At 70.3% G+C, this 56732-nt stretch carries 49 protein-coding genes and 2 pseudogenes (1 of these 51 running past the window's edge); 26 read left to right on the top strand and 25 right to left on the bottom strand.

Annotation, left to right across the window (positions count from 1 at the left end; translation table 11 throughout):
* A protein-coding gene (locus ABD378_RS14985) for a hypothetical protein (RefSeq protein WP_344521375.1) crosses the window boundary here: on the bottom strand, nt 1-84 show its 5' end (the start). The gene continues 519 nt to the left of window position 1, outside the view; only the first 84 of its 603 coding nucleotides appear in the window; it begins with the start codon at nt 82-84; its stop codon lies off the left edge, out of view.
* Nucleotides 85-537: 453 nt separating this feature from the next.
* On the opposite strand from ABD378_RS14985, the gene ABD378_RS14980 reads away from it, so the two are divergent.
* Entirely contained in the window at nt 538-1719 is a 1182-nt protein-coding gene (locus tag ABD378_RS14980) for an amidase domain-containing protein (protein WP_344521374.1), read from the top strand.
* An 87-nt stretch (nt 1720-1806) separates the two neighbouring features.
* Here the strand turns inward: ABD378_RS14980 and ABD378_RS14975 are convergent, their stop codons facing one another.
* Both ABD378_RS14975 and ABD378_RS14970 read right to left on the bottom strand, forming a co-directional pair.
* Nucleotides 1807-2445, bottom strand: coding sequence for a hypothetical protein (locus tag ABD378_RS14975; RefSeq protein WP_344521373.1), 639 nt, complete (start codon nt 2443-2445; stop codon nt 1807-1809).
* Nucleotides 2438-2977: a SigE family RNA polymerase sigma factor gene (locus ABD378_RS14970; RefSeq protein WP_344521372.1), complete on the bottom strand. Its 540-nt coding sequence runs from the start codon at nt 2975-2977 to the stop codon at nt 2438-2440. The genes ABD378_RS14975 and ABD378_RS14970 overlap by 8 nt, the downstream gene beginning before the upstream one ends.
* 196 nt (nt 2978-3173) lie before the next feature.
* Between ABD378_RS14970 and ABD378_RS14965 the strand changes: the two genes are divergently transcribed.
* Nucleotides 3174-4340, top strand: a complete 1167-nt coding sequence (locus ABD378_RS14965; RefSeq protein WP_344521371.1) for a hypothetical protein — start codon at nt 3174-3176, stop codon at nt 4338-4340.
* Between the two features lie 89 nt (nt 4341-4429).
* Here the strand turns inward: ABD378_RS14965 and ABD378_RS14960 are convergent, their stop codons facing one another.
* The gene (locus ABD378_RS14960; RefSeq protein ID WP_344521419.1) at nt 4430-5233 is read right to left on the bottom strand and encodes a TSUP family transporter; all 804 of its coding nucleotides are present in this window, start codon (nt 5231-5233) and stop codon (nt 4430-4432) included.
* Nucleotides 5234-5318: 85 nt separating this feature from the next.
* Between ABD378_RS14960 and ABD378_RS14955 the strand changes: the two genes are divergently transcribed.
* The 3 genes from ABD378_RS14955 to ABD378_RS14945 all read left to right on the top strand — a co-directional run bounded on the left by ABD378_RS14955 (nt 5319) and on the right by ABD378_RS14945 (nt 8190).
* Entirely contained in the window at nt 5319-6101 is a 783-nt protein-coding gene (locus tag ABD378_RS14955; protein ID WP_344521370.1) for an AraC family transcriptional regulator, read from the top strand.
* A 386-nt stretch (nt 6102-6487) separates the two neighbouring features.
* The gene (locus ABD378_RS14950; protein ID WP_344521369.1) at nt 6488-7006 is read left to right on the top strand and encodes a transglycosylase SLT domain-containing protein; all 519 of its coding nucleotides are present in this window, start codon (nt 6488-6490) and stop codon (nt 7004-7006) included.
* 47 nt (nt 7007-7053) lie between these two features.
* Entirely contained in the window at nt 7054-8190 is a 1137-nt protein-coding gene (locus ABD378_RS14945; RefSeq protein WP_344521368.1) for an LCP family protein, read from the top strand.
* Nucleotides 8191-8223: 33 nt separating this feature from the next.
* Here the strand turns inward: ABD378_RS14945 and ABD378_RS14940 are convergent, their stop codons facing one another.
* Nucleotides 8224-8757 carry a DUF6417 family protein gene (locus ABD378_RS14940; protein ID WP_344521367.1) on the bottom strand — a complete coding sequence of 178 codons (534 nt, stop codon included), beginning with the start codon at nt 8755-8757 and terminating at the stop codon, nt 8224-8226.
* Nucleotides 8758-9129: 372 nt separating this feature from the next.
* On the opposite strand from ABD378_RS14940, the gene ABD378_RS14935 reads away from it, so the two are divergent.
* Complete coding sequence (locus ABD378_RS14935) at nt 9130-9675, top strand: cysteine hydrolase family protein (RefSeq protein ID WP_344521366.1); 546 nt, start codon at nt 9130-9132, stop codon at nt 9673-9675.
* A 31-nt stretch (nt 9676-9706) separates the two neighbouring features.
* Here the strand turns inward: ABD378_RS14935 and ABD378_RS14930 are convergent, their stop codons facing one another.
* Nucleotides 9707-10582 (bottom strand): oxidoreductase, encoded by an 876-nt coding sequence (locus tag ABD378_RS14930; protein ID WP_344521365.1) that lies wholly within the window; start codon nt 10580-10582, stop codon nt 9707-9709.
* Between the two features lie 79 nt (nt 10583-10661).
* On the opposite strand from ABD378_RS14930, the gene ABD378_RS14925 reads away from it, so the two are divergent.
* Together ABD378_RS14925 and ABD378_RS14920 are read left to right on the top strand one after the other, a co-directional pair.
* Nucleotides 10662-11330 (top strand): helix-turn-helix transcriptional regulator, encoded by a 669-nt coding sequence (locus ABD378_RS14925; RefSeq protein ID WP_344521364.1) that lies wholly within the window; start codon nt 10662-10664, stop codon nt 11328-11330.
* Between the two features lie 175 nt (nt 11331-11505).
* A complete protein-coding gene (locus ABD378_RS14920) occupies nt 11506-15384 on the top strand; it encodes an ABC transporter ATP-binding protein (protein WP_344521363.1) in 3879 nt (1292 codons plus the stop codon).
* 70 nt (nt 15385-15454) lie between these two features.
* Here the strand turns inward: ABD378_RS14920 and ABD378_RS14915 are convergent, their stop codons facing one another.
* Together ABD378_RS14915 and ABD378_RS14910 are read right to left on the bottom strand one after the other, a co-directional pair.
* A complete protein-coding gene (locus ABD378_RS14915) occupies nt 15455-16057 on the bottom strand; it encodes a hypothetical protein (protein WP_344521362.1) in 603 nt (200 codons plus the stop codon).
* Entirely contained in the window at nt 16054-16710 is a 657-nt protein-coding gene (locus tag ABD378_RS14910; RefSeq protein ID WP_344521361.1) for a hypothetical protein, read from the bottom strand. Before ABD378_RS14910 ends, ABD378_RS14915 begins: the two co-directional genes overlap by 4 nt.
* A 405-nt stretch (nt 16711-17115) precedes the next feature.
* Between ABD378_RS14910 and ABD378_RS14905 the strand changes: the two genes are divergently transcribed.
* Nucleotides 17116-18465, top strand: a complete 1350-nt coding sequence (locus ABD378_RS14905; RefSeq protein WP_344521360.1) for a helix-turn-helix domain-containing protein — start codon at nt 17116-17118, stop codon at nt 18463-18465.
* Between the two features lie 29 nt (nt 18466-18494).
* On the opposite strand, the gene ABD378_RS14900 is transcribed toward ABD378_RS14905, so the two are convergent.
* The gene (locus tag ABD378_RS14900; RefSeq protein ID WP_344521359.1) at nt 18495-19514 is read right to left on the bottom strand and encodes an Lrp/AsnC family transcriptional regulator; all 1020 of its coding nucleotides are present in this window, start codon (nt 19512-19514) and stop codon (nt 18495-18497) included.
* 92 nt (nt 19515-19606) lie between these two features.
* Here ABD378_RS14900 and ABD378_RS14895 point away from each other — a divergent pair, with 92 nt between their 5' ends.
* Both ABD378_RS14895 and ABD378_RS14890 read left to right on the top strand, forming a co-directional pair.
* Entirely contained in the window at nt 19607-20872 is a 1266-nt protein-coding gene (locus ABD378_RS14895; protein WP_344521358.1) for a metal-dependent hydrolase family protein, read from the top strand.
* A complete protein-coding gene (locus ABD378_RS14890) occupies nt 20869-22437 on the top strand; it encodes an AbgT family transporter (RefSeq protein WP_344521357.1) in 1569 nt (522 codons plus the stop codon). Before ABD378_RS14895 ends, ABD378_RS14890 begins: the two co-directional genes overlap by 4 nt.
* A gap of 33 nt (nt 22438-22470) precedes the next feature.
* On the opposite strand, the gene ABD378_RS14885 is transcribed toward ABD378_RS14890, so the two are convergent.
* The 3 genes from ABD378_RS14885 to ABD378_RS14875 all read right to left on the bottom strand — a co-directional run bounded on the left by ABD378_RS14885 (nt 22471) and on the right by ABD378_RS14875 (nt 23882).
* Complete coding sequence (locus tag ABD378_RS14885; RefSeq protein WP_344521356.1) at nt 22471-23166, bottom strand: DUF2470 domain-containing protein; 696 nt, start codon at nt 23164-23166, stop codon at nt 22471-22473.
* A 132-nt stretch (nt 23167-23298) separates the two neighbouring features.
* Nucleotides 23299-23640 (bottom strand): LysR substrate-binding domain-containing protein, encoded by a 342-nt coding sequence (locus ABD378_RS14880; RefSeq protein ID WP_344521355.1) that lies wholly within the window; start codon nt 23638-23640, stop codon nt 23299-23301.
* A complete protein-coding gene (locus ABD378_RS14875; protein ID WP_344521354.1) occupies nt 23583-23882 on the bottom strand; it encodes a hypothetical protein in 300 nt (99 codons plus the stop codon). Before ABD378_RS14875 ends, ABD378_RS14880 begins: the two co-directional genes overlap by 58 nt.
* A gap of 31 nt (nt 23883-23913) precedes the next feature.
* Between ABD378_RS14875 and ABD378_RS14870 the strand changes: the two are divergent.
* Nucleotides 23914-24410, top strand: a pseudogene (locus ABD378_RS14870) (glutamine amidotransferase-related protein); the annotation flags it as partial.
* A gap of 83 nt (nt 24411-24493) precedes the next feature.
* Nucleotides 24494-25360: an LLM class flavin-dependent oxidoreductase gene (locus ABD378_RS14865; protein WP_344521353.1), complete on the top strand. Its 867-nt coding sequence runs from the start codon at nt 24494-24496 to the stop codon at nt 25358-25360.
* Nucleotides 25361-25372: 12 nt separating this feature from the next.
* Here the strand turns inward: ABD378_RS14865 and ABD378_RS14860 are convergent, their stop codons facing one another.
* Together ABD378_RS14860 and ABD378_RS14855 are read right to left on the bottom strand one after the other, a co-directional pair.
* A complete protein-coding gene (locus ABD378_RS14860) occupies nt 25373-26590 on the bottom strand; it encodes an RNA polymerase sigma factor (RefSeq protein WP_344521352.1) in 1218 nt (405 codons plus the stop codon).
* Nucleotides 26587-27018 (bottom strand): YciI family protein, encoded by a 432-nt coding sequence (locus ABD378_RS14855; RefSeq protein WP_344521351.1) that lies wholly within the window; start codon nt 27016-27018, stop codon nt 26587-26589. The genes ABD378_RS14860 and ABD378_RS14855 overlap by 4 nt, the downstream gene beginning before the upstream one ends.
* A gap of 140 nt (nt 27019-27158) precedes the next feature.
* Here ABD378_RS14855 and ABD378_RS14850 point away from each other — a divergent pair, with 140 nt between their 5' ends.
* The gene (locus ABD378_RS14850; protein WP_344521350.1) at nt 27159-28652 is read left to right on the top strand and encodes an MFS transporter; all 1494 of its coding nucleotides are present in this window, start codon (nt 27159-27161) and stop codon (nt 28650-28652) included.
* A 49-nt stretch (nt 28653-28701) separates the two neighbouring features.
* Here ABD378_RS14850 and ABD378_RS14845 read toward each other — a convergent pair whose 3' ends face one another.
* Nucleotides 28702-29346: a maleylpyruvate isomerase family mycothiol-dependent enzyme gene (locus tag ABD378_RS14845; protein WP_344521349.1), complete on the bottom strand. Its 645-nt coding sequence runs from the start codon at nt 29344-29346 to the stop codon at nt 28702-28704.
* Between the two features lie 59 nt (nt 29347-29405).
* Entirely contained in the window at nt 29406-30023 is a 618-nt protein-coding gene (locus ABD378_RS14840) for a chemotaxis protein CheB (RefSeq protein ID WP_344521348.1), read from the bottom strand.
* Between the two features lie 261 nt (nt 30024-30284).
* On the opposite strand from ABD378_RS14840, the gene ABD378_RS14835 reads away from it, so the two are divergent.
* Both ABD378_RS14835 and ABD378_RS14830 read left to right on the top strand, forming a co-directional pair.
* A complete protein-coding gene (locus ABD378_RS14835; RefSeq protein WP_344521347.1) occupies nt 30285-30758 on the top strand; it encodes an NUDIX hydrolase in 474 nt (157 codons plus the stop codon).
* Nucleotides 30759-30945: 187 nt separating this feature from the next.
* Nucleotides 30946-31890, top strand: coding sequence for a TIGR01777 family oxidoreductase (locus ABD378_RS14830; protein WP_344521346.1), 945 nt, complete (start codon nt 30946-30948; stop codon nt 31888-31890).
* Between the two features lie 49 nt (nt 31891-31939).
* On the opposite strand, the gene ABD378_RS14825 is transcribed toward ABD378_RS14830, so the two are convergent.
* The gene (locus tag ABD378_RS14825; RefSeq protein WP_344521345.1) at nt 31940-33136 is read right to left on the bottom strand and encodes a MalY/PatB family protein; all 1197 of its coding nucleotides are present in this window, start codon (nt 33134-33136) and stop codon (nt 31940-31942) included.
* 169 nt (nt 33137-33305) lie between these two features.
* On the opposite strand from ABD378_RS14825, the gene ABD378_RS14820 reads away from it, so the two are divergent.
* On the top strand, nt 33306-33866 hold the full coding sequence (locus ABD378_RS14820; RefSeq protein WP_344521344.1) for an MSMEG_1061 family FMN-dependent PPOX-type flavoprotein: 561 nt from the start codon (nt 33306-33308) through the stop codon (nt 33864-33866).
* An 11-nt stretch (nt 33867-33877) separates the two neighbouring features.
* On the opposite strand, the gene ABD378_RS14815 is transcribed toward ABD378_RS14820, so the two are convergent.
* The 3 genes from ABD378_RS14815 to ABD378_RS14805 all read right to left on the bottom strand — a co-directional run bounded on the left by ABD378_RS14815 (nt 33878) and on the right by ABD378_RS14805 (nt 38419).
* The gene (locus ABD378_RS14815) at nt 33878-34546 is read right to left on the bottom strand and encodes a hypothetical protein (protein WP_344521343.1); all 669 of its coding nucleotides are present in this window, start codon (nt 34544-34546) and stop codon (nt 33878-33880) included.
* A gap of 212 nt (nt 34547-34758) precedes the next feature.
* Nucleotides 34759-35184, bottom strand: a complete 426-nt coding sequence (locus ABD378_RS14810) for a peptidase inhibitor family I36 protein (protein ID WP_344521342.1) — start codon at nt 35182-35184, stop codon at nt 34759-34761.
* Between the two features lie 250 nt (nt 35185-35434).
* Nucleotides 35435-38419: a 3-keto-alpha-glucoside-1,2-lyase-like domain-containing protein gene (locus ABD378_RS14805; protein ID WP_344521341.1), complete on the bottom strand. Its 2985-nt coding sequence runs from the start codon at nt 38417-38419 to the stop codon at nt 35435-35437.
* Nucleotides 38420-38907: 488 nt separating this feature from the next.
* On the opposite strand from ABD378_RS14805, the pseudogene ABD378_RS14800 reads away from it, so the two are divergent.
* Nucleotides 38908-39039 (top strand): annotated as a pseudogene (locus ABD378_RS14800) (DUF3626 domain-containing protein); the annotation flags it as partial.
* 108 nt (nt 39040-39147) lie between these two features.
* On the opposite strand, the gene ABD378_RS14795 reads toward ABD378_RS14800, so the two are convergent.
* A complete protein-coding gene (locus tag ABD378_RS14795; RefSeq protein WP_344521340.1) occupies nt 39148-40794 on the bottom strand; it encodes an ABC-F family ATP-binding cassette domain-containing protein in 1647 nt (548 codons plus the stop codon).
* Between the two features lie 303 nt (nt 40795-41097).
* Between ABD378_RS14795 and ABD378_RS14790 the strand changes: the two genes are divergently transcribed.
* Nucleotides 41098-42297 (top strand): serine hydrolase domain-containing protein, encoded by a 1200-nt coding sequence (locus ABD378_RS14790; RefSeq protein ID WP_344521339.1) that lies wholly within the window; start codon nt 41098-41100, stop codon nt 42295-42297.
* Between the two features lie 38 nt (nt 42298-42335).
* On the opposite strand, the gene ABD378_RS14785 is transcribed toward ABD378_RS14790, so the two are convergent.
* Entirely contained in the window at nt 42336-43361 is a 1026-nt protein-coding gene (locus tag ABD378_RS14785; protein ID WP_344521338.1) for a YncE family protein, read from the bottom strand.
* A 236-nt stretch (nt 43362-43597) separates the two neighbouring features.
* Between ABD378_RS14785 and ABD378_RS14780 the strand changes: the two genes are divergently transcribed.
* From ABD378_RS14780 to ABD378_RS14765, 4 genes are all read left to right on the top strand, one after another.
* Nucleotides 43598-44845: a glycosyltransferase gene (locus tag ABD378_RS14780; protein WP_344521337.1), complete on the top strand. Its 1248-nt coding sequence runs from the start codon at nt 43598-43600 to the stop codon at nt 44843-44845.
* Between the two features lie 137 nt (nt 44846-44982).
* Entirely contained in the window at nt 44983-45291 is a 309-nt protein-coding gene (locus ABD378_RS14775; protein ID WP_344521336.1) for a trypco2 family protein, read from the top strand.
* Nucleotides 45292-45300: 9 nt separating this feature from the next.
* On the top strand, nt 45301-49263 hold the full coding sequence (locus tag ABD378_RS14770) for a hypothetical protein (RefSeq protein ID WP_344521335.1): 3963 nt from the start codon (nt 45301-45303) through the stop codon (nt 49261-49263).
* A 125-nt stretch (nt 49264-49388) separates the two neighbouring features.
* Nucleotides 49389-49895: a carboxymuconolactone decarboxylase family protein gene (locus tag ABD378_RS14765; RefSeq protein ID WP_344521334.1), complete on the top strand. Its 507-nt coding sequence runs from the start codon at nt 49389-49391 to the stop codon at nt 49893-49895.
* 27 nt (nt 49896-49922) lie between these two features.
* Here the strand turns inward: ABD378_RS14765 and proP are convergent, their stop codons facing one another.
* Together proP and ABD378_RS14755 are read right to left on the bottom strand one after the other, a co-directional pair.
* Nucleotides 49923-51467: a glycine betaine/L-proline transporter ProP gene (gene proP, locus ABD378_RS14760; RefSeq protein ID WP_344521333.1), complete on the bottom strand. Its 1545-nt coding sequence runs from the start codon at nt 51465-51467 to the stop codon at nt 49923-49925.
* Between the two features lie 204 nt (nt 51468-51671).
* The gene (locus ABD378_RS14755; protein WP_344521332.1) at nt 51672-53486 is read right to left on the bottom strand and encodes a flavin-containing monooxygenase; all 1815 of its coding nucleotides are present in this window, start codon (nt 53484-53486) and stop codon (nt 51672-51674) included.
* Between the two features lie 210 nt (nt 53487-53696).
* On the opposite strand from ABD378_RS14755, the gene ABD378_RS14750 reads away from it, so the two are divergent.
* The 3 genes from ABD378_RS14750 (at nt 53697) to ABD378_RS14740 (ending at nt 56134) form a co-directional block, all read left to right on the top strand.
* Nucleotides 53697-54767 (top strand): SDR family NAD(P)-dependent oxidoreductase, encoded by a 1071-nt coding sequence (locus tag ABD378_RS14750; protein WP_344521330.1) that lies wholly within the window; start codon nt 53697-53699, stop codon nt 54765-54767.
* Between the two features lie 65 nt (nt 54768-54832).
* Complete coding sequence (locus tag ABD378_RS14745; protein WP_344521328.1) at nt 54833-54958, top strand: hypothetical protein; 126 nt, start codon at nt 54833-54835, stop codon at nt 54956-54958.
* Between the two features lie 132 nt (nt 54959-55090).
* Nucleotides 55091-56134 (top strand): SMP-30/gluconolactonase/LRE family protein, encoded by a 1044-nt coding sequence (locus ABD378_RS14740; RefSeq protein WP_344521326.1) that lies wholly within the window; start codon nt 55091-55093, stop codon nt 56132-56134.
* 3 nt (nt 56135-56137) lie between these two features.
* Here the strand turns inward: ABD378_RS14740 and ABD378_RS14735 are convergent, their stop codons facing one another.
* A complete protein-coding gene (locus ABD378_RS14735) occupies nt 56138-56674 on the bottom strand; it encodes a TetR/AcrR family transcriptional regulator (RefSeq protein ID WP_344521418.1) in 537 nt (178 codons plus the stop codon).
* Nucleotides 56675-56732 lie beyond the last annotated feature (58 nt).

Below are 56732 nucleotides of genomic sequence, written 5' to 3'. Positions count from 1 at the left end.
CACGAGCATGCGGCCGGCGAACCGGGCGAGCCCGGCACCCGTGTCGTGATGGCGGACAGGTTCGGTCCCCGACGTGGAATCCATGGCGGACACCCTCGCAGGTCCGCGATGCCGCATGCGACCGGGTTCTCGCCCTTGGCCCATGGCACCCCGATGCGCTGAGCGCGTGCCCGAGGGCTCGGGGCTCGGGGTTCGGGACTCGGGTGCTGAACTGGAGCCCTGCGTACGGGAGTTGAGGAGCGAGGCCTGAAGGGTGCGGCAGCCGGGGGTCACCCGGGGCCGGGATTGCCGTGACGTTGAGTGTGTGCCCCTGTCGGGCATTGAGCCACAGGAGATGAATTTCGGCCTCGTTTCGCAGTGCGCATGTCAAGACGCGGCTGCCCCTTGCTACGTTCGTGCCGCATCGCACAACGACTGTTGTTTCGCTCCCCATGGGTGCGAGTTGTGCGCTCATGGGGGCCATGCCACAGGGGGAACTGATGGCGACACAAGCCACAGCATGGCGACGGGCCTTGACCGTCGCCGCGATCACCGGTCTTGCGGGGGGGCGTTCTCGCCACCGCGCCGGCGCAAGCCGCTCCGTCCGACATCGACAGAGCACGGGACGGACTCGTCGAGACGGCGCAGACCTATCTCACGGGGGAGAACTCGCTCCGCGTCGAGGGCTCCGCACCAGATGCCGCCAAGGCCGCCGACAAGGCGGGTGAGCTCGACGTGGCCGGCGCGTTCGCGAAGGTACGGGACGACCGGATGACCGCCCGTCAGCAGCAGAAGGAGCTCGCGGAGCGGACCGGCGTGCGCTTCACCGGCGTGACGACGGAGGTCACGCCGCTCGCGAAGGTACGGACGGGCGCGAAGGGCGCGAACGGTGCCAACACGGCACGCCTGAGCGTCGAGGAGCGGACCGAGTACACCTACGCACAGGCCGACGTGGAGCCGTACAGCTACCGCGCGCGCCACGAGCTGAGCTTCACCCATGTCGACGGCACATGGCGGCTCTCCGCCCTGGTCACCAAGGACCCGACCGGGATGAACACGCCCAAGAAGCTGTCGGACGAACAGATGCGCGTCGCGGTGAAGACCACCGAGGTGCTCAAGACGGGGCTGCGCAAGACGGCAGAGCAGCGCAAGGCGGCCAACGCGAAGCGGGAGAGCGGTTCGAAGGGGAACACCACCAAGGAGATCCCCGACGGACTCAACTACCAGAAGATGGTCGACTGGGCGCTGCGCTACGCCCTCGAGGACCGCGACAAGCTGCCGTACACCCCCGACGATGACGACTGCACCACCTTCGTCTCCTGGGCGCTGCGCACCGGCGGCTGGGGGGAGCAGTCCGGCTTCTACCAGAACGACGACGTCTGGTGGTGGAAGGACTGGTGCGACGGCGAGTGGTACTGCCGTCCGCAGCACAGCTACACCTGGGGCGGGGCGGCCAACTTCCAGCGCTACGCGGTCAATGAGTCCAAGCGCGTGGACCTCCTGAAGAACGTCTGGGACGTGCGGATCGCGGACGTGATGCAGTACGACGTCAAGGACTACGGGGGAGTGGGTGTACCCGACCACACCATGATGGTGACCGCCTTCGACTGGAACGCCGACGGCATGCCGCTGCTGAGCTACCACAGTTCGCCCGGCGGTGAGCAGAAGAACAAGCCGTTGATCGACATCCTCAACTCCGACTCGGCGCAGGGCCAGGCCTTCTGGGCGTACGGCACCTGACCGCCGTCTGACCGGCACCTGACGGCACCTGAACCGGTCCTCACGGGCCTGATCGGTCCGCTGTCCGCAGATGTGCCGCGGTGGCCGCTACTCGTAGGCGGCGGTCACCGCGGCACGCAGCTGTTCCACCGTCGTGCTGCCTCCGCACTTCAGGTTCACCCGGCCGTCGCCGGTGACGGAGTAGGCGTTCCGCGACGCCACCTCGTAGATCCGCTCGCCTTCGGTGCCTCGGCGCTCGGCGGGGCGCAGCATCAGAACGAGGTCCTTGGTCTCGGGGATCACCTCGGGGTGCAGCGGGTTCGAGACGGTGAGAGTGCCGGAGGGCGCGGGGTTGCCCGACAGGCTCTCCCGGGCGCTGACCCGGAAGCCGAACCCCTGGGTCACCCCGTCGTCCACCGGGACCCGCCTGTCGCTGAGCACGGTGACCCGCAGCGGCAGATACCCCTCGCCCCGCTGCGTGCGGATGGCCTGCCCCGTCTCGCGTACGCAGTCCGCGGATGCTGCCGCCGGTGGAGTCTCCTTGTCCCGCAGGGCGTCGAGGGCCACGGGCACGGCCACCGCCACCGCGGTGATCACGGCGGCGGCCGCCGTGACGAAGGCCGTACGGCGCCGGTTGAGAGCGCGCCTGGCCCGGTCGGTGAACTCGGGGCCCGGGGTGGCGGGCGGCGGCTCGTCCGGTTCTGCCGCCGCGATGAGCAGCTGCCGAACCTGTTCGTCCTCAGTCATCGCTACGGCCCTTCTCCTCGGACACGGTGACAAGAAACCCTTGGGTGCGCAGCGCGGCCAGGCCACGCGCCGCCCGGCTCTTCACAGTGCCGGGCGAGCAGCCGAGCACCTCGGCGGTCTCCCGCTCGGACAGCTGGTGGTAGTAGCGCAGGACCAGCACGGCACGCTGCGCGGGGGGCAGCGTCCACAGCACCTCGCGGACGGCGACACGGGTGGCCACCTGATCCTCATGGCTGGGCTCGGGCACGTCCGGCAGCCACGGGGCCGGGATCTCCCCGGTCCAGCGCCGCCGCCTGTCCTTGATCAGCAGCCGGACCATGGTCGTGCGGGTGTACGCCTCGGCCGCCTCCTCCCTGCCGATGCGGTGCCAGGCCCGGTACGTGCGAAGGAGCGCCTCCTGGGTCAGGTCCTCCGCCCGGGGCGTGGAGCCGGTCAGCAGACGTGCGGTGCGGACGAGCGAGCCGTACCTGGCGGCCATGAAGGCGCTGAACGCCGCGTCCCTGCCGGTCCCGCTGCCCCTGCCGGAGTGCATCCTCGCCCCTTCGCTGCTTGTGGTGCGACGCGTGGGTTCCCACCCTTTGCAGAGACCCTGGGTCCGCGGAAGGTTCCGGACAGCGGATGGTGAAGACGGCCGGCTCCTCCAGTGGCGGGGCGGAAGAAGCGTGCATACAACGGGAAAAACGCACACGTGCGGGACGATGACATCCCGCTGAAATGGAGAGGTCAAAATGGCCGCTGAGTCATTCTCTGCCGCGGGGGATAGTTCTGGGACCGGCGAACCTCTGGTTTCGACGTCGGTTCACTGGGGCACCGCGCAGCTCGGCGCCCCACCCCACGATCAGCACGCCCCGCTGCCGCAGGCAGTCGACCACGACACCGACGACGTTCCCTCGGAACGGACCGCGCGCGACGCCGACGACGGACTCTCGGAAAGGACGGCGCCCGACACCGACGACGGGCTCCTGGAGCAGACGGAACCCGGCATGGACGAGGACGCGGTGGAAGAGCTCATACGCGTCGCCGTGGTGTCCAGGCCCCTCGACGATGTCGTCGACCTCGTCACCCTCCTGGAGCAGTCGCCTGACGGCGTGCCGACCGCCAATTCGGTGCTCCGCCTTGCCGCCGTGGCCCGCTCCGTCGACGACGTCACCCGGCTGGTGGAACTGATGGGCCCGCCGGAACACGCCGCCGACCACATGGACGAGGCCATTCGGCACGCCGCCGAGGAACGGCCCATTCCGGAGGTGAGCCGTCTCGTTCACCTGCTGTCCCGGCCCCCGCACGATCCGCACAGCGGCGCCGAGGCGGTGCACGCCGCCGGTACGACCAGATCCGTCGAGGATCTGATGAAGCTGATCGGCAGCCTGAGAGAACGCAAGGAAGCCGAAAACAACACCGAGTTCGGGCCCCTGGCCGCGCCGATCGCGCCGCCCGCCGATGCCATCAGTACCGCACCCGTCCCGGCTGACGAGGGCGTGCACGCACAGGGCGCGACCCCCCTGGTGTGGCTGCGTCGTGCGGCAGGTGTCCTTCTTCTGCTCTGTGCGGCGGCTCATTTCCCGCTGAACTGGTCGGACGCGTCCACCCTCGGTCTCTCCGCCGCGCTCGCCGTCTCTGTCATCTGCGCGCTGGCGGGGGCTGCCCTGTGCCTGAGCGGGTCGCCGGCCGTGGCCGTGGTGAGCACTTTGGTGGCAGGTGCGCTGGCCGTCAGCCACCTCGTGGATGATCAGGTGGGCTCCAGGACGCTCGCCTACGTCTTGCGGCCTGACGGGGTGACAGCACCGCTTCCCGCCCTGTCGGCGGTGATCGCCACGCTGGCCTCACTGGTGGTCGTGGCGTTCACGGTCGCAGGCCTCCGGGCCACGGCCAACCGGGAACCCGCCCCGGGCCGCTAGGCGTGCACGAGGAGATGCTCGCGCTGATCGACGACATCGCCGATGAGCGCGAGCATCGTGGTCCCCACGGGCTCTGAGACGACCCGTCGTCAGGGCAGGGCCAGCATCCCGACCGTCACCAAGCCGAGCAGCCCGATGTAGGCCCAGGCATGGGTGCGATCGGGGATCCGCGGCGGGCGGCGCCGCAGCACCGCGATGACCGGCAGAGCGCCCAGGAGCAGCGCCGACGCGGCGCGCAGGTCGATGAGACCCACCAGGTGCACCCGCGCGGCCGTGGCGGCGGGCACCGCCGCCACGCCCAGGGACACCGCGGTGGCGGGGAGCGCGACGGCGAGGGTGAGGGGGTTGGCCAGCGCGGTCGCCACCTGCATCGTGTGCCCGGCCCGCCGCATCGCGGGAACGGTCATGACACTGCCGCCCACGCCGAGGAAGGCAGCCACGGCGCCGATCGGTGCGCCCATGGAGGCCGGCAGCGGACGCGGAGACCCTGACGCCGAATCGACCCGGGCGTGCGAGCGCAGGAAACCGGGGCGCAGGAGCAGATCCGTGATGGTGAGCGCCACGTACGCGACAAAGGCCCAGCGGGCCAGATCGGCCGGAGCGAGGCGCGTGGCGAGCGCGCCTGTCGCGGCACCGGCCGCCAGCAGGACCAGCAGCCTGCCGCTGCCGCGGAGCGCGAGAAGCATCCGCCGCGGTGTGACGGCCGTCGCGAACCCCGCGCTCACCACCATCACCAAAGCCGAGGTGGCCGTCGCCACCCGCATCGCGTCCGAGCCCAGTGCGGCGTCAGCCCACACCACGACCGGCACCGCGACGAACCCGCCACCGAAACCGAACAACACAGTCGTCACTCCGGTGAGGAGCCCGACCCCGATCAACATCACGAAGTCCATGGGCCCCACCCCACCAGCCGCGACCGAGCGCCCGCATGCGATGGTCGGCACGGTTCCTTCGCGTGTCAGCCACTAGATTGAGCGGGTGAAGAACGTCCCGCCCGCCGATGTCGACCACGTCGACCGGGCCGTCCTGCCGATCGGCACCGACTACCCGCCCGGCCACGTACTGGACTGGCACGAACACCGGCGCGCGCAGTTCCTCTACGGCGCCACCGGCGTCATGGTCGTCGACACCGCCGAGGGGACCTGGACCGTTCCGCCCGAGCGAGCCGTACTGATCCCGCCCGCCAGGCGGCACCGTGTCCGGATGCTGGGGGTGAGCACGCGGAGCCTGTACATCGAGCCGCACGCCGTCCCCTGGTGGCCGGCCACCTGCACGGTCGTGGACGTTCCGCCGCTCCTGCGCGAGCTGCTCCTGGCCGCTGTCGACTTCGAGGCCGACTACAGCCTCTCCGGGCGTGAGGGAAGCATCGCCGCCCTCCTCCTGTACGAGATCGCCGAGCGCGCCCCGCTCCCGTTCCATGTGGGGATCCCCGCGTCCGCCGACCTCGCGCGCCTGTGCCGCGCGTACCTGGCCGCCCCGGACGCCGACGCCACCAACGCCGTGTGGGCCGCAAGGACGGCCATGAGCGAACGGGCCTTCACCCGGCGCTTTCGCTCCGAGACCGGTGACAGCCCCGCTGTCTGGCGGGGCCGCGCCCGCCTGCTCGCGGCCGTACCGCTGCTGCGCACCGCGTCGGTCAGCGAGGTCAGCGGCCGCATCGGCTACGCCTCTCCCGCGGCGTTCACCGCCGCCTTCACCCGCGCCTTCGGGATGCCCCCGTCCCGCTTCACCGCGAGCCGCCAGGGCGGCGGTCAGCTCTGACCTGGGCGGCGGGGGCTCTGACCTGCACGTTCGCAGTGAAACCAGCCATGCGGTGGCCGTGCGCCCGGTCGTCTTCCCGCGGAGGCCGTTTTCAAGCCCCGCGGACCCGCCAAAAGCCGCTGTGGCTGTGAGCCCACCCATAGGAGCCACGTCACATGCTAACGACGGTAGTAGACCCCTCGGGGCGCCCGCAGAGGGCCACGCGTCCCCTGTGAGCCGTCTGACCAGGGGCGTCCTGCGTACCGGGGTAGTACGTCACATCATTGCGTCCCGCTCCGGCCAGCGCTAACCCTTGCTGAAGTTCCGGGGAGCCGGGATCGAACCGGGCGAATTCGCTCGGGCCGACCGAGCCCCCCACACCCTTCGCATTGGAGAGTTACCCCCGCATGGCCACCACCCAGACGAAGACCAGCACCGGCCGCAACACCCGACTGCGCAAGATCTCCGTCGCCGGCATCGCCACCGCCGGTGCCGCGGCCGCGGCCCTCACGCTGATCCCCTCGCCCGCCCAGGCCGCCGAGCCGACCGCGGCGAACACCAAGGCGGCCCAGGCAGCCAAGGCCGCCGCCGACGACAAGAACTACGCCAACAACCTCGACGGCTGGATCAAGGAGTCCCTGGACATCATGAAGTCCAAGGGCATCCCCGGCTCCTACGAGGGCCTGCACCGCAACATCATGCGCGAGTCCGCCGGTGACCCCAACGCCCAGAACGGCTGGGACGTGAACGCGCAGAACGGCACCCCGTCCAAGGGTCTGCTCCAGGTCATCCAGCCGACCTTCGACGCGTACCACGTCTCGGGCACCCCCAATAACCTGACCGACCCGGTCGCCAACATCACCGCGGCCGCCAACTACGCCGCCGACAAGTACGGCTCGATCGACAACGTCGACTCCGCCTACTGAGCCACCGGGCAACGAAGAACCAGCGGTCGACGAATAAGGGGCAGCGCATGCCGCACGAGAACGGTGACGAGCAGCAGGCGCACATGGCCGACGGCCCCGCAGTGCCCGACTACGGGCCCGCGCGTGTACGGCGCTCCCGGCGCAAGCCGCGGAAGAAGACTCTGCGCTACGTCGCATGGGGCGCCCTGGGTCTGGTCCTGATCGGCGGAGGCGGTGTGGCCTACGCCTGGCAGCACCTCGACGGCAACATCCAGGGGACGGACATGAACGCCGTCCTCGGGCACGACCGGCCCGGTCAGCAGAAGAACGGGTCGATGAACATCCTCCTGCTCGGGTCCGACTCCCGGGCGGGAACCCACGGCAAGTACGGCAGCGGCATCAGTGGAGCCCGCGCCGACACGGCGATGGTCCTGCACGTCGACAAGACCCACAAGAAGGCTTCGGTCGTCAGCATTCCGCGCGACACGATGGTCGAGCGGCCCCAGTGCGCGAAGCCGCACGGCGGCACGGCGGCCGGGGCGCAGCAGGCCATGTTCAACTCGTCCTACCAAGTGGGCGGACCGGCGTGCACCGTGAAGACGGTCGAGAAGATGTCGGGCGTCCGCATGGACCACTACCTCGAAGTCGACTTCAAGGGGTTCCAGAAGCTCATCGACGAGCTCGGCGGCGTGGACATCACCACACGCAAGGCCATCCACGACCCCAACAGCGGCCTCGCCCTGAGCGCCGGCAAGCACACCCTCAAGGGCAAGCAGGCCCTGGAACTCGTCCGCACCCGCCACGGTGTGGGCGACGGCAGCGACCTCGGCCGGATCCAGCTCCAGCAGGCGTTCATCAAGGCGCTGATCCACCGCGCCGACACCGTCGACCCGCTGGGCAGCCCCGCCAAGTCCTACGACCTGGCGGACACCGCGACCAAGACCATCAGCGCGGACTCCGAACTGGCCTCCGCGGACAAGCTCCTCGGTCTGGCCAAGGAGCTGAAGGGCATCAGCCCCGACCGCACCAACATGGTCACGATGCCCGTCACCTACGACGCCCAGGACGCGGGACGTGTCCTGCCGCTGGACAAGGCATCGCACAAGGTGTGGAACGCTCTCCGCCAGGACCGGCCCATACCGAAGTCCGCGACGCAGGACTCGGTCGGCGACCGCTCCGACTCGCCGGTGACCGCGGGCACCTGACCCCTGGTGGCGCTGGGAGCTCGCGGCGCCCGGTCACCCACCACTTGCCCCGCCGTGCTCCGGCTCAGGGGTGAGAAGGAGGGGAGGGGGCGTATAACTCACCCCGTACACACGAGCGAACCGGTTGGCGGGTGCCGCTGATCCACCGAGCCGCTCGAGATAGAACGCACGCGCCATCGAATCCATCTGCTCGCCGCTCACATATACGACCCACCGGTTGGACGCGGCGTTGAAGCGGGCCGCCTCCACCGCCGACTCCAGACCCGACGCGGGCTCACACCGCAGTCGTCCGCGCAACGCGAGGAACCGCCTCAGGGCGTCGAGTTCCGAGCGGCGCAGGCCCACCTGTTGCAGCCCCGGCACGGGAGCCTCGACGGTCGGTGGAGCGGCCCGCACCTGGGCGTAGAGGAGCGCGTCCCACCCGTCGTCGGTCAGCTGCACCGCCCACGGGACCGGCCGCCCGGCCTTCGCGGAGAGCTCCGCCTGCTCCTCGCGGGGTGCCACCCGAGCCAGCCCGAGTCTCACCAGCGGGCCCGTGGTGCGTTCATCAAGTCCAGGCCCTGCCACGGCCCATCCATCGGTTGTGCGCTGCACGTCAGCCACGTGTCGCAGCAGCGCGAAATGCCCGGCCGAGCGCCGCATCCCTGCCCCTCCCGCCAAACAGTGCGTTGCCGCGACGCTAGCGCGCAGCCCCGCCCGAAGGGGTGCTGTTGAGGTGGTCTACGCCCGAAATCGGGGCGGGGCCAGGGGCGGTCGAACACGCGAGCAGCCAGTGAGCGCTGCACCTGTTTCAGGTCAACGCAGTTGGCTACTCGACCGCAGCGAGGCACAGCGCTGTGCGACGTAGGCGCCGGTCGGTTGAAACAGACAGCCACCGGCGCTGCCCCATGCACGGACCAGGCGTGAGGCCACGGGCCAAGGGCCCTCTACGGTGAGCCCATGCCGCACACCTCCGCACTCCTCGTCATCGACATGCAGAACACCCCGGTGGCCATCGCGTATCGGGCCGCCGAGACCGTCGCTGTCATCGCCGGACTGCGCGAACGCGCCAAGGCCGCCGGTGTGCCCGTCGTGACGATCCAGGACCAGGGAGACGGGATGGAGGCGGGCACCCAAGGGTGGCAAGTCGTGTCTGAACTCAGGCCCGAAGATGACGAGTTGATCGTCCACAAGACCAGCCCTGACAGCTTCCTCGACACGGATCTCGACAAGACCCTGAAGATGCTGGGGGCCACCGAGGTGGTCGTCACGGGGTTCGCGACGGAGATCTGTGTGGACACCACGGCGCGGCAGGCGTTGAGCCACGGATACGACGTGGTGGTGGCCGCCGATGGGCACACCACATCCGTCCGGTCCGACAGCGGCGCGTACGCCTCGCCGACGCAGTCGATCGCCCACCACAACGAGATCTTCCGGCACCTCGCCTTCCCCGGCCGGAGCATCCGGGTACTGCCCGCGTCCGAGGTGGACTTCTCTGCGGCCTAGAACCGCGCACAAGCGTCAGGCCGTCAGGCCGTCAGGCCGTCAGTTCGGCGAGGTCGGCGGCGTCGAGGCGCACCCCGGCCGCGGCGAGGTTCTCGGCGAGGTGTGCGGGCGAGCCGGTGCCGGGGATGGCCAGCATGTTCGGTGAGCTCGCGAGCAGCCAGGCGAGGGCGACCTGCGCGGTCGTCGCGTCATGCCGCTCGGCGACCTGTGCGAGGCGGCCGTGCTCGATCGGGTCGAACCCGCCCCCGAGCGGGAAGAACGGCACGTACGCGATGTCGTGTTCCTCGCAGCGCGCCAGCACGGCGACATCGTCGGGATGATGCACGTGGTACTGGTTCTGCACCGCGACGACCGGTGCGATGCCCCGCGCCTCGTCGAGTTGCGCCACGTCTACGTTGCTGACCCCCAGGTGCCGGATCAGACCCTCCTCGCGCAGTTCCGCCAGAGCCGCGAACCGGTCGGCCACGCTCTCGCCGCCCGGCTCGCTCATCCCCCCGACCCGCAGGTAGACGAGGTCGAATCGGTCGAGACCGAGGGCGCGCAGATCCTCCGTCACCAGGCCGCGCAGCCGCTCGGGACCGGCCTGGCCGGTGGGCATTCCGTCGGCTCCGCGCAGTGGACCGACCTTGGTGGCGATCAACAGCTCGGCGGAGTAGGGCGCGAGGGCCGTGCGGATCAGGTCGTTGGCGCTCACCTCGCCCCGCGCGTAGAAACCGGCCGTGTCGATGTGGTCGACACCCGCATCGACTGCCTGCCGCAGCACTGCGACACCGGTCCGCGGGTCGCGCGCCGGCCCGGTGAAAGTGCCCGCGGCCAGGCGCATCGCACCGAAGCCGAGCCGATTGACGCGGCGGTCGCCACCGAGCATGAACTGGCCGCTCGCCGCGGCCGTCATCTGTGTAGTCATGGCCTCACCCTCACCCCGTGAGGGCCTTCGGCCGACCGGATGGCAATCTGTTGCCACGACGGTGAGCGAGACTGGGAGGGTGACCGACCAAACCACGCTGACAGTGCACGGCGAGCGGCAGTTGGCCGCGCTGACCGCCCAGCTGTTCGGCGAGACGACGCGGGAGTTCTTCTGTGCCGCCAACGACCTGCACACCTGGACAAGGCCCGAGGCAAGAGACACGATCGTGCGTCGCCTGCGCCCCCGGACCGCTGAGGGCATGGTCGTACGCAAGCTCTACACACCCGCCGTACTGGCCGACGAGGAACAGCGGTTGCACCTGTTCGACGTCGCGGCCGCCGGCGGGCAGGTGCGCGTCCGTGCCGCGACACTGCCGCACGAGACGATCATCATCGACCGCAGGGTAATGATCCTCGCAGGACGCAGCGGCGCCCGGGGCCGCGAGTTCACGATCACGACCGCGCCCTCCCTCGTCGGGGGCGTCCACGCCCTGATGTGTGCCACGTGGGACGCCGGCACCCCTCTCGCGGACTACCTGCGGGGCGAGACCGAGGGCCTGGACGCCGACTCGCTCGCCGTGCTGGAAGCGCTCGCGGCCGGACTCACCGACGCCGTTGGCGCGCGCCGCGTCGGCATGTCCCTGCGGACCTACCGCAGGCGGGTCGCCGAGTTGATGACCGCTCTGGAGGCCGACTCACGGTTCCAGGCGGGCGTCAACGCGAGCCAACGCGGTCTCACCGGCCGCTGACGGCCGCTGATGCGGCGCGGTTGCTGAGAAACGGAGTCGCTCTCCTGCGGGATGCCCAAGGCCGAGTGGCGTCCGAGACCGGCAGCGTCCGGTCGCGACCGGGACCGTCACCCGGCCACCTGGCTCTCTGTGAGCATCGTGCCCCCGATGGTGGCGCGCGGCTCAGGAGGCCGGAATGCGTACGTGGCAGGAATGGACGGCAGCAGTACGGCTGTTGTGGCGAGCCGGTCCCCGGCACACGGCCGCACTCGCCGCGACCGTGGTCTGCGGGGCACTCACCGGCCCGCTCATCGTGGTCGCGACCGGGCGACTCGTGGGCGTGCTGCCCGGAGCGGTGGAAGCGGGCGCCGGGTCTGCCGAAGCCCAGAGCGCACTGGTCACCCTCATCGCGTTCGGTGCGCTGACCCTCGTACGCACGGGACTGCGCGCCTTGGAGAGCGGGCTCGCGGCGGTGCTGCGACTGCGGGCGGCCGGCGTGGTGGAGGACCGGACCATCGCGGCCGGCACCGGCCCGGACGGCATCGGACACCTCGAAGAGCCGGGCTACGCCGACACGCTGCGCCTGGCCACCGAGCAGGGCACCCGGCCGGACCAACTCGCCTCCCTGCTGCCCGAGATCGTGCGCCCCAGGCTCGAAGGGATGGGTCTGCTCGTCCTGTTGGCGCCGCTGGCGTGGTGGGCGCCGCCGCTGCTCGGGATCGCCGCGGTGCTGACCTACCGCTCCTATCTGCGTCTGTCGCGTCAGGTGCACGGCAGCATGGAGTCGGCGAGCGCGGTGATCCGAAGGGCGGGCTACCTGCGGTCACTTGCCGTGGATCCCGAACCCGCGAAGGAGATACGTGTCTTCGGGCTCGGCGACTGGCTCGCCGAGCGGATGACGGGCGTCTGGCAGTCGGGCATGGCCAGGGTCTGGGCCAGCCGCGGTACAGCCGCGCGGCGAGCCTACGGCGCGGTGGGGTTCGTTGTCCTCGCGGAGGGCGTGGTCTTCGGTTACGCCGCCTTCGCCGCCGCGCGCGGCGACCTGGGGCTCACTCAGCTCGTGATCAGCGCCCAGGCGGCGCTCGCCCTGCCTGCCCTCGGCTGGGTCGGCGATGACGACCTCATGGTGCGCGACGCGCTGCTGGGGCTGCGCTCGCTCGCCGCGCTGGAATCACGGGGGGCCGCCGACAACAGCGCGCGGCTCGCCCGCGGGCCGGAAGGTACCTGTGCCAACGGCCGACGGCAGGCTGGGAACGGTCACACGAACGGCCGGGCACCGGCAGTACGCCGCCGCATCGCCTTCGAATCCGTGGACTTCACCTATCCCGGCACGGACAAACCCGTGCTGCGCGGGCTCGACCTGGAGATCCCGGCCGGGGCCTCCGTAGCGATCGTCGGGGCGAACGGCTCCGGCAAGACGACGCTGATCAAACTCCTCGCCCGGCTGTACGAGCCGGATGCCGGGCGCATCACGTCGGACGGCGCGGATGTGCGGGAGTGTGACGTGCGGCAGTGGCGCCGAGGAATCTCCGTCGTCTTCCAGGACTTCGTGAAGTACCCGCTGACGCTGCGCGAGAACGTGGCGATGGGCGCCCCGGACATCGGTGGCGATCCGCATGCCCTGGAGCAGGCCCTGGAACTGGCCGACGGCTCCGAACTGCCCCGCAGGCTCGGGGCGGGCTGGGACACCGTGCTCTCCCGGCAGTTCGCGGGCGGCTCCGACCTGTCCGCCGGCCAGTGGCAGAGGGTCGCGCTCGCCCGCGCGTTCCTGGCCGCTCGGTCGGGGGCCGTGCTCGTCCTCGACGAGCCCACCGCGCATCTCGACGCGCGGGCGGAGGCCGACTTCTTCGACCGGTTCCTGACGGTGAGCGGGGGCGCCACCACGATCCTGGTCTCGCACCGCTTCTCGGGCGTACGCAAGGCCAGCCTCATCCATGTCATGGACGGCGGACGGATCGTGGAGAGCGGCACGCACGACGCGCTGATGGCACTGGGCGGCAAGTACGCCCGGATGTACCGGCTGCAGGCGGATCGATTCGTCGACGGCGAAACGGGCCTTGGCTCCGGTGCTGCGGCCTGCGAACCCGAGGGGTTGCCATCGGCCGCGGCGGCGCCCCGGCGACCCGCGCGATCCGATGGCGCGCGGCAGCCGGTGGAGCGCGAGGTGCCGGAGGGTGCGGGCGGCCCCGGTCCTCCTGAGGTGCCCGAAGAGTTCGAACCGTCCGAACCGTCCGAACGCGGTTGGCGCAGCGTGCTCGACGCGCTGCGCACCCTGGTCGTCGAGTCCTTCCGGGAGTCGTGGAAACTCGCGGTGCTCGGGCTGCTGCTCGTGCCCGCCGCGGCCGGACTCGCGGCCGTGCAGGCCCTGTGGCTGAGGTCCATGGCCGAGGGCGCACAACAGGAGCTGCTGGAATCCACGGTGACGGCGGCGCTCCTGCTCGTGGTGAGTCTCGGCGTGTGGGAGGCGGTCGAGCTGGCGGCCATCGGAGCCAGGATCGGGCTCAGCGAGCGCGTGGGCTTCGCCTTCGACCGATTGCTGGCCCGGCTGACCGCGGGCATCCCCGGCCTGCGCCATCAGGAGTCGCCAGCGTTCCAGGACCGGCTCCACCTGCTGCGCGACCGCACCCTGGCCATGGGCGCCCTGCTCAACTGGGTGCTCAACCTGCTCGAACAGCTCGGCGGCTTCCTGGTGACCGCCGCGCTCCTTGCCACCGTCCACCCCGCCCTGCTCGTGCTGCCGCTCATCGGGGTACTCGCCCTGCGCCTGCAGATCTCCGCCCGCGGAGTGATCGCCCGCGCCCAGGAGGCCACGGCGGCCGACTACCGGCTCGCCGCGCGCCTGGCCCGCCTCGCCACCTCGCCGGAGGCGGGCAAGGAGCTGCGTGTGTTCGAAGCGGGGCCTGAACTATGGGGCAGGGTACGGGAGTTGCGCAGTCGGGCCGACGGCGTGACAAGCCGGGCGCAGTGGCGGTTCGCCGCGATCGGCTGCGCGGCCGGACTGCTCAACTCACTCGGTCTGATCGGCGCGGTCGCCTTCGTCGTGCATCTCGCCGTTGCCGGTCACACCACTCTTGGCGCCGTCTTGCTCGCGGTCGTGCTGGCCGGACGGTTCACCGGCCATGTCGGCGGACTCGTGCAGGCCACGGGGGCCGTCGTCGAACTCCTGCAGAGCGCCGAGCGGTTGCGCTGGCTGCGGACGTACGCGGAGCAGGCGAGCCTCGCGCCCGCGGTGACCGCCGCAGGCCCCGCGACCTCCTCAGGCGCCGCTTGGACACCCGTGCCGTCGAGGCTGCGGCAGGGCATTGCCGTCGAGGGGCTGTCCTTCCGCTATCCGGGCACGGCGGTGACCACGCTGCACGACGTCGAGCTGCGGCTGCCGGCCGGGGGAGTGGTGGCCCTGGTCGGCGAGAACGGCTCCGGGAAGTCCACCCTGGTCAAGCTGTTGTGCCGGATGTACGAGCCGACGCTGGGCCGGATCACGGTCGACGGGGTCCACCTCGACGCCCTTGCCCCGGAGCAGTGGCGCGAGCGGCTCGGCGCCGCCTTCGAGGACTTCGTGCGCTTCGAGTTCGCCCTCCGCGAGACGGTCGGCGTCGGGGACCTGACGCGGATCGCCGACCCGCGCGCGGTCCTCGGCGCCCTGGACCGGGCGGGCGCCGCCGACCTGCCCGGCACGCTGCCGGACGGGCCGGACACCCAGCTGGGCAGCCGCTGGGAGCGCGGCATCGACCTGTCGACGGGCCAGTGGCAGAAGCTGGCGCTCGCGCGCGCCTTGATGCGTCCGGCACCGCTGCTGCGCATCCTGGACGAGCCGACCGCGGCCCTGGACGCGGAGACCGAGCACGTCATCTTCGAGCGCTACATCGAGGCCGCGCGCCGTCCCGGCACGGACGGCGGAGAACCTGACACGGTCACGCTGCTGGTCTCGCACCGCTTCTCGACCGTACGCGGCGCCGACCTCATCGTCGTACTCGACCACGGCCGCGTCGCCGAGACGGGCAGTCACGAGGAACTGCTTGCGCACGGCGGCCGCTACGCGCAGATGTACGGACTCCAGGCGCGCGCCTACCGGTGACGGGCCGCCGAAGACACACGGAAGGAGCGCCGGCCCGGGCCGGCGCTCCTCCTGTTCTGCTTGCGGGCGGTTATGCGGCAGCGTCCTGCGGCACCACCCACGCCGGGTCCCTGGGCTCCACCTTGTTGGCGAAGGCCACCAGCTGGGTGTACGCGGCCAGGTCGGCCATCGCGGACTGGATCCGCGGCAGCGCGGTGTCCGCCGCCGGGGCGTCGATCCGCTCCAGCCAGTCACCGATCAGCGTGGCCACCGCGAGCGTGCGGTCGCGCATGTCGTGGCAGATGCCGAGCGGGCCGCCGGTCGTGGCCTGCCGGGTGAACGCCTGCCACAGCTCGGCCGCGTGCGGCACCGCGCCGAGGCTGATGCCCGAGCGGTAGAGCCGGTCGTAGTCGAGCCTGCTGTACCACGCGGCCGACTCCGGGGTGAGGCTGCCCTTCGCGAGGATGTCGGCCACCTGGGCCAGCATCCGGGCGGCACCGTCGAGCCGGTCCCGTGCCGCCGCCGCGTACACGGCGGCACCGGCCACCCCGTCGCCGTGCTCGGCGAGTTCGAGGGCCCGGCACAACTCGCTGGTGGCGGCGGTCACTTCGGTGCCCGCTGCCTGCGCGAGTTGCTTCTTGTCGCGCAGGTCCTCCTCACTGAGGCTGAGGAGCTTGTTGCAGACTGCGCTCATATCCTGGTGCTCCTTTCCTGCCCGGAGCCGGCGACGGCGACGGCGCCGGGGGTCATGCCGAGGATGTTGACGACGGCCAGTGCCTGACCGTAGATCCGGATGCGGTCGAACCCGGTGAGCAACTGCCAGGCCAGGCGCTGCCAGTCGGCGGGACCGGCTTCGGTGGCCTGTGCCGCGAAGCCCTCGAGATCCGCCGAGAACTCGGTCAGGGCGGTGACGAAGTGGCCGAACGCCGCCTCGTCCCCGCCCGCTTCGTAGCGCAGTGCGATGGTCTCGATGGTTCCCCGGTCCAGCTGGACCAGGTCCGCGTCCCGGGCGGCGCCGAGTGTCTCGCGCACGGGGGCGGTTCCGCCGCCCGCGACCCGCAGCCGCTTGTCGTGGACCGGGTAGAAGCCCAGCTCCTGGGCGACGCGGTGCGATGTGCGGTACTCCACCAGTGCGGCCCGGACGGCGGCGGCAGCGCAGCGCACCCGCAGGGCGGCCTGGCGCACGTCGTTCAGCTCCAGGTCGGAGTGCATCAGGTGAAGCTCGCTGCCCGCCCGCATGAAGTGGGCCGAACCGGTGGCGATGGGGCCGTCCACGCGCTCGTACAGAGACTGTTCGGCCACGCTGCCGTCAGGCAGGCCGGGGGCTTTGTTGCAGACCCTACTCATATAGGTCGTGCCTCCTTGGTTGTCCGATGTCGGTTGTCCGATGTCGGTCGTACGGTGTTGCGACGCTCGGCCTGTGGCGTACGACAGGGAGCCGCACCAAGCCGGAGGACGACATTCCACGAATGTCGTGGTGACAGCCGGTGCGGTGCCCGGTCGCCGATACGCGGGATCCGAGCGGTAGACGGATGCTCGCAGCGCGTGGCGGGGGGCGATCCTCGAAATCGGGCACCACCGGACAGGTCCGGATGGCCTCGGCCAGGCGGCGGCCACACGAGGTCGCCCGGTGCGAGGCCGGTGCGGAGGATGCGAACGGTGTCAAGGGCAACGGGGGCAACGGGAGCGGCGGGTCACCCGCCGGACGGTGGAGCGCGGGAGGCGCCGGCAGACGTCGGCCAGGTCGAATCCGTGGACACGGCCGATGCGTTGGCCGCGCTGCTGCGGCAGCTGCGCAGACGCGCCGCGCGCAGGGACGGGGGCGCACAGCTCACCTACCGTCAGCTGGCGGGGCGGACAGGCTGGGCACACGGAGTGATCGGCGACTACTTCGCGGGCAAGACGCTTCCACCCACGGACCGCTTCGACACCCTGGTCCAACTGCTCGGTGCCACCGGACGCGAGCTGCGACTGCTTGCGACGGCCCGCGACCGGGTGGAGGAGGCGCGCCGCTCCCGCGCGGCTGCCAACGGCCGCGCAGGACCGCCCGGCATGGACGGCGCCGGTTGCCTGCCCGTGGTTCCCCGCCAGTTGCCCGCGGACATCCCCGAACTCCCCGGCCGGGCAGGGGAACTGGACGCGCTCGACGTGCTCCGCCCGACAGCGCGGGGCGGCGGCCCCGTCGTGGTCGCACTCGACGGCCCCGGCGGTGTCGGCAAGTCGGCGGTCGCCGTGCACGCGGCCCATCGGCTTGCCGAGCGGTTCCCCGACGGTCAGCTCTACGCCGACCTGCGGGGCTCACGCCGCGACGAGCATCCCGTTCCGCCCGCCGTGGTCCTCAGGCGATTCCTCTGTGCGCTGGGGGCGCCGAGGCCATTCCCGGGCAGCGAGGTGGACGCGGCGGCGGCCTACCGCACGCTCCTCACCGAGCGACGGGTGCTCATCGTCCTCGACAACGCCCTGGACGCCGCCCAGGTACGTCCCCTGCTGCCCGCGACGCATGGCTGCGCGGTCCTGGTCACCAGCCGCGGCGTCCTCGCCGCCCTGAACGGCGCCGCCCACCTCCACCTGACGCACCTGTCGCCTCCGGCCTCCGTCGAGGTGCTCGGCCTCTGGGCGGGACCGGGGCGGCTGACCGCCGAACGCGGCGCCGCCGAGGCGATCGCGCACCACTGCGGTCACCTCCCCCTGGCCCTGCGCATCGCGGGCGCCCGCCTGGCGGCACGCCCCCGGTGGCCGGTGCGGGAACTGGCCGCGCGCCTTGCCGATCCCGCGCGCCGCCTGGCGGAACTGTCCTTCGCGGACCTGGACATGCACGCGGCCCTGGAAGCGGGCCACCGGGAGCTGCTGGCCCGCGGTCCCACCGGCCGCGCAGCGGTGCTCGCGCTCCCCCTGCTGGCCGCGGAGCAGGGGGAGTTGACGGTGGCGCGGGCCGCGGCGACGACCGGCGGGGCCCCGTCGTCGACCGAGGCCATCCTGGAACAGCTGGTCGACGTGCAGTTCCTGGAGTCCCCGGCTCCGGGCAGCTACCGCTTCCACCCGCTCACCCGGCTGTTCGCCCAGCGATCGGCGAAGGGGGACTGCGCCCGACTGAACGGCTGAACGGCTGAACGGCTGAATGGCTGAACCCCCTAAGCGTCCCAGTAGTTGAGCGGCGCCGAACCCACGCTGTGCCCCCTGCGGTCAAGGACCCGCCCCACGTGCTTGACCGTGCGCAGCACCACGGCGCGCTCGGTGATCCGCAGATCGAGGTGTGCGAGGCGGCTGTTTAGCAGCGCCTCGGTGGTGTGGACCTCGGACAGGGCCGGAAGCCAGATGTCGAGCACCAGATTGTGCGCGCCCGCCGTGATGCTGCACATGCGCAGGCCGGGCAGGGTGCGCAACGCGCTCACCGTCTCGTCGAGATGCTGGGCGGGCACCGAGCCGAAGTACACGACCGAGACCGGGAAGCCGGTCAGCGGCCTGGCCAGCGCGCAGCGCAGCGAGAGCCGCCCGGTCCCGGTCAGTACACGCAGCCGGCGCCGGACGGTCGCGGCGGATGCGCCGACGGTCTCGGCAAGCTCCGTCAGGGGCATCCGGCCGTCGGAGCCGAGCGCGAGGGCGATCCGGCGGTCGAGGGGCCGCAGCGGTTCGTCGGGCACCGCGGGCCGCTCCAGGGCGAGCGCGCTCCGCTGCTGCCGGGTGAGGACACGCAGCCGCCACGAGGCCCCCTCGAAGGGCGCCGCGGTGATGACATGGCTGCGTACGGCGCGCACCCCGGGCAGCTGCGACACCCGGTCGCCGGAGAGCCGGGCGAGGCCGTCGAGGTCGGCGGCACCGACGATCGCGAGCAGATCACGCCCGCCCGAGGTCTGCTTGAGACTCAACACATGGGGATCACGGGCGAGTTGCCCGATGGTGTCCTCGCTGAGGCGCCCGTCCATGTCGATCTCGACCTGCGCGTAGACGCCCTCGTCGTGACCGGGCGACAGATAGCCGTCGACCCAGGCCATGCCCGCGCGCACCATGCGGTCCCAGCGGCGGGCGACGGTCACCGCGTCGACCTCCAGGACCTCGCCCATCCGCACCCAGGGCACCCGGGGCTGGATCTGGAGGGCGTGCACGATGGCCAGGTCCAGTTCGTCCAGGGTGTGCGCTCGCTGCGTGTCCATGAGAGATGCCGAATCCTGCGTGGAAGGCGACTTGGTGAAAGATTCCGGCGATTTTACACAGTCGTGATCGCGGATACCGAGGATCGTCGCCCATGAGCCACGCACAGTTCTCCTCCTTGCGCATCATCCGGGCCCGACTCGTCGACGGCACCGGCGCGGCCCCCGTCGCGGACGCCGTCATCGACATCGACGAGCACGGCACGATCGTCCACGCAGGACCGGCCGCCACGGCCCCGGAGGCGCCCGCAAGGGCCCGCACCGTGGACGCGGCAGGGCGTACGGTCCTGCCCGGCTTCATCGACACCCACGTCCACCTCGCCATCGAATCGCCCCGGCAGATGGTCCGCCGCCACGAGAGCGACCAGACCCTGGAGACGTTCCGCACCGCCGAGCGGCTGCGCAGCACCCTGGAGGCGGGCATCACCACCGCCCGCGACCTGGGCGGTCTCCCGGCCGGCTACCGGGACGCGGTGGCCGCGGGCCTCACCACAGGCCCCCGGCTGCACACGGCGGTCCGCATCCTCAGCCACACCGGCGGTCACGCCGACTTCCGCTCGGAGTGCGGCTTCGACCCCAGCGCCGGGGTGGGAGAGATCGCCGACACCCCGGACGAGGTACGGGTCGCGGTGCGCCGCCTGCTCCGCTCCGGCGCCGACGTGATCAAGGTCTGCGCGACCGGCGGAATGAGCAGCCCCTACGACCAGCCCGACGACGAAGGCCTGACCGTCGAGGAGATCCGTACGGTCGTCGACGAGGTGGCCCGGCACGGCGGCCGCCCCGTGGCGGCCCACGCACAGGGCACCGCGGGCATCATCAACGCGATCCGCGGCGGCGTGAGCAGCGTCGAGCACGGCTACGGCCTCACCGTACAGGCGCGCGAACTGGCAGGTGAGCACGGCACGTTCGTGGTGCCGACCCTTTCGACCGTCTTCGACGGCATCGACCGCGCGACCATGCAGCCCTTCCACTACGAGAAGAAGGTCCGCTGGTCCGGCATCACCCGGGAGAACATCGCCGCGGCCATCTCCGACGGCGTACGCATCGCGATGGGCACCGACGCGGCGATGGTGCCTCACGGCCGCAACCTGCGCGAGCTCTCCCACCTCGTGGCACTCGGCATGACCCCGGAACGAGCCATCGAGACAGGCACCCGCAGCGCCGCCGAACTCCTGGGCCTCTCCTCGGAGATCGGCACGCTCGAGGCGGGCAAACACGGTGACCTGGTGATGTGCGAAGGCGACCCGCTCACGGACATCTCGGTCCTGGCCGACCCGGCCAACATCGTGCTCGTCGCCCAGCGCGGCGCCGTACGCAAGGACGCGCTCGCCCTGGCACAGGCAGAAGGAGCCGCCGGATGAGAACCTCGCTCACCTCCGCGAAGACGCCGACGGGCGGGCCGCCGCAGGGGTCCCTGCTCGACAAGGTCCTGAACGGCATCGAGCGCGCGGGCAACAAACTGCCGCACCCGGTACTGCTCTTCCTCGGCCTGTTCCTGATCATCGGCACGGTCTCGACGGTCCTCGCCGCCACCGGCACCACCGTCAAGGTGCCCGGCGAGGACGAGACGCTCGCGGTCAAGGGCCTGTTCAGCGGCGAGGGCGTGCGCTGGCTGCTCGAGAACTTCATCCCGAACTTCACCGGCTTCCCCTCCCTCGGCACCGTCCTGCTGATGATGGCCGCGGTCGGGGTCGCCGAGAAGACTGGCCTGCTCGAGACGGCCGTACGTGCCTCCATCGCGCGGGCGCCCAGGCGGCTGCTGCCTTACCTGGTCGCCTTCGTCTCCTGCCAGGCGCACCTGATGAGCGACGTGGCGATCCTGGTCATCCCGCCGCTGGCCGCACTCGCCTTCAAGAACGCCGGCCGCAACCCGATCGCGGGCCTGATCGGCGGCTTCGCCTGCGTCTGCGCGGGCTACGCGGCGGGCTTCTCCATCGGCGCCCTCGACGCGCTCTACACCGGCATCACGCAGCAGGCCGCCGCGGTCGTGCCGGGCGGTGAGAGCGCCCCCACGCACATCCTCATCAACTACTTCTTCACGGCTGCGGCCAGTTGCGTGCTCGCCCTGATCGGCGGCTTCCTGATCTCCCGTGTCCTTGAGCCGCGGCTGCCGCAGCCGGACCCGGATGCCGATGCCGATGACGGGACCTCCGTCACCGTTACTGTCACCGCCCGGCAGCGCACGGGCCTGCTGCGCTCGGGCCTGGCCGTCCTGCTCTACGCGGCCGTCGTGGTCACCTGCTGGCTGCTGCCGGGCTCCCCGTTGCGCGGCGAGGGCGGTGCGCTCGTTCCGTCGCCGGTGCTCAACGGCATCGTGCCGCTGCTGTTCGTCGCGTTCGTCCTCGCCGGTGTCGTCTACGGCCGCACCGTCGGCACGCTCAAGCGCGCCGATGACGCTCCCCGGATGATGGCCGAGTCGATCACCGGAATGTCCGGCTACATCGTGCTGATCCTGGTGATCTCACAGGTCATCGGCGTCTTCGACTGGTCCAACGTCGGCACCCTGCTCGCGGTGAACGGCGCGAACCTCCTGGAGTCCGCGGGCCTCACCGGCTTCACGGGCCTGGTCCTGTTCGTCCTTCTGGTCTGCGTCCTGAACCTGTTCGTCACCTCGGGCTCGGCCCTGTGGTCCCTGGTCGCACCGGTCTTCGTCCCGGCGTTCATGCTGCTCGGCATGGAACCCGCCGTCACCCAGGCGGCATTCCGGATCGGCGACTCCGCGACCCAGATGATCACGCCGCTCAATCCGTACGTCTTCCTGATGCTGACGATCCTGCGGCGCTACGAGCCCGGGGCGCAGCTGGGCACGGTCCTGTCCCGGCTCTCGGTGTTCGTGGTCCCGTTCCTGGTCGCCTGGCTCGTCGTCCTCGGCATCTTCTACGGCCTGGGCCTGCCGCTCGGCCCCGGCGCGGACATCCATCACTGACCGTCCATACGCGGGGCTGTGTCTGTCAGTCGGTCAGGCGGTCAGACGGTTGTGGTGGGAGGCCCGACGGGCCGCGGCCAGCAGCCCGCGGATCTGAGGGCCGGCCTGGTCGATGTTGCTGACAGGAGTGGCGAACGGCAGCCGGACGTCGAGGTGCGTGGTGGGGTACTCCAGGCGCAGCGTCAGTCCATAGCGGTCCATGGCCAGCGGGACCGCGCGCAACATGCCCTTCTCCGGCTGTGGTTGTACAAGACGCACGAGGAGAGGGACGAGCTCATGGTGACTGTCCACGAGATGGGTCAGCATGTCCGCCTCACTGCCCGCGATCGGATCCGGGGCGGCCGAGCAGAGCTCGTCCAGGGAGACGAAGTGGCGCCCCTGACCGTCCTTGAGGAGCGCCTGGCCGAACTCCATGCAGGTGCTTTTGGGCGACTCATCGCTGTACGGGGCCGTCAGCAGTCCCGTGACGGTGACGCGGGCGCGCAGACGATCGCGTACGGCGGTGGGTGCGATGTCGGTGAACTCCAGCCGGACCGGGCGGCGTTCTTGCCCCGAGGTGTCCTGGCCCGGGGCATGCAGGTGGATGTGCCCCGCACCCTCGCCGTCGAGCCGGTGGATCTCGGTGTGACACCCGTCGCTGATCACTGTCATCGACTGTGCCGCGTGCAGGATCGCGTGCACGCGTTCGGCGGGGGTCGGCTGCGTGATGCGGGTGCTGTGTGGGCGCATCCAAATGCTCCATGGCGTTGAAGAGACCCAAGCCTCTAACTTAGGTATGCCTAACCTAACCCACGAAGAGGGTTCGGGAACAGCCGAACTTGATGCGCTGTGGCGCCGGGCACTCCGGGGTCGCCGCGCCGGTCACTCGCCGAGGAGGCTGACCAGGTTGGGGACGGGCGCTTCGGCGGCTGCCGAGAGAGGCAGTGCCGCCAGGCCGTGTCCACCGGCGACGAGGGTGCCCGCCCCCCTGATGTCTGTTCCGCGGTAGGTGACTTGGGGACGAAAGCCGTCGGTGCGGGCGGCGGCGCGGAGTTGGCCCAGGGGGACGGCGGTATCGGGCGCGTCCAGCCAGTGCGCGTCGGTGAGGTCCGGCAGTCGGAGGGAGCGCCGACGGGCCAGAGGGTGTTCGGCGACACCGGTGGTGGTCAGAGGGCCGGGGTCGGGCAGCGGCAGCGGATCGGTGGGCGCCGCCGCCCCGTCCACCAGAGCGAGGTCGGCGTCCCCGGCATGACGGCCGCCACCACCGCCTCCCGTCCGAGCACGTGGAGCGACACCGCAAGGCCAGGGGCGGAACGGCGGATGTGGGCAAGGGGCTGTGCGAGGGAGGCGGACAGAGCGAGAGGGCTGGCAGCGACGGTGAGTTGCACGGAGCGCGTCGCGTGGAGCCGGGCGATGTCGGCACGGGCCGCTTCCAGGCGCAGCAGCAGGGGCCTGGCATGCTCCATGAGGCGCTCGCCCGCCCCGGTGGGCCCCACCGTGCTGCCCGGCAGCCCCTACCGCAGCGAAGCCGGAGCGCTCGCCGCCATCCGCACGGCCAGGGAGGGAGGCATCCCCTTCCTTGGGACCTGCGGTGGCTTCCAGCACATGCTGCTCGAGTACGCCCGGTCGGTGTGCGGGCTGGGCAACGCGGTGCACGCCGAGAACACTCCGTACGACAGCGACGGGGGAGGGGCCGAGCTGATCGTTCCGCTGGCCTGCTCTCTGGTCGGCCACGAGGGCGCGATAGCCCTGACGGCGGACTCCAGGGCGGCAACTACGGCCCGAACCCCGCCCACGTGGAGAAGCTGCGTGCCGGTGGGCTCAGCTTCACCGGTACCGACGAGAGCGGTGACATCCGCATCGCCGAACTGCCCGGCCACCCCTTCTTCCTGGCCTCGCTGTTCCAGCCCGAACTGCAGGGCGACGGCACCCGCCCCCACCCGCTGATCACCGGGCTGGCCCAGGCCGCGGTGCGGCATGCGGCGGCACGATGAGTCTCGGTCCCCAGTGCGCAGGACGGCACGCCCGTGGCCGCTGATCGGTTGCCGGTCCCGGTGCCGTGCAGCAGGATGCGGAGATGCGCTTCTCGGTCAACATTCCCAACTTCGGTGACTTCGCCGACCCCAGGACCGTGGCGAAGGTGGCCGTGGCTGCGGAACAGGCAGGGTGGGACGGGCTGTTCGTCTGGGACCACGTGCTGCACCGCAAGCACGAGGGCAGGCCCTTCGGGGACCCCTGGATGCTGCTGACCGCCGCCGCACTGGCGACTTCCCGGATCAGACTGGGCACGCTGGTCACCCCCGTCGCCCGGCGGCGCCCGCAGCAACTCGCCCGCCAGGTGGCGACCCTGGACGCCGTGAGCGGCGGCCGGGTCGTCTTCGGAGCGGGTCTTGGCGGACCCGTCGAGGACGAGTACGCGAGTTTCGGTGACACCACGGACCCGAAGGTGCTGGCCGAGCGGCTGGACGAGGGCCTCGACCTGCTGCAGCGCTACTGGTCGGGCGAGCCGGTGAACCACGACGGACGGCACTACCAGGCACGGGACGTGACGCTGCTGCCCGCCACGGTGCAACAACCCCGGCCGCCGGTCTGGGTCGCAGGCTTCTGGCCGAACCGCCCGCCCATGCGCCGGGCCGCCCGCTGGGACGGTGCGGTCCCGCTGTTCACCGACGCCAGACACGGCCACGTACCGCCACTCGACCAGGTCCGCGACCTGGTGGCGTACGTACGAAAGCAACGCGCGGACCGCACCGGCACTCCCTTCGAGATCGTTCTCGGCGGTGCCACACCTGGCGATGACGCCGCCAAGTCCCGTGATCTGCTCGGCCCGTTGGCCGAGGCGGGAGTCACCTGGTGGGACGAGCGGCAGATCCAGACGAGCGACGGACTCGACCGGCTCACGCCGGTGCTGCGCCGCGTCGAGCAGGGCCCGCCCGTCTTCTAGTGCGTGCCAGGATCACAGGTGTGGTTCGACCCGGTGGGCCCGGGCCTCCAGATAGCGCTGCTCGGCGATGCTGGCGGTGGACTTGGCGGCGCGCCGGTAGTGCTCGTGTGCCCCGGCCGTGTCGCCGGTCTTCTCCAGCAGGTGCGCTCGTACGGACAGCAGCCGGTGATGCCCGGCCATCCGCTCGTCGTCGTCCAAGGTGGACAGCAGGGCAAGACCGGCCGACGGGCCCTCGGTCTCGGCGAGTGCGATCGCCCGGTTGAGGGTGACCATCGGGTTGGGCGCGATCCGTTCCAGGATCAGGTAAAGGGCGTGCACCTGCGGCCAGTTGGTCTCCTTGGCCGAGTCCGCGTCGGCATGTGTGGCGGCGATGGCGGCCTGGAGCTGGTAGGGCCCGAGGGTCGGGCCGGCCAGCGAGGCCTTGACCAGTTCGGTGCCCTCGTCGATCAGAGCGCGGTCCCACTTCGTGCGGTCCTGCTCGTCCAGCGGGATCAGGTCGCCGGCCGCTGTCGTACGTGCCTGTCGGCGGGCGTGGGTCAGCAGCATCAACGCGAGCAGCCCGGTCACCTCGCTGTCCGCTGAAAGCTGCGTGTGCACCATCCTGGCCAGCCGGATCGCCTCGTGCGCGAGATCGGCCCGGTGCAACTCACTGCCCGAAGAGACGGTGTAGCCCTCGTTGAAGATCAGGTAGAGCACGTGCAGGACGACCCGCAGCCGTTCCTCGCGCGCTGCGCCGTCCGGCATCCTGAAAGTGCTGCCGGCGGCCTTGATGCGCTGCTTGGCCCGGCTGATCCTGCTCGCCATGGTGGCCTCGGGCACCAGGAACGCGTGGGCGATCTCGGCCGTGGTCAGGCCGCCGACCGCTCGCAGCGTCAGGGCGGTCTGGGAGGCCGCGGTCAGTGTCGGATGGCAGCACAGGAACAGCAGGACGAGCGTGTCGTCGGTGTCCGGCACGTCCTGAGGCACCACCTCGGTGGCCGTCGCCGACTCCCGCTCGCGGCGCGCGTGGTCACTGCGCATCTGGTCGACGAGCCGCCGGGTGGCGACCGTCACCAGCCAGCCGTGCGGGTTGTCCGGCACACCCTCGGCCGGCCACTGGACGGTCGCGGCGAGCACGGCCTCCTGCACGGCGTCCTCGCACCCCTCGAACTGTCCGTGCCGGCGTACCAACGCGCCGAGGACCCGCGGCGCGAGCTCACGCAGCAGGTCCTCGACAACTGGTGATGTCATGCCTCCAATTGTCCGTCAGCGAACATCACCTGTCGCACCTCGACCCCCAGCCCTTCGATCCTGGTGTCCGGGATCCGCAGTGCCAGCTCGATCGCCCGCTCCTTGTTCTCGCAGTCGATCAGGTAGAAGCCGCCGAGGAACTCTTTGGCCTCCAGGAAAGGGCCGTCGGTCACCACCGGCTGGCCGTTGCGTACGGACACCACGGCGGCCTGTGACGGGTCGACCAGCGCCTGCGTGGTGATCAGCTCGCCGGACTTCTTCAGCGCCTCGAGGAACGCGCCGTGGCCCTCGCCGATCGCCGCCTTCTCCTCGTCGGTCAACGCGTCCAGCACGGCCGGGTTGATGTGCATGCTGATCAGGAACTGCATCTCGTACTCCTCGTGGTTCGCGAGCCCCGGCTGGGCCCTTCGCCTGGTTGTCGGAGCCACCGTCGTCGTCTTGACATCCCCGGCCGAAAAGTTCGCACGAATTTTTCAGCAACAAGAAATCTCCGTCGCCGCCGATGTCAAGAAGCTCCCGCCCGCTCCGACCAGGGAGCGAAACGTCGAGAGAACAGGGAGTTCTGAATATGCGAGTCACCCGGGCATGGCTGGGGCTGTGGGTCCTCATGCTGCCGACCTTGCTGGTCGCGATGGACATGACGGCTCTGCTCCTCGCGCTCCCACAGCTGAGCGCCGATCTGGGGGCCACAGGCGTCCAGCAGCTGTGGATCAGTGACAGCTATGGACTCATGGTGGCCGGCCTCGTCATCACGATGGGAACGCTCGGGGACCGCATCGGACGACGCCGACTGCTGATGATCGGTGCGGCGGCGTTCGCGGTGCTGTCGGTGGTGGCCGCCTTCGCGGCCGGCCCTCTGATGCTGATCGTCGCGCGTGCGCTGCTCGGTGTCGCCGGGGCGACCCTGGCGCCGTCCACACTCGCCTTGATCACCAACATGTTCCGCGACGAACGGCAGCGTGGGCAGGCCATCGCGATCTGGGCCACGTGCCAGTTCGCGGGCGGTGCGCTCGGCCCGGTACTCGCCGGGTTCCTGCTCCAGTACTTCTGGTGGGGATCGGTGTTCCTCGTCGCCGTGCCGGCGATGGCGCTGCTGCTGCTCGCCGGGCCCCGCCTGGTACCGGAGTACCGCAGTGAACAGGCAGGACGGCTGGACCTGACCAGCGTCGGGCTTTCGCTCGTGGCGGTGCTTCTGATGGTGTACGGCATCAAGCAGCTGACCGTCGAGAGCGTGACCCTCCTGCCTGCGTCTGCCCTCGCCGTCGGCGCGGCCATCGGATGGCTGTTCGTTCGCCGGCAACTGCGCCTGGAGACACCGCTGCTGGATCTGCGGCTGCTGCGCAACCGCCCGTTCACGGCCGTCCTCGTCGCGCTCGTCTTCGCCGGCATCGCCATGGCCGGTACGGGCCTGGTGGTGACCCAGTACCTGCAGAGCGTCCTTGGCTACTCGCCGGTCGCGTCGGCGATGCTGTTCGCACCCATGGGCCTTGGCGTGGCGGTCGGCACCATGGCCGCGCCGGCGCTGGCCCGGCGGATGAAGCAGCCGACCGTGATCGCCGGTGGCCTCGCGGGGTCGGCGCTTGGCAGCCTGCTGCTGCTCGGCGTCGGCGGAGCGCGCTCCTTGCCACTCGTGATGACCGGCATCGCCGTACTGGCGCTGGGCACCGGCCCGCTGTTCGCGCTGGGCACCGGTCTTGTCGTCGGGTCCGTGCCGCCGGAGCGCGCCGGTTCGGCGGCGTCGATGTCGGAGACGGGCAACTACTTCGGCGGTTCGCTCGGCTTCGCGCTGCTCGGCGTGGTGGCCGCGGTGGTTTACCGCAGCGGGGTGGACGGCACCTCCGACTCGCTGGCCGGCGCGGCCGCCGCCGGCCAGCACCTTCCCGCCGGCCAGGCTGCGGAACTGCTGCGCACTGCGCGGGAGGCGTTCACCACCAGCCTGCACGTCACCGGAGTGATCGCCGCGGTGATCTTCACCGGTCTTGCCGTACTGGTTCTGGCCATGCGTCCGGCGCCGCGGGCCTTCTCGGCCGCACTGCCCGACTACGAGGCAGCCGACTCGTAGAGCGCTTGAGGGGGTCGGCTGAGGGGGTCGGCCTCCGGCGCCTGCCCTGTCAGGACGAAGCAGGTCGGGTCCCGGGCGTCCTCAGCGCGGCGACTCCCGGCCCGTCGAGCTCATCAAGTGCTTCCCGTCGCCCGGAGATGGCCAGCAGCAGGGAAACCGCGTTTCCGCGCGCCTGCGGGCCCTCTCCGATCAACAAGTCGGCGTCATCGGCGGCCAGTTGGACACCGGCCACCCGCTCCTTGGCTCCGCCGAAGGACGCCGACGTACGAGCCTGCAGGCGCACCGCCCTGATGACGGCCGCCGGCAGGTAGGAGTGGGTGAGCCCCAAAGGCCGACGGATGTCCTCACCGTGGACGACCTCCTCGATGAGCCGGGTATCGAGCGGAGCCGGAGGGCCCGACCTCCGCGGGGCCACCTGACGCAGTCGTTCCAACGTCTCTCGTGGTGAGGCGCCGCGCTCCCGATCCACACCGCGCGCGTTCTGACGGTCGAAGTCGAAACGCGCCCGGATCATGCCACTCACGAAGCCGAGACGCGTCGTACGAGCCGTGTCGACCAGGTGGGCGACCACGTCGTGCACGGTCCACCCGTCACACAGCGACGGGTGATCCCACTGCTTGTCGTCGAGGTGAGTGAGATCCTCGATCAGCGCCGCACGCTCCGCGTGCACCAGCGACCAGACATCATCGTTCACGGCTGTTCCTTTGCTCGAGTCCAGTGTCTTGCAGGGGAGACTCAAGGCGTGGGGGGAACTCATCGCCGGGAGCCGGCATCCGCCGGGTGCAAGAGCCGGCGGATGAGGGGCGCGATGCCCTCGGCGGGGCGCACGAAGTCGACCTTGCCGGTCTTGATGGCGGACTTGGGCATGCCGTGGAAGGCGGCTGTCGCAGGATCCTCCACGATGACGACGCCCCCGCGCGTCTTGACCGATTCGACTCCCCGGGCCCCGTCGCCGTCGGCCCCGGTGAGCACGCACGCGATGACCAGCGGGCCAAAGGCCTTTGAGGCGGACTCGAAGAGTGGGTCTGCGGCCGGGCGAGCGTAGTTGACCGGATCCTCCCGGGAAAGGGCAAGCGTGCCATCCGCTTCCACGCAAAGGTGGTGGTCCGGCGGTGCGATGTGGACCGATCCCGCACTCGGGCGTTCGCCGCCTTCGGCCAGTTCGACGCGGAGGCTGGTGGCACGGGACAGGATGGCGACGATATGCGTCGTGCGGGCACGGCGCAGGTGCTGGGCCACCAGCACGGATGCCGGGAGCCCGGCGTCCAGGCCGCCCAGCAGTGTCTGCAGGCCCTGGATGCCCCCGGCGGACGAGGCCACCATCACGATCGGGCAGCGGTCGCGGGACTCGTGTGCATGCCTGCTGTTCACGTGTCGACACTAGCCCGGCCGCGGACCCGCTCGTGAGCCATACAGGCCGATGCGGGCCCGGGTGTCGGCAAGACCGTCGTACGCCCTACGCCAATGACGCGCGCCGCCTCGGCCCACGGCGAGCGGGTCCTGGCTCACCGCCACTGCGCACCCACGGCACGGAAGTGGCTCCCGAGCATGAGAAGTTGGTCGAATCCATGCTGCGTTTGCAGCGACGCGCGGAGCTTGGAAGCCGGGGCGGGGCCGGTGGGAGGGGCGGAGATGAGTTTCAGGCTGGCTGCATACGCCGTGTGCGTCGAGGACGGACGGGCCCTGCTCGCCCGCCACGTATCACCCCACGGCGAGTCCAACTGGAGTCTTCCGGGCGGCCGGGTCGAGCACGGGGAGGACCCGTTCGACGCGGTGATCCGGGAGGTCGCTGAGGAGACCGGCTGCGCCGCGGTGGTGGAACGGCTGCTGGGCGTGGACTCAAGGGTGATCCCCGCAGCCGAACGCACCACCCCCGGTGGGCCGGAGCACCAGAATGTCGGCATCTTCTACCAGGTCCGTATCACCGGTGGCGAACTCCGGCCTGAGCCGAACGGACAAGTCGTCGAGTCGGTCTGGACCCCGATCCCCGACGTCGCCGCCCTCCGCCGGTCATCACTGGTCGACATCGGCCTGACCCTGGCGCGGACTCTGCCGCCGACCGGCCACGTGGACCCCGTCCCGGTCGGCGGCCTGATCCAGCACTGAGGCAACGACATCAGCACGTACGGGTTCAACGCGGGGCCGGGGTGCTTCAGCCTGCCTGCCAACATGAGCCGGTGGAGAAGAGGGCGGCTGAGGTACGAAGGCGCTCGCTGGGTCCCGGGTAAACCCGCTGGTGGGGCAGGTCTAGGCTCATTCTTGCCGAGTGCTCACCGAGCGAGGGGGAAGCCCGATGAAGGTAGTGCTTGCAGGAGGTACCGGGCAGGTCGGGGCCGTCCTGGACCGTGCGTTGACCGCCGCAGGGCACGACGTCGTCGTCCTGACCAGGAACCCCGTGCGTGCGCGCCAAGTCGCCTGGGACGGACGGACATCGGGGCCCTGGGCAGCGGAGATCGACGGCAGCGACGTCGTGGTCAACCTGGCGGGGCGCAGTGTGAGCTGCCGCTACACCGAGGCCAACCTGCGGGACATGATGGACTCGCGGGTCCGGTCCGCCGAGGCCGTCGGCGAGGCGATCGCCGCCGCGGCGAAACCGCCGGAGCTCTGGCTCCAGATGAGCACTGCCACGATCTACGCACACCGCTTCGACGCACCCCACGACGAGGCGACCGGCGTCATCGGCGGCACGGAGACCGGGATTCCGGACTACTGGGAGTACAGCGTCCGGATCGCGAAGAACTGGGAACGCGCCCAGCAGGAAGCCGCCACCCCGCACACCCGCAAGGTCGCTCTGCGCGCCGCCATGGTGATGAGCCCCGACCCGGGCGGTGTCTTCGACGTCCTGCTGCGGATGACCCGGCTCGGCCTGGGCGGGCCGGTCGCGGGCGGAGCCCAGTACCTGTCCTGGATCCACGACCGGGACTTCGTCCGTGCGGTGGAGTTCCTGATCACCCGCGACGACATCGCGGGCCCGGTGAACCTGGCCGCCCCCGGCCCACTCCCGCACCGCGCGTTCATGCGGGACCTGCGGGCCGCGGCAGGCGCCCGGGTGGGACTCCCCGCCACCAAGTGGATGGCGGAGATCGGCGCCTTCGCGCTGCGCACGGACACCGAACTGCTCCTCAAGAGCCGACGCGTCGTCCCGGGCCGACTGCTCGACGAGGGCTTCGCCTTCGAGCATGCCGCGTGGCCGGACGCGGCGGCTGATCTCGTACGGCGCGTACGGGACCGCCGCTGAGCCGGGGTGGACGGTCAAGTCAGGCGACGGCAGGTCAGACGACGGCAGGTCAGACGACGGCCGAGGCCATCCGCCGGACCGCCTCGGTGATCACTTCCGGCGAGGCGGCCAGGTTGAGCCGGACGAAGCCCTCGCCGCCGGTTCCAAAGGCACTCCCGGAGCTCAGAGCGACGCGGCCGCGCTGCAGGAAGGCCGCGGCAGGGTCGCTGCCCAGGCCCAGTTCCCGGCAGTCAAGCCAGGCCAGGAAGGTGCCCTGCGCGGGCGTATATCCGATGGCGGGCAGGTGTTCGGCCAGCAGCGCGGCCAGCAGCCGTCGGTTCTCGTCGAGGCCGCGGAGCAGCGCGTCGAGCCAGTCGCCCCCGCCCCGCAGCGCCGCCGTGTGGGCGATGATGCCGACATGGCTGGGGCCGTGGCTGACCTCTTCGGGTATGCGGTCGAGGTCGTCGGCGGCTTCGGGCCCCGCGACGGCGAGGGCCGCCTTGAGTCCGGCGAGGTTCCAGGCCTTCGACGCCGACATCAGGGACAGCCCGTTCTCCGCCCCGGGCACGCTCAGAAAGGGGACGAAAGAGGTGCCCGCCGCCACGATAGGGGCGTGGATCTCGTCCGCCACCACGCGTACGCCGTGCTCCCGCGCCAGGTGCGCGACCCGTGTCAACTCGGCGGCGGTGTGCACGGTCCCGGTGGGATTGTGCGGGCTGCACAGCAGATACACCGGCCGGTTCGCATCCCGTGCCGCTCCCCGTGCCGCATGCCGGAACGCCTCCTCGAGCGCGGCGAAGTCGATCCGCAGGTCCGGCCCCAGGGGCGCCTCTACGACGGGCCGGTCCAGGTTGCCGACGAACTGGTAGAAGGGCGGGTACACGGGACAGTTGACGATGACGGGGTCGCCGGGAGCGGAGACCAGCTTCAGCATCTCCACGATGCCGAGCATCACGTCGGGCACGATCGCCGTGCGCTCGACCGCGAGGCCGTCCCAGCCCCACCGCTTGTGGGCGAACTCGGCCAGCGCCTCGGCGTAGGCCGTCCCGGCGGGATAGCCGGTGTCACCGAGCGCCACGGCGTCGGTGATCGCCTCGGCGACCGGCTCGGCCAGCGGGACATCCATCTCGGCCACCCACAACGGCAGCACATCGTGCGGATAGGTCCGCCACTTCATGCTCGTACGACGCCGCAGTTGCTCCAGCGAGAGCTGACGCAGCGGATTCGCGCCGTCCGGCACGACGAGGTCACGCGACACATTTTCCATACCTCAAAAGTAGGCAGGGTCGAGGACGACGTGGTAACCCGGCCTTGACGGCAGGGACGTCGTGATGGTTCGTGCCGCTCCCACCTGCCGTTTTGGGCTCCAGTAAGGTGAGCCTAACAAGTCGACTCGCCCACCTGTTCGCCTGCTCGCCGACCCTTGAGGAACACCTGTGCCCGACGCCGCGACACCCGCAACCGTCCCGTCCTCCGGCGGAAGCGCCACGGCGCCGCACACCTGGCAAGAGCTCCGCTCGGGCGAAGAGCTGACCGAACTGCTCGGCGCACCGCACCCGATCGTCATCGACAAGGTCCACGACGAACTGACCTCGGACGACCTGGGGATTCTCGCCCGCTCCCCGTTCTGCGTCGTCTCCACCTCGGACGCGGAAGGCAACTGCGACACCTCCCCGCGGGGCGACGCACCTGGCTTCGTCCACATCCTCGACGCGCGCACCGTCGCCCTCCCCGACCGCCCCGGGAACCGACGCGGCGACAGCTTCCGCAACGTCCTCGTCAACCCGCACGTGGGACTGCTCCACCTGGTGCCGGGCAGCGCCGACATCCTGCGCATCAACGGCCGGGCACGGATCCTGACGGACGCCCCGTTCTTCGACGCGATGACCGTCAAGGGGCAGCGCCCCCGACTGGCGCTCGTCGTCGAGATCGACGAAATCTTCCTGCACTGCTCGGCGTCACTGCGGCGTGCGGGCTTCTGGCATCCGGAGACATAGCCGCAGGCAGCTCAGCCGGTGGAGGTCTCCGGCTGCGGTGCGGCGGACTTCTCTTCCGGGGCGGCCGCGGTGTAGAAGACGGAGGAGCCTTGCTTGGTGCGCTGGGCTCGACCCTTGGCGACCAGACCCTCCACCGTGGTGCGCACGACGGTGGTCTTGATGGTGCGCTCGGGGCGGGCCTGGGCGAGCGCGGTGGTGATCTCGGCGGCGGAGCGCGGTTCGCTCTGCTGGCCGAGGTGGCTGTCGATCAGCTCGACCAACGTCGGGCCCGCTGCCGGCGCGGCAGGCTTCTTCTCGGTGGAAGCGGGTGCACTCTTGGCCGCCTTGCCCTCGCCCTTGCTCTTGTCCTCGTCCTTGGTCTTGGGCTTGGGCTTGGTGGCTGTGGGCTTCTTCGTCCGGGCCCCACGGGAGTTGCCCGCACTCGCTCGCGGGGCAGGTACCGCCTTCTTGACGGGGGACGTCTTCTTCGCTGCGGCCGCCGGAGTGCTGGTGGAGCCCAGCGCCTGCTGCATGCTCAGCAACAGCGCGTGGTCGTTCTCCAGCACCTGCAACTGCTCTTGCAGCGCTGCCACCTCGGCCCCGACGCGTTCTTGTTCCTTGCGGTTGGTTTCCAGGTCCGCGCCCACGCGCGCGGCGTACTGAGCCTGCACTCCGGCAGTTTCCGGCTGAACGTCTGACATGGCATTGACCTCTTCATGAGCGCACGCGGTCGTGCGGGTGGCGGATGGTGCCCACGACAGAGCACTCCTGATGGGGGGGCATCTGAGCCCGCCCCTGCATGTTGGCTGCCCAACCTGCACCAGCAGTAACTCATGTGCGGTCAGCGAAGGTTACGCGCTCAAGGCCGCGGGTGGACACATCCTTGCCTCTGCGGGAGATATCGGGCGGGTGCTCAGCGGTCCTCGCCGGGCGGCGTGCCGCAGCTCTGACCGCCCTGTCCGTCGAATTGCACCGAACTCAGGAAGTCCCGGTAATCAGGGAAGAAGTTCCCTTTGCCCGTCGGGCCGGAAGAGGTCACGACCGTACAGCCGGTGTAGTTCGCGTCGGACCAGAGGTAGATGGTCGAGGCCGTCCGGTTCCAGTCCGACTTGGCCCGGTCGGACATGCCAAGGGCCGCGAGATCGGGAGTGTTTCCCTTGAGGGCGATCATGTCGCCGGTTCCGTCGAGCCCCGAGAACATGCAGTAGGAGCCCTCCGGACACCGGTCGTACCCGTCAGCCGCGTGCGCCGTGGAGAGCGGCACCAACGTGGCGGTCGCCGCGGCCACCGCCACGAGCAGCACGGAGAGCTTCTTCCTCATCGTGATTGCCCTGCGCATACTGTCCGCCTTAGTTGTCAGGGCCCGCGAGTCCGCGATGTGCGGGCACCGCCACAGCGGTGCGCGGGCCGTTGGCATCTCAGGCTCGTTGCCCAGTTCGGTGATCGGCTATCCCCCGCAAGAGGGCTGTCCCCCCGCAGGAGTGACACACGGGGAGTGGGTGCGGCGTCGGCAGCTCTCCGGGCCGCCCCTCGACGGCCCGGAGAGCACCGGCTCAGCCCACCTCTCAGCCCACCTCTCAGCCCACCTCTCAGTCGACCGGCTCGATCCAGACGTTGCGGAAGCGGACCTTGTTGCCGTGGTCCTGCAGCCGGATCGCGCCGGCCGCCGCGGACTCGGGATCGCCCGCTCCGGTCGGGCCGTCGACGGCCACGTCGTCGTGGACCTTCTTGCCGTTCCACACCACGCTGATCCTGGCGTCGGCGGTCTTCTTCCCGTCCGCGTCGTAGCGCGCGGCCCGGAAGACGATGTCGTACGTCTGCCATGTCTCCGGCGCGGTGGAGGCGTTGTGGTCGGCGGCCTTCTTGGTGTAGATGGAGGCCGCTTCGTTCGCGGCGAGTTTCTCCACTCCGAACGAGTCGAGTATCTGGATCTCGTAGCGCTCCTGGAGGTAGATCCCGCTGTTGCCGCGGTCTTGTCCGGTGACGTCGTCGGGCAGTTTCGGCACACGGAACTCGGCGTGCAGCTTGAAGTCGCCGAAGGCCTGCTTGGTGCGGATGTCCCCGCAGCACACCTCGATCGACTTGTCGGCCGTGTGCGGCCATTCGACGCTGCGGCCGTCGGTGTGCTGCCAGGCGGTGGAGACGCTGCCGCCCGAGAACAGGTCGATACGGCTGCTGGGCCGACGCACTTCGATCATGTCGAGATTGACGTGGCCGGTGTCTTCGGGCCGGTAGGTGTACGTGATGGTGTTACGGCCTTTGCGCAGGGCGAGTTGCTCGGTCTTGGTCGACCAGCGCTTCCATGTCTCGGTCGAGGGGAGCTTCGTCTGGTGCGCGGGTCCGCCGTTCACACTGACCCCGAGGGTCTTGGTGCCGGCGGAGGGGTTGGGGCCGTTGGAGTAGCGCAGGCCCACGGCGTAGGTGCCCTTGGCGGGGGCCTGGACGTCGAAGGTGGCGGTGGCACCCGGGTCCTTGAAGCTGTCGACGAAGCCGCCGCCGGTGTAGCCGGCGTGCTCGGTGTCGATGTCGGCGCCGCCGGAAAGCTGCGCCGACTCGGCGTCGTACGACGTGACCGGCTCCTTGTGGCCGGGGCGTGCGTTGAGGGTGTACCAGGCCTCGGTGGACCACAGCTGCTCATCGTCGGCCGAGGAGAACGGGCGCGGTGAGCGCACGTGCACCACCCGGTCGCTCTTGAGTCCGGGGATGGTCAGGTCGACGGTGCGGCGGTCGTCCGAGATGCGTGCGTCGGTGACGGGCAGGGATTCCTCGTCGACCTTGGGGCCGCCGTAGGCGGGGGTGGGGGCATAGCGCCACTGCTCGACGGAGTAGGCACCGCTGGTCAGCTTCTCGACGGTCTTGTCCGACAGCGGCTTGGTGTAGGTGAGTTTGAAGCCGTCGTGGGTGGCGCGCATGGTCTTGATGTCGAAGGCGGTCTTGCCGTTCGGCGTGAGCTTTTGCAGGCCGAAGCGGAGTTTGCCCTCCTGGCCCCAGTTGCCGTCCGCACCGAGCCCGCCGGTGTAGATCGCCCCGTCCGGCCCGGTGGAGATACGGGTGATGCCGGACTCCAGGCCCTGGGTGTGGCGGAAGACCGCGCCCTGGAAGGCGCCGTCGACCTTCTCCAGGTCGGCGCGCTGCAAGCCGCCGTAGGTGACGTCGCCGAACATCAGCTGCCCGGCGAAGGGTCCCTTCTTCACCGTCATGGGGGTGCTGGGGGAGTTGGCTATCTCGTTCTGCGGCAGCCACAGCACCGGCTTGGTGACGCTCTTGTCGTCGAAGGGGCCGTCGGGGTTGGTGTAGTGGTTGAAGAACCGGTCCTGCTTGACGTGCACGAGCTTCGAGGCGGGCAGCCAGCCGCCTTGGTTGTCGGTGACGAACAGTTCATTGTCCGGGCCGCGGCCGATGCCGTTGGGAGTGCGCAGACCCCCGGCCAGGTAACTGACCTTCCCGCTCGCCTTGTTCACCTTGATCGTGGTGCCGCGGTTGGCGGCGGGCTGCGGATCGGTCGTCGCACCGCCGTAGTTGATGGCGACCGACAGATTCAGATAGAAGTCGCCCTTCTCGTAGAGCAGTCCGAAAGCGAACTCGTGGAAGTTCCCGCCGTAGGGCCACTCGGCGATCTTCCGGGTCTCGCCCGCGTCGTTGTCGCCGTCGATGTCGGCGAGTTCGGTCAGCTGGTGCTTCTCCGAGACATACAGCTTCCCGTCCACGTACTTGATGCCCATCGGCTCCTTGAGCCCGTCGGCGATCTTCTTGTACGTGACCTTGTCCGGGCCCGTGTCGCCGGTGACGTTGTCCAGGACGTACACCTCGCCCTTGGTCTCCTGGCTGCCGCCCCAGGTGGTCACCGCGAGCTTGCCATCGGGCAGCCAGTCCATCGCGGACACCTGCGGCTCAAATCCCTTGGGACGCAGGTCGGTCAGCGTGTAACCGGGGTTGACCGACTTCAACGGGAGGCCGTCGCCGGGCGTGTCGTAGCTGCCCTCGCACTCCTTGCGGCCGGGAGCGGTGACCCGCACCACGTCGGCGTCCGTGCTGAGGACGGAGTTGGGTACGAGCGTGAAGGCGTCGGCGCCCGGCGGCTTCCACTGCAGAGTGACCTGCTGGTCGTAGCTCCGGTCGAAGTGGTCGATGCGCAGGGGGTGGTAGCCCGGGGTGAGTGTGATCTCGCCGTCCTTGGGCTCGGCGCCGTGCAGTCCGTCGTGATCGATGACCTTCTTGTCGCCGATGAACAGGCGGGATCCGTCGTCGCTGATCAGACGGAAGGCGTACGCGCCGTCGGAGGGAACGTTGATGTTGCCGATGATCTGCGAGACGAAGTTGTCGTTGAACCCGAAGCCTTCGGTGGAGGACCAGTCGACGGTGGGGATCAGTTTGTCGACGTTGGGGGTCTGGGCGGGCTTGAGGTCGCAGAGCTTGCTGAGCGGGGACTGGACGTCGAACACCCGCAGCGTGACGCCGGGTTCCTGCGGCGGCAGGTCGGCGAAGGGCTTCTCGTCGGCGCCGGCGGCCGGCGCGGTGAGCCCGCCGGCCAGCAGCAGCCCGAGAAGTATCCCGGTGGCTCTTCGCGGTCTCATACGCGTGCGTCGGTTGATGCGGCGTGGGCGCGTGGGGTGCTCGTGTGGCGTCACTCTGTCTCCTGCTGGGCGCTGCGAGGCGGCCCGGGCCGCCTCGGCCCGTGTCCGCGGAGTGGAGTTCATGCACATAGCGGTGGTGCGGGCGGCGGCATTTCGGCCGCGCCTTGCGCAGACTTCCGTACGAGAGCGACGCCCAGAGTACGAAGCGTGCCCCGCAACGTCCATACTTTGTCCTCAACAAGGAGAAACTGGCGAGGAGTTGCTGTGGCGTCAGCTGGTGCCGGTGCTGCGTGCCGCCCGGCGGACGGGCGGTGGGGAAATCCGCGTGCGGCAGTTGATCAGCTTGAGGAACACCGTGCCGATGCGGGTGACCCTCACTGCTCCAGTTCGTCACGGGGACCAGCAACGGTGGACTGACCGCGCATCCCGGCGGCGACCGGTGGCGCTGGGAGAGCCCGCATCCTCAATGGGGCGTACGCCAAAGGCGCCCGCTCGGCACGCGCATCGCGGTCGACGGCGTACTCGACCCGCGCATCGTCGGAGACGCGGCGCGCACCGGCCGCTATGACCCCCAGGCGGTCAAGAAGGTGTGGCACTACTTGGCGCGTTTCGGGGCGCCGCAGAACACCGTTGACCGAGTGGTGAGTCCGGCACCCGACCTCGACGCGGGCTCAGGCCGCCCCTGCGGTCGCCGCGCGCCGGGTCGAACACCCGATGCCCTGATCACCTCACCTCACCTCCAGACGCGGCCAGTGCGCGAGGTCCCGCCGCAGCTGACGGTCGTGCGTGGCGACGACGACGGTGGCGCTCGTGTCGCGGAGCGCGTCGGTCAGCTCGTCGATCAGCGTCGATGACAGGTGGTTGGTCGGCTCGTCGAGCAGGATCAGACCGGGCCGCCCGGCCAGAGCAAGCGCCAGGTCGAGGCGCCGCTGCTGGCCCTGTGACATCCTCCCGACCGGTGTGCGCATCGCGTCGGGGTCCAGCAGCCCGAGCGCGCCCAGCGGGACGGACTCGGCGTCACGGAGCGCCCCGCCTGCCACGAGCCGTCCCACGTGGCGGGCATGCACGTCACGGGCGGTGAGATCGGGGTCCTGCCGGGCGGTCTCCTGGGTCACTCGGACGATCCGAGCCCCCTTCGCCGTCCGGACGTACCCGTCCGTGGGCTCGAGCGAACCGGCCAGCACCGCGAGCAGAGTGGACTTCCCGGCACCGTTGGGCCCGGTGACGAGCAGCCGGTCGCCGCCGTCAAGGGCCAGGTCGACCGGACCGGCAAGACGCCCGTCGACAGCGACCCCGTGCGCCCGCAGCTGCGGCGCGCCCGGCCGGACACCCAGGTCCGGCCACCGCAGTTCCGGCGGCTGCGGCACGTCGATCCGGTGCGCCTCCAGGGCATCCTGCTGGCGCTTCAGGGCCTGTACGACGCCGGGGGCGCGGGACTGGCGCTGATGTTTGCCGGTCCCCTTGTCCGGCCGCCAGCCGGTGGAGAGCCGGTCGCGTGCCGTCGACACGGCGTCCTGCAGCCGCCGGTGCTCGTCCTGCTGCTCCTGGTGGTCCTGCTCCCAGCGCTCACGCTCACGGCGCCGGGCGTCCTGCCAGGCGTCGTATCCGCCGGCGTACAGACGCGGATTCCCGTCGCGGGACGGGTCGAGGTCCAGGAACCGGTTCGCGACATCGCGCAGCAGCGCCCGGTCGTGGCTGACGACAGCGAGGCCGCCGTCGTGCTCGCGCAGCCTGCGGGTCAGGAAGTCCAGACCGTCGGCGTCGAGGTGGTTGGTCGGCTCGTCGAGCAGCAGGATGTCGTGCCGCGCACCGAGCAGGCACGCGAGCCGGACCCGGTAGCGCTGCCCGACCGACAGGGTCGACAAGGGGCGGTCGCGGTCGCTGCAGGCACCCAGGCTCTTGAGGGCGACGTCGACGCGGCGTTCGGCGTCCCACGCGTCGAGCCGGGTGGCGGCCTCGAGCGCGGCGGCGTAGCGGTCGTCGGCAGCGGCGTCGCCCTCGGCCATGGCAAGGGTCGCCTCGTCCAGTGCGGCGAGGGCCGCGAGAGACGCGGCCAGCGCCTGGGACGTCAGGGTGCCGACGGTCTCACCGTCGCGCGCGGACAGCTCCTGGCGGGCCAGGCCGATCGTGCCGGTCCGGTGCACGGTGCCCTCATCGGGCGTGATCAGTCCGGCCAGGACGTGCAGGAGCGTCGTCTTGCCACGGCCGTTCTCGCCCACGACGGCGATGCGTGACCGGGCGGAGACGGTGACCGAGACGTCGTTCAGGACGCGTCGGGACCCGCGGGTGACGGTGAGGCCCTGGGTACGGATGTGTGCACTGCCGCCCGCTTCGACGGGCAGGGACATGGCTTCGGGGGTCGGGGTGGGGTTCAACGAATGCTCCGCAGCTCGCAGTGGAGCCGGGCAGCAAGAAGCGGCCGCCCGGCGGGAACCGGGACGGCGGCGGATTCAGCGTAGAGAAGGCGCCGCCGTCAGCGGGCGGAGCGGACCTTCTGCGACCAGATACCTCGTGCCATAACGATCAGGCTAGCAGCACTGCCACTCCGACCGCCCGGGCACCAGGAGCGGCCGCCCGGCACGACCCCGGCCGCCCTGATGGACCCCTGAGCCGTACCCTGAGCGATTTCCGGGGCATCCCCGATGGTGCACGGTTTGCGTGACTGATCAGCTGTTGTCATGAGTAATTTCCAGTCATCGCGTCCGCTGCTCGTCGTCCTCGCCGTCGTGGGTTCGCTCCTGGCCGCTTTCCCTGCCCTCGCCGATTCCCGCCACCAGAATTCGCGATTACATGCCAAGACCCAGGCAGCCTTGAACGAGATCGTGGAGCAGGGCACCCCCGGTGTCATCGCCCAAGTGCGCGACGGCCATGGGGTGTGGAACGGCCGGGCCGGTGTCGGCGATCTCTCCGTCAGGCACCAGCGCAGCACCCACGAGAAGTTCCGCATCGCCAGTGTGACCAAGACCTTCACCGCCACGGTGCTGCTCAAGCTCGAAGCCAAGGGGAGGCTCTCGCTGGACGACAGCCTTGAGAAATGGCTGCCCGGAGTGGTGCGCGGCACGGGTTACCGTCCTAAGGCGATCACCGTGCGGCACCTGCTCAACCACACGAGCGGGATCTTCGACTACAACATGGACAAGAAATTCCGCGCCAAGTACGCCGGCGAGGAGTTCGACAAGAACCGCTACAGGAGCTGGGCCCCCACCGACCTCCTGGACATAGCACTCGCGCATCCGCCGAACTTCCAGCCCGAGCAGGGCAGCAGGCCCGGCAGGCCAGGTAAGTGGGACTACTCCGACACCAACTACATTCTCGCCGGAATGATCATCGAGAGGGTCACCGGCGGCACCTACAAGGAGGCGGTCGAGTGCCTCATCATCAAGCCGCTCGCCCTGCACGGCACCCGTGTGCCCGGTACATCGCCCGCGATCCCCTCGCCGCACGCGACGCACTACTCCACGCTCTTCCAGGACGGTCCGAACGCCAAGGTGTACGACGTGACTGAGTTCAGTCCCACGGTGGCCTTCTCGGCCGGAGAGATCCTCTCGACCGTCGGTGACGTGAACACCTTCCTGTCGAAGTTGCTCGGTGGCGAGTTGCTGCCCGCCGTCCAGCAGCGGGAGTTGCTCGACGCGGTGCCTGTCGACGGCGACAAGGGGCACGGCGGTCCGCAGGACCTGTACGGCCTCGGAATCCGGCACTTCAAGCTCACGGAGGACTGCTGGGCCTGGGGCCATGGCGGCCTGGTCCCGGGATCCGCGACCCGGACGATGGCGTCGGCGGACGGGCGGCATGTCCTGACCATGAACCGCAACGGCGATTGGGGCGAGCAGAAGCTGGAGGACGCAGCAGTAGAGGCCGAATTCTGTCCGGACTGAGCGTTCGTCGCCGCACTCCTGGACCGAACCCTCCAAGTTCAGGAGGCAGCTGGCAGCAGTACCGCAGAGTCTGGTTCCAACTGGGTGTCGAAGCCGTCGACGACGGCGAACCGGTCCAGATCGACGACGGCGATCCGATGGGTGCCCAGCAGGGACACGTACGCCAGCGGCCTGGTGGGATGGAGTGTCACCGCGGACGGGGTTCCGTCCAGTTGAAGGGAGCGGATCCGCCGCAGGTCGGTGCCCCACACGGTGAGGGTGTTGGCGACGATGTCCGTCACCAACAGCCGTTCGTCGTCGATCGTGTAGACCCGCAACGGGTCTCCGCCCGTTCTCCTGCTGCGCCGTATCTTCATGGTGCGGGCGTCGACGGAGACCAGCGAGGAGCTCTTACGGGCTCCGACGAACAGCGTCTTCTCATCCCGGCTCAGACAGCTGCTCTCGGGCAGTTGGCCGGGAGTGACCAGCACGGGCGGGACGGCGGCGTCGTGGGGGCGCACGAGGCTCACCGTGTGGGACAACAGCCCAGTGACATAGGCTCGTTCGCCGTCGCGGCTGAGCGTGAACAGATGGGTCTTCACGCCGTGGGTGGGCACCGCCCTGGTCGGTGCCTGGTCGGTGGACGGGGCGTCGAAACCGAGCAGTACCGCCTTCTCCTCGCTCAGGGCGTACAGCCGGTCCTGACGGTCGATGCCCATGCCGTGGATGCGGTTGAAGGGCCGGGTGTCGATGGTCCGGGCCAGGGACCGCTCGGCCAGGTCGATGACGAAGACGGCGGCGCCGCCATCGCCGACGGTGGACGCCATGCGCACTCCGTAGTGCCCGACGTAGGCGAATCGCCTGCGCGAGTCGACGACCATCTCATGCGGGTAGTCGGGCAGCCGGACGGTCTCCTGGCGCTGCCCCGACACGGCGTCGTAGAAACTGACCGCGTGACTGCTCTTCTCCACCACCACCAGTACGTCGGCCTTCGACGCCCGGGAAGCGCCTGAGGCGGGCGTGGACAGTCCGCTCGCCAACGTCCCGGCATCCACCGCCTTGATCACCGTCCGACGTGTCGCCACAGTCCCGCACCCCGATCTCTCGACAGCCGCCATGGTCTCCGGCGAGGGAAGCCCCGGAAACCCCCCTCGCGCGCAATCACGAGCTTGCTCGACGCGAGACCGTGGTGTCTAGATCACCTTGGGGGGCGTGCGGCTGTGGGTGCGGGCCGCCTGCCGGAACTTCGGCCGCGCCGACACACCGCCGAGCAGATCCGTCACGCGCCGTGCTCGGTCCTGTGGTCTGACATCCTGACGCGGTGCGCGTACTGATCGTGACGGCGGGGAGCTGGGGCGATGTCGCCCCCTACACCGGACTGGGAGTGCGACTGCGCTCAGCGGGCCACGAGGTGGCACTCGCCACCCATGAGCGCTTCGAGCAGGCGGTGACCGCCCACGGACTGGGCTTCAGACCCTTGCCCGTCGACCCGCGGCAGGAACTGGCCTCGCAGGTCGGGCAGGGCCTGGCCAGAGCGGTCAGCCCACCTGTGGCCATGGCGCGATTGATGCGTATGGCACGGGCGTTCATGCCGCAACTGACGGCGGGCGTCGCGGATGCCGTACGAGAAGGCGCCGATGTGGTCCTGAGCTCCACGGTCACCGACCCCGCGTGTGCCGTGCTCGGCGAGGCGCTGGGACTGCCGACCATCGGGGTGTACCTCCAGCCGATCCAGCCCACCGGCGCCTTTCCGCCGCTGATCACCGGCGCCCGCTCCTTCGGGTCACACGGCAACCGCCTGGCCGCCCACGCCCTGTGGGTCGGCAGCGACCAGATCTTCGCCCCTGCCGTCCGCGCCCTGCGCCGTGAACTGGGCCTGCCGCGCCAGCGATTCAGCGGCCCGCTGAGCCTGCCGCGTGGGCGTACCGTCCTGCACGGCTTCAGCCCGCAGATCGTCCCCCGCCCCACGGACTGGCCCACCGGCCACGAAGTGTGCGGCTACTGGTGGCCCCAGACCCCGCCCGGCTGGGAGCCTGAGCCACGCCTGCTGGACTTCCTCGGCGCAGGCCCGCCGCCCGTCTTCGCAGGCTTCGGCAGCTTCGTCACCGCTGACTCCCAGCGATTGAGCACCCTGCTCGCCGACGCCATGCGCCGCGCAAAGGTTCGCGGCATCATTCAGGCCGGCTGGAGCGGCCTGCACGCCGAGAACGACGACCTGATCACCGTTCAAGAAGTGCCCCACGCCTGGCTGTTCCCCATGACGGCTGCCGTCATCCACCACGCCGGTGCCGGTACCACCGCGGCCGCCCTGCGCGCCGCGACCCCCTCGGTCCCGGTCCCGGTCCAGTTGGACCAGCACTTCTGGGCCACCCGCCTGCACACCCTGGGCCTCTCACCGCGCCCCCTGCGCTACCAGCGCCTGACGGCGGAACGCCTCTCCCAAGCGATCACCACAGCCGTCCACAGCCCGCCCCTCCGCTCCCGCGCTCACGACATCGCCGCCGCCCTCGCCCGGGAGGACGGCACCCGCCAGGTCCTCACGACCATCGAGCGGCTTGGGCGGCGATGAGACGCTGACGTCGCCGCGAGGCCGAGCCGCCGGCTGCCGCACGGCGCTCGCCGCTGTGTGATGAGGCGGTTTGCGTGCGGGACGGGCCGCCGTCGTCAATGATGAATGGCGGGGTCATGAACGAGACGGGGTGTGGCATGGCGGGACTGGAGCTGACTACGGTCGTTGACGCGATCCGTGGGCAACTTGAGGATTCGATGAACAGATCCGCGGGGCAGCGGATCCAATTCGAGCTCGGAGACATCGAGTTGGAATTCTCGGTCACGGTGACCGAAGACTCGAGGCGCGAGGGCAGCGTCAAGGTGTGGGTGCTCGGCGCCGGTGGCAGCCAGGGCAGTTCGTCCGCAGCCGCCCATCGTGTGAAGCTCGTGCTCAAGCCCAAGGACACCGTGGGCGGTGGATCGCCGCACGTCTCCGATCCGTCTGTCACCGGCCTCCCCAGGTAGCCGGGCGTCATGGACGGCCGGGTCGTGGAGGTGTGGTGCGACGGCGGCTACGGATCGGGCTACCTGGTCGGCCCGAGCCATGTGCTGACCGCACTGCATGTGGTGGCCGAGGGTGTGCGCGACACGGACAAGATCTTCAAGGAGAGCGCCAGGGCCGTTCGCGCCCGAGAGACCCTCAAGGTGCGCTCCGCGGCCGGCGGTGACTGGTGCGGCGCCACGGTCGTCTGGCCCGGACCGGACGGCGACGACTCGCCGGACGTGGCGCTGCTCAGGACGGATCGGCCATTGACTGCAGGGGCCGTCCGATGGGGGCAGTTGACCACTCTGCTCCCCGACGTGCGTTGCGAGTTCACCGGGTTCGCGAAGGTCCAGTCGTACGAGACGCAGACGCCCGGGGTCGCGGTCAGGGACCTAGAACGCATGCCGGGCAGCATCGTCCCCGGCACCGGCCACAAGGCCGGATACCTCTTCGTACGGCCGGACGGCCGGCTCGGACGGGACCTCTGGCAGGGGATATCGGGTGCCGCCGTGCTGAGCCACGGTCTGGTGACCGCCGTGGTCCTGGCCGCCCGGCCCGACGACAGCCGTCTGATCTGCTACCCGGTCGAGCGCCTGCTGGCCGATCCCGCCTTTTGCGCCGCGCTCGGCAGCCGCCCGACGGCCGAGTCGGTGGAGCTCAGCCCCTATCTCGTCCTGTCCGCCCGTCAATCCGCCGATTCCTTCTCCCCGGCGTCGCTGCTGCGCGCACAGAACAAGGCCGTCCGTTTCCACGGCAGGGAGGACGAACTGCGGCGGCTCGTGCAGTGGTGCACCGGTGAGGGCGGTCCGCTGCGCCTGCTCACCGGGCCCGGCGGACAGGGCAAGACCCGGCTCGCCCTGGAGCTGATGACACGGCTGGGTGCCGAATGGACCTGCGGCTTCCTGGATGCGACGACCGACAAGGACTGTGCGGCCGTCACCGAGATGATCGAGCGGGCCGCCCGGCCCACGCTCCTGGTCGTCGACTACGCCGAAACCAGGCCGCGCAGCACCTGCGACCGCACCGGCCAGATCGAGACCCTCACCCGGGCAGTCACCGCGGCCCGGCGCGAGGTGCCACTCAGATTGCTCCTCCTGTCGCGCTCGGCGGGCGACTGGTGGGAGCAGATCATCGGCGAGTCAGCCGAGTTGGGCCACATGCTGCGCGCCACCGAGGTTACGGAGCTGGCCGCGCTGGAGCGCTCTGCCCCGGGGCGGCAGCAGCTCTTCAAGGACGCCTGGGAGGACTTCGCCCTGCGGCTTGAGGACGTCCTGCCGGACTGGCGACGGCCGCGACTGGATCCGCCCGATCTGCGGCACGAGCGGTACGACGCGGCGCTCATGGTCCACATGGAGGCACTCGCCTGCCTGCTCGAGCCGGAGCGTGACGTAGGCGCCCGGCATGCCGAGGAGGTGATCCTCGCCCATGAAGAGCCTTATTGGCGGCGTGCTGCCAGGGCCGCGGGAATCACCGTGCATCCGCGCACCCAGCGACGGGCCGTGGCGGCGGCGGCGCTGTTCGGCGCGGCCGACGAGCCGCAGGCACAGCAGCTCCTCGCGGCCCTGCCGGACCTGTCCACGGCGGGCGGGGACGAGCGGCTTCGCGTTGCCCTCTGGCTGCAGGACCTCTATCCGGCGCCGAGCGGTGAGTCCACGGCGTTCTGGGGCTCGCTGCAGCCCGACCTTCTCGCCGAATATCTGGTCGCGGCCGTGCTCAGAGAGGGCGCGGAGCTGCTCGGGCCCGTCGTGCCGCACTGTGCGCCCCGGCAGGTGCGCAGGGGACTGACCGTGCTCGCGAGGGCCGGCTTGCACCAGCCGGAGGTCGACGACCGGCTGCGGGCCTGGGTCGGAACGTTGGGGGAGCACCTGCCGGAAGCCGTGCGGGTGGTCGCGGAGACCGAGAACCCCGGCCCGCTCCTTGAGGCGCTGGACGGACTCGATCGCGAAGCCCTCCCTCACGAGCGGCTCGTCGACCTCGCCGACGCGATACCGCATCGCAGTCGGCGTCTCGCGTATTTCGCAGCCGAGGTCCAGGCGGACATCACCGCCCACGCCCGGAAGGTGAGGGCGGCCGACGGCTCGGAGCCCACCATCCGACGCCTGGCCACGGCGCTTGCGCACGAGAGCGCGCGCCTGGAGGACGTCGGGCGACGCGTTCACTCGTTGCGGGCGCTGGAGGAAGCCGTCGCACTGCGCGAGACGATGACGGGGGACACCCCCGGGCAGCGGCTCGAACTGGCGCGCATGTACATCTCGTTGGCCGCGGGACTGTCGGCGAACGGCCGCACCGAGGAAGCAGCCCGGCGCGCACAGCAGGCCTTCAACACGCTGAACGCTCTCAAGGACGCGGACCTTCCCCTCGTGACCCTGTTGCGTTCGCTCGGCGCTCTTGCTCTGCGGCTCATGGAGGCGGGCAGAGGCGAGGAGGCGATACCGCTCCTCGAATGGGTCACCGACTCGTACCGCAAGGTCATCGCCGTGATGGAAGCCGACGCTGCCTCCGAGCGGAGCGCGGTCGACGGCATACGGGATGAGCTCGCCAAGTGGCAGAACAACCTGGCCGGAGCACTGCACCATGCCGGACGCCATGAGGAGGCGCTCTTCCAGGGCGAGAGCGCGGTGGCCGCCCGCCGTGAACTCGCCGAAGCCCGACCGGACGTCTACCTGGCGGGTCTTGCAGCCTCACTGAACAATCTGGTGGGGTTCCAGTGGTCGGCGGGCGACGCGAGAGCGATGGAGACCGCGTACGAGGCGGTCGCTGTCTTCGAGACTTTGACCCTGAGCAACCCCGCGGCCTTTCTGCACCGCTTCGTGGCCGCTGTTCGCCACGTCATGTCGCTGTACATCAGGACCCCGGACGGCGACAGCCGCCGCCTGACGCAGGTGGCCATGGCGGTCACCCGGCTCTATGGGCAGTTGCGGGAGTCGAGGCCCTGGGTGTTCCTGCCGGTGCTTGTGTCGACCGTGCATCTGCCGGGCGACCATGAGCGGGGTGCCGAGAAGGCCATGCACATGCTCATGGACCGGGGCTCGGGGCAACCCCGTGATGTGCGTCAGGCGGACGAGGCCGTCAGTCTGTACCGCAACCTCTGCTCGGTCGACCGGAAGCTCTACGAGCCTTATCTCGTAAGGGCGTTGACCACACTCGCCGATCTCCTTGATGCCGCCCTGGACCCGGGCGGTGCACGCGGGGCGATCCAGGAGCTGATCGTGCTGCAGCGCACGCGAGTGGACGTGACGGAAGAGGACCGGTCCAATCTGCTGTGGGCACTCAACGACATGGTGAGGCGACTGGCCGATGCCGAGCAGTTCGACGCGGCGGTCCCCTACGCGCGTGAACTGGTCGATGTTCTGCGGAAGTTGCCCGACCATGAGGCGGCCGAATGGCGGCGCGACATGGCGAGCGCGCTCTACCTGCAGTTCAACATGGTGCAGGAATCGTCCGGCCAGGGCTACGTCTTCGAAGAGATGGTGGAGTTCGCGGAGCTGTGCGACGGGCTCGGTGGCGTTCTCGACGACGAAATGCTCCGGAGTTTCGGGAAGAAGCTCATCGACCTGGTCATGCCGCTCACCGAGAACGATCAGCCGCATGCGTCCGTCGGTCTTGCGGAGGTGGCGTACCGCCTGTCCAGCACTCTGTACAGGCGCTCTCCCAAGGACGGGGAACCGGGCCTCTGCAGAGCGCTGTCGGTGCTCGGTGAGTGCTATCGGATCGCCGGCCGGGTGGGTGACGCCGTCGTCGTCCTGGTCCGGGGCATCGAATCGGCCCGGCGTCTGGGCAACGAGGGCGCTGAGTCGATCGCCTGGCAGGCCATGGGTCTTGCCGCCCGTGCCGACCCGGAGGAAGCGAAGGCCGCGTGGCACCAGGTGGTCCGCGGAGCGCCGTTCCCCGAATTCCGCGTCGGGCCCGAGGACGAACACCCGAGGACGAACACCAGTCCTCCGAGTGAGTAAAAGGGCCTGGGAATCCTTCTCCGGGCGAGCAGGCGGCGCACTGGTGACTTCCATAGGCTCGAGCGCGCGATGACCTCGACCGAATGGAGCGCGGCAGCCCGCCGTCCCTCTCGAACGGAGCCGACATGGAGTATCCAGATCTGTCCGAACTGCCCCTGGAGCTGCAGGAGGCCGTGACCGCGCACGGCTCGCTCAACGTCTTTCGGATGATGATGCACTCACCGAACCTGGCGCCGGGCGTACTGACACTCGGGGATGCGATCCTGCGGCGGAACTCACTGCCGGACACCTTGCGGGAACTCGCCATTGTGCGGGTCGGTCGGGTCTACGGAGCGGCCTACGAGGTTCACCACCACGAGAAAGGCGCTCGTCTCGTCGGACTGGGGGATGAGGCGCTCGCCGCCGCCGAGACCGGTTCGACCGGGGAGCTGCCCGCGCCCGAAGCAGCCGTCCTGACCGCCACGGACCGGCTGCTGGCCCACCACACACTCGACGAGGCCGAGCGTGACGAACTGCTGGCGTTCCTGACGGTGAACCAACTCGCGGACCTCGTCATCACCGTGGGCTTCTACCAACTCATCTGCGACTTCCTCAACACCTTCGAGGTGACGGTCGAGGACCAGGCCGCCTAGCCCCGTTGCGGCCGGCCCTGGGGCTGATCAGTCCCCGCGCTTACGGCCTCTCGTGGAGTGGTTCGAGCCCCCGCGAGGGTGCCACAACCGCAGCCACACGTCTCGTGCGTGACGCCCCGCCTCCGAGCGGCTGCGCGCCACCATCTCGCGGGCCTCGTCGTGCGTCTCGACCATGGGGCCGGAGCCACGCAGGGGGCGGCCGGCTGTCTCGTGCAGGAAGAACGTCGAGACCAGTCCGATCGCTCCAGCCACCATCAAGTAGAAGGCCGGCACCAGGGTGTTGCCGGTCTTGTCGACCAGGAAGGAGGCGAGCAGCGGCGTGGTGCCGCCGAAGAGGGAGACGGAGATGTTGTACGCGATCGACAGGGCGCCGTACCGCAGACGGGTGGGGAACAGGGCCGGCAGTGTCGCCGCGGCCGTGCCGGCGAAGCAGACCAGGAGCAGACCGAGGATGGCGCAGCCGAAGGCGGGCAGGAGGATCCCGCCCTCGCGGATCAGCAGGAACGCCGGAATGGCGAGTGCGATCAGGGCGATGCTGCCGCCCATGAACATGGGGCGTCTGCCCCACCGGTCGGAGCTGCGGCCCACTGTGGTGATGGCGAGAGCGACCAGCAGCATGGTGCCGAGCACCAGCAGTTGAGCCGTCGTGTCGCTCTCACCCAAGGTCACTGTCATGAACGTGGGGAGATACGACGTCACCATGTAGTTCGTGACGTTGTAGAGCAGCACAAGACCCATACAGATCAGCACCGCCTGCCAGTGGCGGGTGAAGATCTCCTTGAGGCGCCCCTTGCCGGACTGGCGAGCCTGCTCGATGGGGTCGTTCTCCCCGCTCTCGGGTCCTGCCTCGCGCTCCGCGGCGGCGGACGCCGCTTCCTGCTGGAAGGCGGGCGTCTCCTCCAGTTTCAGCCGCATGTACAGGCCGATGAGCCCGAGCGGTCCTGCGATGAAGAAGGGGATACGCCAGCCCCAGCTCTCCAGGCCGTCCGACCCGAGGGTCAGCGTAAGCACGGTCACCAGGCCCGACCCCAGGGAGTAGCCCACGAAGGTCCCGAAGTCGAGCCAGCTCCCCAGGAAGCCGCGCCGCTGATCGGGTGCGTACTCGGCGATGTAGGTGGTGGCACCGGCGTACTCGCCGCCCGTGGAGAAGCCCTGGACCAGTCGGCATACGAGCAGCAGCAGCGGGGCGGCGAAACCGATCGAGGCGTACGAGGGCAGCAAACCGACCGCGAACGTGCTCGCGGCCATCATGATCATGGTTGCGGCGAGCACCTTCTGCCGGCCGATACGGTCGCCCAACGGTCCGAACACCAGACCGCCCAGCGGGCGAACGAGGAAGGCCGCGGCGAACGTGGCGAAGGTGGCGACGACCTGGGCCCCGGGCGAACTGGACGGAAAGAAGACCTTTCCGATCGTGCCCGCCAAATAGGCGTAGACGCCGAAGTCGAACCACTCCATGGTGTTGCCGAGTGCGGCAGCCGTCACCGCGCGCCGCACTTTCGGGCGATCCGAGACCATCACGTCCTCGGCACTGAGCGCCTTCTTCCGGCGACGCAGCAATGTGCGCGCCATACGGTCGGTCGCCGAACGTGATGTGCGCGTCGTTTCCGTCTCCGGCCCACGCGGCCGTCGGGGCGTTCTGTGCGGAAGGCCTTTCACCATGAAGCTTTTCTCCTCTTGCCTGAGAAAAAGCCGTGTCGCCGCAAAATTAGGCTGATCAAGACCGACCGGCAAATTGTCCGCCCGTCGATCGATGCCGCAAGCGCCAGCAGGGAATCAGGCCGAGGTGACGGTCCTGGCCCGGAGCGCCTCGCCCATGTTCGCCTCACGCCAGTGCCGCAGCAGTTCGTGGAAGGCGACGGCGCCGTGCGGGTAGGCCGTGGGGCCGTTCGGGCGGCCGCGGCCTTCGCCGTTGTAGTAGCCGGGGGTGCATTCGGCGTGGAACCACGCGTGGTCGGGGGCGCCCTGCGCGCAGACGTCGACCCAGGCGTCCTCGGCCTCGGGGGCGGGCTCCACGACGGCGCCCTTCTCCTCCGCGGCGGCGACCAGGGCGGCGGCGTGGACGGCCTGCTCGTCCAGGATGTGCGTGAAGTTCACGCTGCTGGCGTTCTGCAGTGAGCCCATCCGGATCAGGTTCGGGAACCCGCTGCTGGTGAAGCCGTGCAGGGTGCGCGGGCCCCGTTGCCTCAGGGTGTTCAGCAGGCCGACGCCGTCGCGGCCGGTCACGGGCAGCTTCCCGGAGGTGATGCCGGAGAGGCCCACGGAGAACCCGGTGGCGAACACCAGGCAGTCGACCTCGTACTCGACCCCGCCCACGACGACGCCGCGCTCGGTCATGCGCTCGATGCCGTGGGTGTCGGCCGTGTCCACCAAGGTGACGTTGTCGCGGTTGAACGCGGGCAGGTACTTGTCGGAGAACGTGGGCCGCTTGCACGCGTACCGGTACCAGGGACTGAGGGCCGCGGCGGTGGCCGGGTCGGTGACTTCGGCGGCGACGCGTGCACGGATCTGGTTCATCGTCGCGTGGTCGGCGGCCTCGTAGGCGGCCTCGAAGTCCGGCTCACCGTGTCGGCGGAAGCTGGGCAGGAGCTTCTCGAGCAGGCCGGCCGACTCCGTCCAGCGATCAGCGACCAGGTCCTGCCCGGCATCCTCTCCGGAGCAGATCCGCAGGAAGTTCTCACGGCGCTCGGCAGCCCAGCCCTGCCGGTCCGCGCCGACCTGGCGCGGCGTCATGCGCTGCTGGCCGCGCACGTCCACGGCCGAGGGGGTGCGCTGGAAGACATACAGGTGACCGGCGTCCTCGGCCAGCATCGGGATGACCTGCACGCCGGTGGCGCCGGTGCCGACGACGCCGACCCTCTTGCCCGCGAGGCCCTCCATGCCGCCCTCGGGGCTGCCGCCGGTGTACCCGTAGTCCCAGCGCGAGGTGTGGAAGGTGTGGCCCCGGTAGTCCTCGATGCCGGGGATGCCGGGCAGCTTGGGCTCGGAGAGCGTGCCGGTGGCGGTGATGACGTAGGTGGCCCGGAACTCGTCGCCCCGGTCAGTGGTGACCACCCACTGCTCGACCGCCTCGTCCCAGACCAGGGAGGTGACAGCGGTGGAGAACAGTGCGTGATCGTAGAGGCCGAACCGCTCGGCGACACGCACCGCGTGCCGGCGGATCTCCTCGCCCGGGGCGTACTTCCACTCGGGCACGTATCCGGTCTCGTCCAGCAGCGGCAGATAGACGTGCGACTCGATGTCGCAGTGGATGCCGGGGTAGCGGTTCCAGTACCAAGTGCCGCCGAAGTCGCCGCCCTTGTCGATGACACGCACCTTCGCCACGCCCTGCCCGCGCAGCCGCGCGCCCGCCAGGATCCCGCCGAACCCGCCACCGACGACCGCGACGTCCACCACGTCCCGCAGCGGCTCGCGCTCCGCCACCTCGCCGGTGTACGGGTCGGCTGCGAAGTAGCCGAACTCCGCCTCCGCGGACCGGTACTGGCCCGACTCCTCGGGGCGTACGCGGCGTTCACGCTCGAGGCGGTAGCGCTCGCGCAGGGCGACGATCTCCTGCGGGGTGGGCTGAGTGGCGCACTGCGGCAGGGGCATGGTGCGAGGTCCTCTCGTGGGGGGGGGGTGGGGGGAGGTGCGTCGGGCGTCGCGCAGGCGTGATCAGTGCGTGATCAGCACGTGATCAGTGCCCTCGCTGGAGCGTTCCGCGCGGGCACAGGTACCGTAACGCAGGAACCGGACAGGGTTGTCCGGTTGGGGTCGGTCGCCCCGCGTCCTGCCCGAACGCCACGACACGAAAGGCCTGCCATGACGACGACGCCGAACCTCACTCCCGCCTCCCCGCTGCGCGACTGGCTGGCGGAACCGACCGCCGGACAGGTCCTGCGCGGCCTGCTTGCTTCCCAGGGACAGAGCGAGGAGGCGCTTGCCCCCGCCCTCGGCCTGCCGCTTGAGCAGCTCGTGAAGATGTCCGGGGGGAAGTTCCCGCCGGAGCTGGTGGACGTGCTGGTCACGGCGGCCGAGACCGGGCAGGTCCCCGAGGGCCTGCCGACCGCGTCGCCGACCGGCGCCGCCACGGCGGTGGAGCCCGACCTGGGCGTAGAGATCGGCACCCCCGAGCCGTGGACCGAGCAGGTCACGCCCGGCCGCTTCGACGGCCAGAGCGTCGTCGTCACCGGAGCCGCCTCCGGCATCGGCAAGGCCGTCGCCTCCCGCGTCGTGCGCGAGGGCGGCCGCGTGGTCGCCGTCGACATCTCCGCCGACGGCCTCGCGGCCTTGGCCGCCGGCCTGGGCGATGCGGTCGTACCCGTCACCGCGGACATCACCGCACCCGCGTCCGCCGACGCGGTCCTGGCCGCCGCGGGCGGTCGCGTTGACGCTCTGGCGAACGTCGCGGGCGTGATGGACAACGACGCCGCCGTGCACGAGGTCGACGACGCGACCTGGGCCCGCGTCATGCGCATCAACGTCGACGGCCCGATGCGCCTGATGCGCGCCCTCGTGCCCGGCATGCTCGCGGCGGGCGGCGGCCGCATCGTCAACGTCGTCTCCGAGGCGGCTCTGCGCGGCTCGGCGGCCGGCGCCGCCTACACGACCTCGAAGCACGCCTTGGTCGGCCTGACGATGTCGTCGGCGTTTCAGTACGCGGGAACGGGCGTGCAGATCAACGCTGTTGCCCCTGGCGCGGTGGCCACCGGCATCCCGATGCCCGCCGCCGCCCCCTATGGCTCGGCCCGCACGGCGAAGATGCGCGTGGCGATACCGCGCCTGGCCGTGGCCGAAGAGCTTGCCGCCTCGATCACGTTCCTGCTGAGCGAGGACGCGGTGAACATCAACGGCGCCATCCTGCCCTCCGACGGCGGCTGGTCGGCCGCCTGACCACCTGTCCGGCCACAGCACGCCCGGTGCCCGCGCCGAGCCCCTCCCGCACGGCGAAGATGCGCGTGGCGATACCGCGTCTGGCCGTGGCCGAAGAGCTTGCCGCCTCGATCACGTTCCTGCTGAGCGAGGACGCGGTGAACATCAACGGCGCCATCCTGCCCTCCGACGGCGGCTGGTCGGCCGCCTGACCACCTGTCCGGCCACCGCACGCCCGGTGCCCGCGCCGGGCCCTCCCGCGCCGGAGCCGCACCCGGCAGCGCATATCCCGCACACCACCACGTCCGGACCGCCCGGACGCCAGGAAGGAGCACCTACACCCCATGCCCGCCCACCGCACACCCCGCCGCCCCCGCGCCGCCCTGGCGATTCTGGCCGCCGGTGGCCTGCTGGCCCTGACCGGATGCGGCACCCAGACCACCACCGCCGCACCGGCCTCGCGCCCCGCCCCGTCCGGCCAGGGCAGAACCATCCACGCCACCCAGATGGCTCACGTGACCGACCCGCACCAGGCCACCGGCAGGACCCTGCTGGAGGGCCCGGTCCTGGACGAGGACGGCGGCCTGTACGTCGTGGACGTCACCGCGCCCCCCGGCGAGCCCAAGGTCATCTCCGTCGACCTGGCCACCGGAAAGCACAAGGGGGTCTACACCGACAAGACCGGCGCCTACACCTCCGCGCAGCTCAGCCCGCGCGACGGCCGCCTGTACCTCACCGACTACACCGGATCCATCGTCAGCATCGAGCCGGACGGCTCGGACCCGCGCACGTTCTTCTCCGGTGAGGTCGACGGCTCCGCCACGAACCTCGACGACATCGCCTTCGACGACGAGGGCAACCTGTACGTCAGCGACCTGCACGGAATGAAGCCCGGCGAGGCCAAGGGCCGCATCGTGCGCATCGACCGCGACGGCGAGCAGGCCACCGTCCTGGCCGACGGGCTCGCCCACCCCAACGGGGTGATGTTCGACCCCGAGCTGCACGGCCTGTGGATCAGCGAACTCGCGGAGAACACCATCTCCTACCTACTGCTCGACGCCGACAAAACCGCCGTGGCCTCCCAGCACGAGGCCATCCACGTCGACGCCGGCGTGGCCCAGACCGACTCCATCGCCGTGGACGCCGACGGCAACCTCTACCAGGCACTGCACGGCAGGCCGGCCATGGCCGTCTACAGCCCGAACGGCGAACGGCTGGCCACCGTCGAGGTTCCCGCCAAGGCCGCCAAGGGCCTGGAGTCGGCGACCAACGTCGCCATCACCCCGGGAGGCACGAAGGCCTACATGACCGTCAGCGGCCCCGACGGCGGATACGTCTTCACGTTCAACGCGCTCGGCAAGGGCATCCGTCAGTCCAACGGCGGCTGATGGTCACACGTCGACGACGGTCTCGACGGGCCGCAACGGCCCCACCTCGACGTCGAGCAGGCGCCAGGCCGCAAGAGCACGGCGTTCCCGTTCCGCCGGGTTGGGGCCGTTGACGGCCCCGGAGACCATCGCGACCGCGAGCATGGCGTCGTCGGCGGACAGCCGGTGACCGGCGGGCAGACACCGGGACAGGGCGCCGTGGACGCGCCCGGCCAGCGCCCGGGCCTGCTCGCCGTCGCCCCGTGCGTGCCGTATGCGCAGCAGATCGACGAATGCCGTCGAGCGGGTCAGGTGCCAGGTGACCACGCCCAGGACACTCGCGAGGCTCGCGTCGGCTTCGTCGGCGGCCTGTTCGATCTGCTGGACGTTCTCGTCCAGGACGGCGGAGACGAGCACGACCCGGTCGGCGAAGTGCCGGTAGAGGCTGCCCTGTCCTACCCCGGCGCGGCGGGCGACGGCCGACAGCGGGGCGTCCAGACCCTGCTCGGCGAACACCTCGCGGGCGGCAGCGATGAGTGCGGCACGATTGCGCGCCGCCACCCGCCGCCCTTGGTTGGCCGGACGGCCTGCTCCGTCCGCGCTGCCGCGGCTGCCCTGC

This window comes from Streptomyces rectiviolaceus, assembly GCF_039533825.1.
In the GTDB taxonomy this organism is placed as follows: domain Bacteria; phylum Actinomycetota; class Actinomycetes; order Streptomycetales; family Streptomycetaceae; genus Streptomyces; species Streptomyces rectiviolaceus.
The sequence above is the reverse complement of the archived record's forward strand: the minus strand, read 5'-3'. Positions and strand labels throughout refer to the sequence as shown.

Excerpts from the sequence above, each read along its gene's own strand:
- ABD378_RS14975 (WP_344521373.1), bottom strand. The coding sequence starts at position 2,445 with ATGACTGAGGACGAACAGGTTCGGCAGCTGCTCATCGCGGCGGCAGAA.
- ABD378_RS14970 (WP_344521372.1), bottom strand. The coding sequence starts at position 2,977 with ATGCACTCCGGCAGGGGCAGCGGGACCGGCAGGGACGCGGCGTTCAGC.
- ABD378_RS14965 (WP_344521371.1), top strand. The coding sequence starts at position 3,174 with ATGGCCGCTGAGTCATTCTCTGCCGCGGGGGATAGTTCTGGGACCGGC.
- ABD378_RS14960 (WP_344521419.1), bottom strand. The coding sequence starts at position 5,233 with ATGGACTTCGTGATGTTGATCGGGGTCGGGCTCCTCACCGGAGTGACG.
- ABD378_RS14950 (WP_344521369.1), top strand. The coding sequence starts at position 6,488 with ATGGCCACCACCCAGACGAAGACCAGCACCGGCCGCAACACCCGACTG.
- ABD378_RS14945 (WP_344521368.1), top strand. The coding sequence starts at position 7,054 with ATGCCGCACGAGAACGGTGACGAGCAGCAGGCGCACATGGCCGACGGC.
- ABD378_RS14935 (WP_344521366.1), top strand. The coding sequence starts at position 9,130 with ATGCCGCACACCTCCGCACTCCTCGTCATCGACATGCAGAACACCCCG.
- ABD378_RS14930 (WP_344521365.1), bottom strand. The coding sequence starts at position 10,582 with ATGACTACACAGATGACGGCCGCGGCGAGCGGCCAGTTCATGCTCGGT.
- ABD378_RS14920 (WP_344521363.1), top strand. The coding sequence starts at position 11,506 with ATGCGTACGTGGCAGGAATGGACGGCAGCAGTACGGCTGTTGTGGCGA.
- ABD378_RS14915 (WP_344521362.1), bottom strand. The coding sequence starts at position 16,057 with ATGAGCGCAGTCTGCAACAAGCTCCTCAGCCTCAGTGAGGAGGACCTG.
- ABD378_RS14910 (WP_344521361.1), bottom strand. The coding sequence starts at position 16,710 with ATGAGTAGGGTCTGCAACAAAGCCCCCGGCCTGCCTGACGGCAGCGTG.
- ABD378_RS14900 (WP_344521359.1), bottom strand. The coding sequence starts at position 19,514 with ATGGACACGCAGCGAGCGCACACCCTGGACGAACTGGACCTGGCCATC.
- ABD378_RS14895 (WP_344521358.1), top strand. The coding sequence starts at position 19,607 with ATGAGCCACGCACAGTTCTCCTCCTTGCGCATCATCCGGGCCCGACTC.
- ABD378_RS14890 (WP_344521357.1), top strand. The coding sequence starts at position 20,869 with ATGAGAACCTCGCTCACCTCCGCGAAGACGCCGACGGGCGGGCCGCCG.
- ABD378_RS14885 (WP_344521356.1), bottom strand. The coding sequence starts at position 23,166 with ATGCGCCCACACAGCACCCGCATCACGCAGCCGACCCCCGCCGAACGC.
- ABD378_RS14875 (WP_344521354.1), bottom strand. The coding sequence starts at position 23,882 with ATGGAGCATGCCAGGCCCCTGCTGCTGCGCCTGGAAGCGGCCCGTGCC.
- ABD378_RS14865 (WP_344521353.1), top strand. The coding sequence starts at position 24,494 with ATGCGCTTCTCGGTCAACATTCCCAACTTCGGTGACTTCGCCGACCCC.
- ABD378_RS14860 (WP_344521352.1), bottom strand. The coding sequence starts at position 26,590 with ATGACATCACCAGTTGTCGAGGACCTGCTGCGTGAGCTCGCGCCGCGG.
- ABD378_RS14850 (WP_344521350.1), top strand. The coding sequence starts at position 27,159 with ATGCGAGTCACCCGGGCATGGCTGGGGCTGTGGGTCCTCATGCTGCCG.
- ABD378_RS14835 (WP_344521347.1), top strand. The coding sequence starts at position 30,285 with ATGAGTTTCAGGCTGGCTGCATACGCCGTGTGCGTCGAGGACGGACGG.
- ABD378_RS14830 (WP_344521346.1), top strand. The coding sequence starts at position 30,946 with ATGAAGGTAGTGCTTGCAGGAGGTACCGGGCAGGTCGGGGCCGTCCTG.
- ABD378_RS14825 (WP_344521345.1), bottom strand. The coding sequence starts at position 33,136 with ATGGAAAATGTGTCGCGTGACCTCGTCGTGCCGGACGGCGCGAATCCG.
- ABD378_RS14815 (WP_344521343.1), bottom strand. The coding sequence starts at position 34,546 with ATGTCAGACGTTCAGCCGGAAACTGCCGGAGTGCAGGCTCAGTACGCC.
- ABD378_RS14810 (WP_344521342.1), bottom strand. The coding sequence starts at position 35,184 with ATGCGCAGGGCAATCACGATGAGGAAGAAGCTCTCCGTGCTGCTCGTG.
- ABD378_RS14805 (WP_344521341.1), bottom strand. The coding sequence starts at position 38,419 with ATGAGACCGCGAAGAGCCACCGGGATACTTCTCGGGCTGCTGCTGGCC.
- ABD378_RS14790 (WP_344521339.1), top strand. The coding sequence starts at position 41,098 with ATGAGTAATTTCCAGTCATCGCGTCCGCTGCTCGTCGTCCTCGCCGTC.
- ABD378_RS14775 (WP_344521336.1), top strand. The coding sequence starts at position 44,983 with ATGGCGGGACTGGAGCTGACTACGGTCGTTGACGCGATCCGTGGGCAA.
- ABD378_RS14770 (WP_344521335.1), top strand. The coding sequence starts at position 45,301 with ATGGACGGCCGGGTCGTGGAGGTGTGGTGCGACGGCGGCTACGGATCG.
- ABD378_RS14765 (WP_344521334.1), top strand. The coding sequence starts at position 49,389 with ATGGAGTATCCAGATCTGTCCGAACTGCCCCTGGAGCTGCAGGAGGCC.
- proP (WP_344521333.1), bottom strand. The coding sequence starts at position 51,467 with ATGGCGCGCACATTGCTGCGTCGCCGGAAGAAGGCGCTCAGTGCCGAG.
- ABD378_RS14755 (WP_344521332.1), bottom strand. The coding sequence starts at position 53,486 with ATGCCCCTGCCGCAGTGCGCCACTCAGCCCACCCCGCAGGAGATCGTC.
- ABD378_RS14750 (WP_344521330.1), top strand. The coding sequence starts at position 53,697 with ATGACGACGACGCCGAACCTCACTCCCGCCTCCCCGCTGCGCGACTGG.
- ABD378_RS14740 (WP_344521326.1), top strand. The coding sequence starts at position 55,091 with ATGCCCGCCCACCGCACACCCCGCCGCCCCCGCGCCGCCCTGGCGATT.